General features: G+C 38.6%; 50 protein-coding genes, 6 pseudogenes and 2 riboswitches (1 of these 58 only partly in view). Of the genes and pseudogenes, 42 read left to right on the top strand and 14 right to left on the bottom strand.

Annotated elements, in window-relative coordinates:
• The first annotated feature begins 819 nt into the window (after positions 1-819).
• Positions 820-2,724 (top strand): endonuclease MutS2, encoded by a 1,905-nt coding sequence (locus ACFX4L_RS07890; RefSeq protein WP_377404643.1) that lies wholly within the window; start codon positions 820-822, stop codon positions 2,722-2,724.
• A 110-nt stretch (positions 2,725-2,834) separates the two neighbouring features.
• Here the strand turns inward: ACFX4L_RS07890 and ACFX4L_RS07885 are convergent, their stop codons facing one another.
• Positions 2,835-2,978 carry a hypothetical protein gene (locus ACFX4L_RS07885; RefSeq protein ID WP_377387190.1) on the bottom strand — a complete coding sequence of 48 codons (144 nt, stop codon included), beginning with the start codon at positions 2,976-2,978 and terminating at the stop codon, positions 2,835-2,837.
• A 35-nt stretch (positions 2,979-3,013) separates the two neighbouring features.
• The gene (locus ACFX4L_RS07880; RefSeq protein ID WP_377387191.1) at positions 3,014-3,979 is read right to left on the bottom strand and encodes a DMT family transporter; all 966 of its coding nucleotides are present in this window, start codon (positions 3,977-3,979) and stop codon (positions 3,014-3,016) included.
• Positions 3,980-4,116: 137 nt separating this feature from the next.
• Here ACFX4L_RS07880 and ACFX4L_RS07875 point away from each other — a divergent pair, with 137 nt between their 5' ends.
• Together ACFX4L_RS07875 and ACFX4L_RS07870 are read left to right on the top strand one after the other, a co-directional pair.
• Entirely contained in the window at positions 4,117-5,007 is an 891-nt protein-coding gene (locus ACFX4L_RS07875; protein WP_089363029.1) for a LysR family transcriptional regulator, read from the top strand.
• Between the two features lie 221 nt (positions 5,008-5,228).
• Positions 5,229-5,384, top strand: a complete 156-nt coding sequence (locus tag ACFX4L_RS07870) for a DUF1540 domain-containing protein (RefSeq protein WP_065310844.1) — start codon at positions 5,229-5,231, stop codon at positions 5,382-5,384.
• A 376-nt stretch (positions 5,385-5,760) separates the two neighbouring features.
• Here the strand turns inward: ACFX4L_RS07870 and ACFX4L_RS07865 are convergent.
• From ACFX4L_RS07865 to ACFX4L_RS07855, 3 genes and pseudogenes are all read right to left on the bottom strand, one after another.
• A pseudogene (locus ACFX4L_RS07865) lies at positions 5,761-6,048 on the bottom strand (O-methyltransferase); the annotation flags it as partial.
• A gap of 220 nt (positions 6,049-6,268) precedes the next feature.
• On the bottom strand, positions 6,269-6,712 hold the full coding sequence (locus ACFX4L_RS07860; RefSeq protein ID WP_284469727.1) for a MarR family winged helix-turn-helix transcriptional regulator: 444 nt from the start codon (positions 6,710-6,712) through the stop codon (positions 6,269-6,271).
• Between the two features lie 90 nt (positions 6,713-6,802).
• On the bottom strand, positions 6,803-7,894 hold the full coding sequence (locus tag ACFX4L_RS07855) for a low temperature requirement protein A (RefSeq protein ID WP_377404640.1): 1,092 nt from the start codon (positions 7,892-7,894) through the stop codon (positions 6,803-6,805).
• A gap of 214 nt (positions 7,895-8,108) precedes the next feature.
• Here ACFX4L_RS07855 and ACFX4L_RS07850 point away from each other — a divergent pair.
• From ACFX4L_RS07850 to ACFX4L_RS07790, 13 genes and pseudogenes are all read left to right on the top strand, one after another.
• Positions 8,109-8,541 (top strand): annotated as a pseudogene (locus ACFX4L_RS07850) (isochorismatase family protein); the annotation flags it as partial.
• Positions 8,542-9,123: 582 nt separating this feature from the next.
• Positions 9,124-10,422: a helix-turn-helix domain-containing protein gene (locus tag ACFX4L_RS07845; RefSeq protein WP_125160504.1), complete on the top strand. Its 1,299-nt coding sequence runs from the start codon at positions 9,124-9,126 to the stop codon at positions 10,420-10,422.
• Positions 10,423-10,652: 230 nt separating this feature from the next.
• Entirely contained in the window at positions 10,653-11,825 is a 1,173-nt protein-coding gene (locus ACFX4L_RS07840; RefSeq protein WP_377404652.1) for a M20 family metallopeptidase, read from the top strand.
• A 12-nt stretch (positions 11,826-11,837) separates the two neighbouring features.
• The gene (locus ACFX4L_RS07835; protein WP_289319685.1) at positions 11,838-12,038 is read left to right on the top strand and encodes a DUF3311 domain-containing protein; all 201 of its coding nucleotides are present in this window, start codon (positions 11,838-11,840) and stop codon (positions 12,036-12,038) included.
• A complete protein-coding gene (locus ACFX4L_RS07830; RefSeq protein WP_289319686.1) occupies positions 12,035-13,558 on the top strand; it encodes a sodium:solute symporter family protein in 1,524 nt (507 codons plus the stop codon). Before ACFX4L_RS07835 ends, ACFX4L_RS07830 begins: the two co-directional genes overlap by 4 nt.
• A 170-nt stretch (positions 13,559-13,728) precedes the next feature.
• Positions 13,729-14,133, top strand: a complete 405-nt coding sequence (locus tag ACFX4L_RS07825) for a DUF1259 domain-containing protein (RefSeq protein ID WP_377404637.1) — start codon at positions 13,729-13,731, stop codon at positions 14,131-14,133.
• A 331-nt stretch (positions 14,134-14,464) separates the two neighbouring features.
• Positions 14,465-15,454 (top strand): zinc-dependent alcohol dehydrogenase family protein, encoded by a 990-nt coding sequence (locus ACFX4L_RS07820; RefSeq protein WP_377404634.1) that lies wholly within the window; start codon positions 14,465-14,467, stop codon positions 15,452-15,454.
• 234 nt (positions 15,455-15,688) lie between these two features.
• Complete coding sequence (locus ACFX4L_RS07815; RefSeq protein WP_284469737.1) at positions 15,689-16,999, top strand: amidohydrolase family protein; 1,311 nt, start codon at positions 15,689-15,691, stop codon at positions 16,997-16,999.
• Positions 17,000-17,635: 636 nt separating this feature from the next.
• Complete coding sequence (locus tag ACFX4L_RS07810) at positions 17,636-18,004, top strand: nuclear transport factor 2 family protein (protein WP_377404631.1); 369 nt, start codon at positions 17,636-17,638, stop codon at positions 18,002-18,004.
• A 96-nt stretch (positions 18,005-18,100) separates the two neighbouring features.
• On the top strand, positions 18,101-18,568 hold the full coding sequence (locus tag ACFX4L_RS07805; protein ID WP_377404628.1) for a GNAT family N-acetyltransferase: 468 nt from the start codon (positions 18,101-18,103) through the stop codon (positions 18,566-18,568).
• Positions 18,569-18,708: 140 nt separating this feature from the next.
• Positions 18,709-18,820, top strand: a riboswitch (SAM riboswitch).
• A gap of 547 nt (positions 18,821-19,367) precedes the next feature.
• Positions 19,368-20,219, top strand: a pseudogene (locus ACFX4L_RS07800) (methionine ABC transporter ATP-binding protein); the annotation flags it as partial.
• A gap of 282 nt (positions 20,220-20,501) precedes the next feature.
• Entirely contained in the window at positions 20,502-20,717 is a 216-nt protein-coding gene (locus ACFX4L_RS07795; RefSeq protein WP_284469740.1) for a Fur-regulated basic protein FbpA, read from the top strand.
• Between the two features lie 67 nt (positions 20,718-20,784).
• Positions 20,785-20,979 (top strand): hypothetical protein, encoded by a 195-nt coding sequence (locus ACFX4L_RS07790; protein ID WP_089363010.1) that lies wholly within the window; start codon positions 20,785-20,787, stop codon positions 20,977-20,979.
• 22 nt (positions 20,980-21,001) lie between these two features.
• Here the strand turns inward: ACFX4L_RS07790 and ACFX4L_RS07785 are convergent, their stop codons facing one another.
• Positions 21,002-21,595 (bottom strand): dienelactone hydrolase family protein, encoded by a 594-nt coding sequence (locus ACFX4L_RS07785; RefSeq protein ID WP_377404625.1) that lies wholly within the window; start codon positions 21,593-21,595, stop codon positions 21,002-21,004.
• A gap of 287 nt (positions 21,596-21,882) precedes the next feature.
• Between ACFX4L_RS07785 and ACFX4L_RS07780 the strand changes: the two genes are divergently transcribed.
• The 3 genes from ACFX4L_RS07780 to ACFX4L_RS07770 are packed head-to-tail and all read left to right on the top strand — an operon-like array spanning position 21,883 to position 24,102.
• Positions 21,883-22,425, top strand: coding sequence for a sigma-70 family RNA polymerase sigma factor (locus tag ACFX4L_RS07780; RefSeq protein WP_377387109.1), 543 nt, complete (start codon positions 21,883-21,885; stop codon positions 22,423-22,425).
• The gene (locus tag ACFX4L_RS07775) at positions 22,415-22,831 is read left to right on the top strand and encodes a PadR family transcriptional regulator (protein WP_377404622.1); all 417 of its coding nucleotides are present in this window, start codon (positions 22,415-22,417) and stop codon (positions 22,829-22,831) included. Before ACFX4L_RS07780 ends, ACFX4L_RS07775 begins: the two co-directional genes overlap by 11 nt.
• Positions 22,828-24,102, top strand: a complete 1,275-nt coding sequence (locus tag ACFX4L_RS07770) for an FtsW/RodA/SpoVE family cell cycle protein (protein ID WP_377404619.1) — start codon at positions 22,828-22,830, stop codon at positions 24,100-24,102. The genes ACFX4L_RS07775 and ACFX4L_RS07770 overlap by 4 nt, the downstream gene beginning before the upstream one ends.
• 86 nt (positions 24,103-24,188) lie before the next feature.
• On the opposite strand, the pseudogene ACFX4L_RS07765 reads toward ACFX4L_RS07770, so the two are convergent.
• A pseudogene (locus ACFX4L_RS07765) lies at positions 24,189-24,397 on the bottom strand (GntR family transcriptional regulator); the annotation flags it as partial.
• 193 nt (positions 24,398-24,590) lie between these two features.
• Between ACFX4L_RS07765 and ACFX4L_RS07760 the strand changes: the two are divergent.
• From ACFX4L_RS07760 to ACFX4L_RS07750, 3 genes and pseudogenes are all read left to right on the top strand, one after another.
• Positions 24,591-25,206: pseudogene (locus ACFX4L_RS07760) on the top strand (undecaprenyl-diphosphatase).
• Between the two features lie 139 nt (positions 25,207-25,345).
• Complete coding sequence (gene fabZ / locus ACFX4L_RS07755; RefSeq protein ID WP_061464803.1) at positions 25,346-25,771, top strand: 3-hydroxyacyl-ACP dehydratase FabZ; 426 nt, start codon at positions 25,346-25,348, stop codon at positions 25,769-25,771.
• Between the two features lie 39 nt (positions 25,772-25,810).
• Positions 25,811-26,230, top strand: coding sequence for an NUDIX hydrolase (locus ACFX4L_RS07750; protein WP_377387120.1), 420 nt, complete (start codon positions 25,811-25,813; stop codon positions 26,228-26,230).
• A 152-nt stretch (positions 26,231-26,382) separates the two neighbouring features.
• Here ACFX4L_RS07750 and ACFX4L_RS07745 read toward each other — a convergent pair whose 3' ends face one another.
• Complete coding sequence (locus ACFX4L_RS07745) at positions 26,383-26,964, bottom strand: LOG family protein (protein ID WP_061464801.1); 582 nt, start codon at positions 26,962-26,964, stop codon at positions 26,383-26,385.
• A 97-nt stretch (positions 26,965-27,061) separates the two neighbouring features.
• On the opposite strand from ACFX4L_RS07745, the gene ACFX4L_RS07740 reads away from it, so the two are divergent.
• The 13 genes and pseudogenes from ACFX4L_RS07740 to ACFX4L_RS07680 all read left to right on the top strand — a co-directional run bounded on the left by ACFX4L_RS07740 (position 27,062) and on the right by ACFX4L_RS07680 (position 40,212).
• On the top strand, positions 27,062-27,382 hold the full coding sequence (locus ACFX4L_RS07740) for a MazG nucleotide pyrophosphohydrolase domain-containing protein (RefSeq protein WP_377387122.1): 321 nt from the start codon (positions 27,062-27,064) through the stop codon (positions 27,380-27,382).
• A gap of 214 nt (positions 27,383-27,596) precedes the next feature.
• Complete coding sequence (locus ACFX4L_RS07735; RefSeq protein WP_377385557.1) at positions 27,597-27,896, top strand: TetR family transcriptional regulator C-terminal domain-containing protein; 300 nt, start codon at positions 27,597-27,599, stop codon at positions 27,894-27,896.
• A 171-nt stretch (positions 27,897-28,067) separates the two neighbouring features.
• Positions 28,068-31,235: a bifunctional cytochrome P450/NADPH--P450 reductase gene (locus ACFX4L_RS07730; protein WP_377404616.1), complete on the top strand. Its 3,168-nt coding sequence runs from the start codon at positions 28,068-28,070 to the stop codon at positions 31,233-31,235.
• Positions 31,236-31,369: 134 nt separating this feature from the next.
• Positions 31,370-31,456: pseudogene (locus ACFX4L_RS07725) on the top strand (hypothetical protein); the annotation flags it as partial.
• A gap of 617 nt (positions 31,457-32,073) precedes the next feature.
• Entirely contained in the window at positions 32,074-32,523 is a 450-nt protein-coding gene (locus ACFX4L_RS07720; protein ID WP_377385551.1) for an NUDIX hydrolase, read from the top strand.
• Positions 32,524-32,758: 235 nt separating this feature from the next.
• A complete protein-coding gene (locus tag ACFX4L_RS07715) occupies positions 32,759-32,989 on the top strand; it encodes a DUF3953 domain-containing protein (RefSeq protein ID WP_061464794.1) in 231 nt (76 codons plus the stop codon).
• A gap of 146 nt (positions 32,990-33,135) precedes the next feature.
• Entirely contained in the window at positions 33,136-33,438 is a 303-nt protein-coding gene (locus ACFX4L_RS07710; RefSeq protein WP_377385548.1) for an EamA family transporter, read from the top strand.
• A 167-nt stretch (positions 33,439-33,605) separates the two neighbouring features.
• Complete coding sequence (locus ACFX4L_RS07705) at positions 33,606-34,487, top strand: PhzF family phenazine biosynthesis protein (protein ID WP_377385545.1); 882 nt, start codon at positions 33,606-33,608, stop codon at positions 34,485-34,487.
• A 181-nt stretch (positions 34,488-34,668) separates the two neighbouring features.
• Positions 34,669-35,370: a response regulator transcription factor gene (locus tag ACFX4L_RS07700; RefSeq protein ID WP_317778246.1), complete on the top strand. Its 702-nt coding sequence runs from the start codon at positions 34,669-34,671 to the stop codon at positions 35,368-35,370.
• Positions 35,367-36,710, top strand: a complete 1,344-nt coding sequence (locus ACFX4L_RS07695) for a sensor histidine kinase (RefSeq protein WP_318681861.1) — start codon at positions 35,367-35,369, stop codon at positions 36,708-36,710. The genes ACFX4L_RS07700 and ACFX4L_RS07695 overlap by 4 nt, the downstream gene beginning before the upstream one ends.
• A 27-nt stretch (positions 36,711-36,737) precedes the next feature.
• Positions 36,738-37,472: a PepSY domain-containing protein gene (locus ACFX4L_RS07690; RefSeq protein ID WP_377385541.1), complete on the top strand. Its 735-nt coding sequence runs from the start codon at positions 36,738-36,740 to the stop codon at positions 37,470-37,472.
• Positions 37,473-37,844: 372 nt separating this feature from the next.
• Positions 37,845-38,423 carry a beta-class carbonic anhydrase gene (locus tag ACFX4L_RS07685; protein WP_377385538.1) on the top strand — a complete coding sequence of 193 codons (579 nt, stop codon included), beginning with the start codon at positions 37,845-37,847 and terminating at the stop codon, positions 38,421-38,423.
• Between the two features lie 31 nt (positions 38,424-38,454).
• Positions 38,455-40,212, top strand: coding sequence for a SulP family inorganic anion transporter (locus ACFX4L_RS07680; RefSeq protein ID WP_377404613.1), 1,758 nt, complete (start codon positions 38,455-38,457; stop codon positions 40,210-40,212).
• 354 nt (positions 40,213-40,566) lie between these two features.
• Here ACFX4L_RS07680 and ACFX4L_RS07675 read toward each other — a convergent pair whose 3' ends face one another.
• Together ACFX4L_RS07675 and blaOXA are read right to left on the bottom strand one after the other, a co-directional pair.
• A complete protein-coding gene (locus ACFX4L_RS07675) occupies positions 40,567-41,208 on the bottom strand; it encodes a DUF1796 family putative cysteine peptidase (protein ID WP_377385532.1) in 642 nt (213 codons plus the stop codon).
• Between the two features lie 228 nt (positions 41,209-41,436).
• Positions 41,437-42,228 (bottom strand): class D beta-lactamase, encoded by a 792-nt coding sequence (gene blaOXA, locus ACFX4L_RS07670; RefSeq protein ID WP_377385529.1) that lies wholly within the window; start codon positions 42,226-42,228, stop codon positions 41,437-41,439.
• Between the two features lie 225 nt (positions 42,229-42,453).
• Here blaOXA and ACFX4L_RS07665 point away from each other — a divergent pair, with 225 nt between their 5' ends.
• The 4 genes from ACFX4L_RS07665 (at position 42,454) to ACFX4L_RS07650 (ending at position 44,879) form a co-directional block, all read left to right on the top strand.
• On the top strand, positions 42,454-43,101 hold the full coding sequence (locus tag ACFX4L_RS07665; RefSeq protein ID WP_377404610.1) for an alpha/beta hydrolase: 648 nt from the start codon (positions 42,454-42,456) through the stop codon (positions 43,099-43,101).
• A 135-nt stretch (positions 43,102-43,236) separates the two neighbouring features.
• Entirely contained in the window at positions 43,237-43,662 is a 426-nt protein-coding gene (locus ACFX4L_RS07660; protein ID WP_377404608.1) for an iron chaperone, read from the top strand.
• 66 nt (positions 43,663-43,728) lie between these two features.
• On the top strand, positions 43,729-44,220 hold the full coding sequence (locus tag ACFX4L_RS07655) for a PTS sugar transporter subunit IIA (protein ID WP_317778255.1): 492 nt from the start codon (positions 43,729-43,731) through the stop codon (positions 44,218-44,220).
• Between the two features lie 242 nt (positions 44,221-44,462).
• Positions 44,463-44,879, top strand: coding sequence for a VOC family protein (locus ACFX4L_RS07650; protein ID WP_377385560.1), 417 nt, complete (start codon positions 44,463-44,465; stop codon positions 44,877-44,879).
• A gap of 357 nt (positions 44,880-45,236) precedes the next feature.
• On the opposite strand, the gene ACFX4L_RS07645 is transcribed toward ACFX4L_RS07650, so the two are convergent.
• Positions 45,237-45,752 carry a GNAT family N-acetyltransferase gene (locus ACFX4L_RS07645; protein WP_377385521.1) on the bottom strand — a complete coding sequence of 172 codons (516 nt, stop codon included), beginning with the start codon at positions 45,750-45,752 and terminating at the stop codon, positions 45,237-45,239.
• 39 nt (positions 45,753-45,791) lie between these two features.
• On the bottom strand, positions 45,792-46,571 hold the full coding sequence (locus tag ACFX4L_RS07640; RefSeq protein WP_377404605.1) for a VOC family protein: 780 nt from the start codon (positions 46,569-46,571) through the stop codon (positions 45,792-45,794).
• Positions 46,572-46,760: 189 nt separating this feature from the next.
• Between ACFX4L_RS07640 and ACFX4L_RS07635 the strand changes: the two genes are divergently transcribed.
• The 3 genes from ACFX4L_RS07635 to ACFX4L_RS07625 all read left to right on the top strand — a co-directional run bounded on the left by ACFX4L_RS07635 (position 46,761) and on the right by ACFX4L_RS07625 (position 50,038).
• Positions 46,761-47,198, top strand: a complete 438-nt coding sequence (locus tag ACFX4L_RS07635) for an ATP-dependent metallopeptidase FtsH/Yme1/Tma family protein (protein WP_377404603.1) — start codon at positions 46,761-46,763, stop codon at positions 47,196-47,198.
• A 219-nt stretch (positions 47,199-47,417) separates the two neighbouring features.
• Positions 47,418-47,496, top strand: a riboswitch (ZMP/ZTP riboswitch).
• A gap of 142 nt (positions 47,497-47,638) precedes the next feature.
• Positions 47,639-48,838, top strand: a complete 1,200-nt coding sequence (locus ACFX4L_RS07630; RefSeq protein WP_061464770.1) for a phosphoglycerate dehydrogenase — start codon at positions 47,639-47,641, stop codon at positions 48,836-48,838.
• A gap of 294 nt (positions 48,839-49,132) precedes the next feature.
• Entirely contained in the window at positions 49,133-50,038 is a 906-nt protein-coding gene (locus ACFX4L_RS07625; RefSeq protein WP_377404601.1) for a DUF4405 domain-containing protein, read from the top strand.
• Positions 50,039-50,471: 433 nt separating this feature from the next.
• Here the strand turns inward: ACFX4L_RS07625 and ACFX4L_RS07620 are convergent, their stop codons facing one another.
• Complete coding sequence (locus ACFX4L_RS07620) at positions 50,472-50,942, bottom strand: FixH family protein (protein ID WP_377404598.1); 471 nt, start codon at positions 50,940-50,942, stop codon at positions 50,472-50,474.
• Positions 50,943-50,969: 27 nt separating this feature from the next.
• Positions 50,970-51,407, bottom strand: partial view of a PepSY-associated TM helix domain-containing protein gene (locus tag ACFX4L_RS07615; protein WP_377404595.1) — the 3' end only. The gene runs 906 nt beyond the window's last position; the window shows 438 of its 1,344 coding nt (coding positions 907-1,344); its start codon lies off the right edge, out of view; its stop codon occupies positions 50,970-50,972.

Genomic DNA, 51,407 nt, shown 5'->3' with positions numbered 1-51,407 from the left:
TAAATAAACAAGCAATTAACGATAAAAATCAAAATGGGGAATGAGCAAAAGCTCTCCCCCATTTTGTCAACAGCCCCAATACGGCCTTTTTTTTATTAGTGTTTTATTTGAACGTAATTACGATTGTTGGAAACATATGATAGGAAAGAGGGGCGACTGAGGATAGAGTGGCAGGTCACAGTTTTGCTTTTCCATCTAATTTTAGACATTTCTTATTGAACTTAATTACAGATATGGGTAAAGAGATATTTGTTGCAGTAGCAACCAGTCTGATCCTGTCTGTGTTCGCCTAGAAACGGAAAAAGAACCACTCATCCTCCCAAGATGGCAATGGTTCTTATTTTGACGATTAATTAAGTTAAAAGGAATTGACTTTTTTTTACTGATGTGGTATGTTAATTCCAATCTAAGAAAAGGTGTGGTGTTTTATGTCGGGAGTAGGTATCAACTAATTTAGTTGAATAAGGTATTTAATCACTGATTGGTCAGTGGATTAAGTATGCCTTTTTCCACAGTGCAATTCTGCATTGTTGGATACCTACCTTAAGACTGCTTCCTTTTCCATAAATCGTGTAACATGTAGGTGTTACGACGAAAAGCATGGTGGGATTTGTCCTATCATGCTTTTTTGTGTACGCGGTTCTATTCGAGCTGCCCAATTTGTTATCGATTGTAGGTCCTTATCTATAGATAAGGCCGATGCCCGCAGGAGCTTTCTACTCAAATGGCTTGTTCATTTGTAAAGGTAGGGGGACTTTTGCGGGCATTTTTTGGATTCTGGGAATTTTAATCACTCACTCATTCAAGGGGGATCATTAGATGAATAAAATGACTTATGAAAAATTACAATATATCCAACTCAAGGAAATGGTGAAAAACCATTGCGTAAGCGGATTGGGAAAAGCGTTATTGGATCAGCTTAAGCCGAGCAGCCATTTGAATGTCGTTAAAAATCGTTTAAACGAGACCACGGAGGCAAGGAATTTACTGAATGCGGAAAGTCATATTCCCTTAAAAGGCATTTCACATGTTGGCTACCATATCGACAAATTGGAAAAGGGAATGATATTGGAGCCATCAGAGTTAGTGGCGATAGCAGACTTCTTAAGAGGCTGCAGGAATATCAAGAAATTCATGACCGATAAAGAGTTCTTTGCACCAACACTTCATTCCTACGCCCGCTCGATGACTGAATTCAGGAGCATTGAAGAAGAAATCCAATTCACCATAAAGGGAAATGCTGTCGTTTCCGAAGCAAGCAAGGACCTGAAACGCATCAGGAACCAAATCATCAAGACAGAAAGTAAAATAGAGGAACGGCTGAATAAGTTCTTGAAGAGCGGAGCCAATAAGGAGTTCATTCAGGAATTCTTCATAAGCAAAAAGGATGACCGCTACACCATCCCGATCAAAGCCTCCTATAAAAATCAGGTGGCAGGAACGATCGTGGAAGTATCTGCAAAAGGGGCTACCGTGTTCATTGAACCTGCCTCTGTGACGAAATTGAATGTAGAATTGGCAAGTTTAAAAGCGGAGGAGTCGATGGAAGAGTATCAACTTTTGGCCACATTATCCGGAACGGTTTTCGAGCAATTGAAACCAATCAAGATAAACATCGAGTTAATCAGTCAATATGACATGATCTTCGCAAAAGCCAAGTTCAGTAAAAGCATGGATGCGATCGAACCGAAAATCAATGATCATGGTTATATTAAGTTAAAAGGCTGTAAACATCCCCTTTTGCCACAAAACAGTGTACCTTTGGATTTTGAAATCGGTAATGATTATCGCAGCTTGATCATTACAGGCCCTAATGCCGGTGGAAAGACTGTCGTCCTGAAAACGATCGGCATCCTAACGTTGGCTGTCATGTCAGGACTGCATGTTGCCGGGAAAGAAGGGACGGAGCTTGCCGTCTTCGATCAAGTATTTGTCGACATCGGTGATAACCAAAGCATTGAAAATGCACTGAGCACGTTTTCATCGCATATGAAAAACATCTCGGAAATCATGGGGGCATTAACCAATAACTCATTGCTGCTGTTCGATGAAATCGGGAGCGGAACGGAACCGAATGAAGGCGCCGCTTTAGCGATTGCCATCCTTGAGGAATTTTATCAAAGGGGCTGCATAACCATTGCGACGACCCATTATGGTGAAATCAAGCGCTATTCGGAAATACACAGTGATTTCATGAATGCGGCCATGCAATTCAACAGTGAAACACTTGAGCCAAAATACAAGCTGTTGATTGGTCAATCCGGGGAAAGCAATGCCCTCTGGATAGCAAAAAAAATGAATGTCCGTGAAAAGGTTTTGCAAAGGGCAAAGCTTTATATCGGCAATAAAGACTATGACTTGAAGCGTGTCCAGGAAGGTAAAATCAAAAAAGCGAAGGTATCGGCGGTTCCAAAGGAAGCATTGTATGAATTTGAAGTCGGCGACAAGGTGAAGGTAAGCGAACTGGATGATTATGCGATTGTTTATAAGAAAAAGGACTCATATAATAATGTCGTCGTACTTTTCGAAGATACCTTCATGGAGGTTCATGCCAATAGGCTCGAGCTTGAAATAAAAGCCGTCGATTTATATCCGGAAGGCTATGATCTGAGTTCTTTATTTGTCAGTTATAAAGAAAGGAAATTGAACAGGGACCTTGAAAGAGGATCAAAAAAGGCTTTAAAGAATGTAGCGGCTGATATCCGGAAGAAACTTGGTGAATAGTACGGTTATGGAGCAGTAAAAATATCGAAGAAAAGTGAAAAAAAAGCCTCTAAAAAAGAGGCTTTTTTCACATAGTTTTGCTTACAGGCACTGTTGTGCCAAAAGTCATTTTACTGATTTCTTTTACTTCTATCATTATATAGATTAATTAATTCTTCATTTTGCTCATTCATTTTTTTCACATTCTTATTAATCGTTGCCAATTCCCATAGTACAGCCAATCCAAAAATTATTAAAAGTGTTAAGTAATCCATTATTGTCCTCCCATTGATGTTTTGTACCTTATAAATTAACTGATTTTTTTTTCTTTCATTGGAATCAATTCTTCAACATGGGAAGGCAAGTTTTTTCTTTGATAATAATTGTTTTGAATTAAAGCATATATCACTAAAAAAGTTCCCAGTAATTCGAATGATGTAAGTGATCCCCCTTGGATAAAAACAATGGCTAACGTGGTTATTGGAACTAAATTGATAAATAGAATGCCATTAATGGGCGTTAAAAGTTTAATACCTAAATTCCAGCTTAAAAGTGCAATGGCACCCGGGAAAATAATCATGAAAATCATCTCGCCATAAATGGATTCAATAACCTCTGCTGTGGGGACAGGCAGGCCAATTAAAGTTGCAAGGAATGTAATGATTGCAGATACTGTTGTTCCCAAAATACACGTTAAAGTCGAATAGCGGAGTGTTGACCACCCATTAAATTGGTTGCCGCCCATCGTATATATAACCCATCCTATAACCCCAATTAGAATGAAAAGTATAGGAATGATGCTATCCTTCAATAAAAATAGGAATGATAAATTGCCGTTGGTAATCACAAGAATAGCCCCTATTAAGGCAAGGGACATACTTGCGATCGTATATTTCATAGGTCTGGCATTTTTGAAAACCCACATTATCATAATTGAAATCATAGGCATTAATGATTCCATGATGGAAGCAACGATTACCCCGTTATGGCCCAGTAAGTCTTGACCTGCGAAAATGAGAAAGTTGTATACTGTAAACGCCATCGATCCAAAAAACAATAAGTTCTTTCCTTTCCCTTCCAAGCGAAAAGACTTCGTTCCCTCTTTAATTAAAAGCAATATCCCTAAAATTATGCTAACAGCTAAATATCGCAGAAAAGAGAAATAAAAAGGATCTATATACATGAGTGCCCTTTCTGCAACCGGAAACATGGCTCCCCAAGAAATGCTGGCTGTCAAACATAAAAGTGCACCGATTAAAACTTGATTCTTTTTCATTTAAAGCTTCCCCTCAAAAAAATAATGATTGATTAAATTCCTATACACACTTTATGATAAAGTCATTATCATGTAAAATGACTTAAAGTGAATGTAACCATCATTATTAATGATATTTAGGAAAGGGGGTCACTTTTATGGAAATTCGGGATTTGCAAATATTCCAGTGCGTCGCTAAATATGGAAGCATAAGTAAGGCTGCTGTTGAGTTGAATTATGTCCAATCCAATGTAACGGCGAGGATTAAGCATTTGGAGCATGAGTTACGGACGCCTTTATTCAATAGGCATAAACGTGGTATGTCTTTAACCGCAGAGGCACGAAAGATGCTGGTGTATGTAAACAAAATTTTGCTTGATATGGAAGAACTCAAACAAGTATTCCTGGATAGTGAAACACCTACGGGGATATTGAACATCGGTACTGTTGAAACGGTCAGCGGCCTTCCTAAGATTCTAGCCTCTTATCATAAACAGTATCCAAATGTCGATCTATCCATAAAGGCTGGGTTAACGGAGGATTTAATTAAAGATGTTATTGAACATAGGCTGGATGGCGCTTTTGTTACAGGACCGATTAAACATCCACTCATTCAGCAATACGATGTGTGTACAGAAAAACTTGTTTTAGTTACAAGGAATGAAACATTAAACCTTGAAGAATTTTTAACAGAACCAATTTTAGTATTCAGTCAGGGTTGTGGATATCGATCTAAACTGGAGCAATGGTTGAAAGAGGAAGAAGTGATGCCTAAAAGGATTATGGAGTTCAATGTATTGGAAACCATCTTAACCAGTGTAACACTCGGCCTTGGCATTACCCTCGTACCACAATCAGCGGTAAATCACCTTGCAGCCAATGAAAACGTGCATGTTCATGCAATTCCAGAAGAGTACGGCAATATTTCGACTGTCTTCATTCATCGTAAAGATGCTTATATGACAAACTCCATGCAAAGCTTCTTACAAACAATCGAAGCCAATCATGAATGTACGGTCAATCCGATATCAAGCCTGAACCATTCCTGAGCCAATATGAATCTTTACATAGAAGAACGCTGAAACTTGGGTCTGTACCGAACATGCTTTGACAAACTGGCGTCCTTTTTCTGCCGGTCCTTAAATTCCGTGAATCTTTCGAGAAGGCCTTCAATTCCGTTTTCATTAAAAACAAGGCACCCGAACCTGAAAAAGGAAAGTATCAAGAACCCCAACTTTGTTAATGATAGCAAATGAGGAGGTGTGATACGATGGCAAAGGATGTTCTATGTGAAGTGAATAATTGTAAATACTGGGATTCTGGAAACAAATGCAGTGCAGATGCTATTTATGTTGTCAGCCATAAAGGGAATCAAGCATCAAATAGCAAAGAAACGGATTGCAAAACATTTGATCCAGAAATTTAAATCATCGGGGGTAACCATCAAACTTGGTTACCCTCTTCCATTTTATTATTGATAATAAAAATCATTTTCATTCAAGATTATAGAAATTCAGTTATTTTTTCTTCATGAAAAGGATATTTGGGCGATATACATGTGAGTTTGATCGATGATATCGAAAGTTTGGACGATATAATTGAGGGTTTGAGCACTATACTCGAGAGTTAGAGCTATAAACTCGAGGTTGATCGATATATTCATGAATTTGTGCGATATATTCGGCCATTTTAGCAATTTACTCGTGAGTTTGAGCAGTTTACTCGTGAGTTTGAGCAGTTTACTCGTGAATTTGAGCAGTTTACTCGTGAGTTTGAGCAATTTACTCGTGAGTTTGAGCAATTTACTCGTGGGTTTGCGCAATTACTTTTGAAATGGTCAGCCTATCACCGATTGGAATAAGCAGGGATTCCAATTGAGGATGATTGGCCACGTTTCCATTGAACGCCTTCATAAATGCAGGATAATGTTTAGGTTGAGCATCTTCGTCTGCCACACTGCCTCCCGCAAGTACGTTATCCAGAACGATTAAAGCACCCCGTTCCGCCGCCAGTTTAATGCAATACTGCAGGTAATTTTCATAATTTTCCTTGTCAGCATCTATAAAGAAAAATTCAAATCTCTTATTATCAAGTTTTTCAGGGCTGCCCCTTTACTATTCTCTGCGAAGCAAAATGGCTACTTGACTGATGTGGCAAATGATTTACAGGCAGCAGCTGCCTCAGGTTCATCGCTTGTATTTAAAATTAGTTTGATTTTCGCGATCGTGAATGTGGTGCTTTCATTGTTCATGAAAAAACCGAAGTAACAAAGATAGAAAAACAGATCACCATTCAAGCAGGTGATCTGTTTTATTTTTGAACTTTTTTAAGTAGATCTAAAAGCTGTTGTTTTTCCGTCTCATTCAAGTTGGCAAACTGTGATGCCTGAAAATGCTCTTGTTTTGGAACAACTTCATGAAAAAACTCTTTTCCTTCCTCAGTCAACGAAAGGTATTTTGTTTTCCATTCCTGTTCCCGTTTAATCAATCCCAATTCTTCCATTTTCCTTAATAGTTGAGTGATATTGCCTTTCGTCACAAAAAGCTTGTTTGCAAGTTCTTGCTGAGACAATCGTTCATGGGAACCCACTTGAACCAAGATATCGAATTGGGCTGCCGATAGATTCCATTTCTTTAAATGTTGATTGGATTCCCGAATACTTTGGTTATATATTCGTGTTATTCGGAACCATAACATTAAACCCAGCCGTTCCTCGTTGTTAGATGTGGAGGGATTCGTTGTGTTTTCTTTCATGAATGTCACCTCATTCTTCTTTGTCACAATCAGTTTATGAATAAACTAATTTGATGTCAAATGCAAAAACTTCCATCTTTGATTCCTATATTATGTAGTCGTTAGTTTGGCAAAGATGATAAAAAACAGTGTTAATTCGGCTATTATCACGATATTTGGTACCGGGACAATCAAATTAAAAATAAAAAAGACGGCTAAAATCCCTAAAAATAACGCTAAATGATATATTTGCAAGCGCTGGTGCTTATGTCGATATTGGTGGAAAACAAAAGTGGTTGATATGAAATAGAGCAATACGGAACCAAAAACAAAATATAAGATAAATGAATAATGGACTTCCTGTAAAAACAATAATCTGATGGCCGCTGCAATCATGCTTATAGACGTTAAAATAAACAGATGACCGTAAATGATGAGCTGGCCGGAAGATTGTACAGACTTGTCGACTTTCTTCTCCATGTTATCGAAATATTGCCACCACATAGATATTATCAGGACAAATGAAATGATAGAAAAGGCTATCGAATCCCAATTTCCTTGTTTAGGTTGGATTACCGCAAGAGTGCTCACAAGAGCTTCCCCAAAGAGAATGATGGTAAATAGACCGAATCGCTCTAACAAGTGGGCCGTATTTGTAGGAACCTTTTCTAAACGCTTCCTTCCAAGGATCGGGATAATGATATCGATCAGGATGCCCAAATATAACACAGCATATCGAAGCCAGGAATCAAAAAGGACGGAAAATAATGAAATGACGATTCCAATCCAAAAATACCTTCCCAAAAAGAGTGCTGCTTTTTTTCGAAATCCCTCTTCTATCCGCTGTACAACAAGATATTGGATAGCCGTCACGGCTCTTAAGCCAATATAACCAGTTAAAAAAGAAAGATAATAAGGATCAAAATCAACTGATAAGCTTGAGGTCATAATTAGGACAAAAAACATTTGCAATATCAAAAATAGCCGTTGATGAAATAAATCCTTTCCAAACCGGTTAATAAATATGGTTTGCCCTACCCAAGCCCACCAGATAGGAATAAAAATCAACACGAACTTTAATAAATACTCTGGATGGATATATCCATCTTCAACATGCAGTAAAACATGAGTTGCGCCCGCAACGGCCGCCACAAATAACAAATCATAAAAGAGCTCTAACCATGTAACTTTCTTTTCATCCATTTCTGCACTCCTCCCAATTCCCTTATAGGTTATAGTATGTTGTAAACATTCAGAAAATGGAAGGGGTTCAATATAACCAAAACCATTTACCTTATCTTGGAGCGTGGAATTTAGAATTCATGATCAATTATGGGAAGTTCTTTTTACCCAACTATAAACTGATTTAAACCAACGAAGGGGTTGGGGGAATTTCCCTACATACGAACTTTCTTCGCTCAGGCAAGAATTGGAAGAACTCTTTCCTAACACGCCAAAAATAGCTCGGCCTGGACAAATTAACGCATGGGATAATGAAGATTTTGTTAAAGTAATCGAAGAAACCGGAAAAAAACAACTTATCATTGCGGGCGTGGTTACTGATGTCTGCGTTGCGTTCACAGCACTTTCCGCTTTGAACGCAGGTTATGAAGTATTCGCTGTCACTGATGCTTCTGGAACAGCAAACAGGTAGCTGATGCTGCTTTAGCGCGTATGGCCCATGGCGGTGTGCAGCTTATGAATTGGTTTAGCGAGCATGCGAATTACAGCGTGATTGGCGCAACGATGTCGAAGGTTTTGGTGCATTGCTTTCAAGCCAGCTTCCTGGTTATCAAAATATAATCGGGAGCTATAGGGGAGCACAGCGCGATTTCAGCAAGCTGATTTAAAGATAACACACTAGGAGGGGACATTTGTCCCCTCTTATTTTTTTATGAACATCTACATTGTTTTCACCCTCAGCTTCACCCCGAACTCCTTTATTGCTCGGTCTCATGACCTTACTGGCCTCCACACTAAAAACATAAGTTCTTTATCATGCATTCTAATATGTATGAAAAAGCCTACATAGTATCTTTTTCTATAGGCGCAAGCCGAGGGCGGACCGCCCGCGGAAAGCGAGTGCCTGAAGTGGAAATCAACGTCCAAATTGTACAGTCTGAAACCACCTAAAGAGGTGTTTTTTTAGCTTAACTAGAAAATTGGTTATGTCATGTCAAAAAGCAAAAAGAACTCTTGGAAAACATAAAGATAATGGATGATTATCTAAGATGTATAACAAAGCTGTCATGAAAACCTAACATGAATAACGTATACAACGTATTTTTCCTTCATGTCACATGATAAAATAGGACAAAAGGTAAAAAGAACTGAGCAGAAAATTTAAATTTACGAGCATGACTTACGTTAAACTAGGATATTTACAAAGAACATTGATTATATTACTGATGATAAAGGAAGTAGAATACAGGATGTATAAAATCGGACTAGTCGGACTAAAAACTTCTGTAGAACAGATTTTAGACTTGGCAGAAGAATATAAACATGAATTGGAATTCATCTCTTTGCCCTATGTAAAGACTGAAGAGGTAGAGAATATTGTAAAAGAACATCATTCTCACGTACATGCATGGCTTTTTTCCGGTCCACTTCCCTATGAAATTGCGAAAAAAACACTAGGCACAGATAAAATAATGGTCCATGTTCCTGCTACGGAATCAGGTTTTTATAAATCTTTTTTAGAGTTGATTTACGAACAAGGGAAAATTATTGAGAGGCTTAGTATCGATACTATGTCTTCAAACAATATTAGTGAAGAAGCTTTGTCACAGTTGAATATTAAAACCCCAAAGATCTATACGAAAGTGTTTGAGTCAGATGTCGACACTAATGAATTGTTTCATTTTCACTTGGATTTATGGAATAAGGGAAGGACAGAAGGCGCCTTATCTTGTTTTCCGTCCGTGTGCGAAGCTTTAAGGGAGTATGGAATTCCAGCTTACCGGATGTCGATGAGTAAGATGGAAATCCGGCAAACGCTTCGGATTCTTTCTGAAAAAGTAAAGACTTCCTACTTTAAAGACACACAAATTGGAGTTGAAATCATTGAAGTTGAATATTTTAACAGAGTGGCAGAGGAAATGAAAACTCCTTATCATTTACAGTACTTGGAGCTTCGGCTAAAAGAAATGTTAATTCAACTTGGTGAAAAAATAAATGGTTCCTTTTCAGAGAAAGGGAATGGAAGATACATGATTTTTAGTTCTCGCGGCGCAATTGAACGGGAAATTATTACGCTCGAAGATACCATTCAAAAATTGGCTTTTGAAGCAGATACAACCGTTGCCGTTGGAATTGGCTTCGGCGAAACTGCCTATTCGGCGGAAATCAATGCTTTTCGGGCTATTCAACATTCAAAAGAGATGAAGAAGCGTGAAATTGTGATTATTCAAGATGATGGAAAGATTATTGAATCACCAGGCAAAAAGAAAGAATTACAATATGCTACCCGGTCCCACAATGAACTCCTTATCGAAAAGTTAAAAAAGGGGAATATCAGTGTAAAAACATATAAGAAGATATCAGCCCTTGTACAAAGAATGGGCTGGGGTAATTTCACAACAAAGGAATTAGCGAAACATCTTGAGATGACAGAACGTAATGTACGGCGTATTATTGCGGATATGTGCGAAGTTGATTTGGCACAATGCGTTGGTGAAGAGGCTCACGCCACACGTGGAAGGCCGAGTAAAATTTATCGATTATTATAAGCACCCAAAATTGGGTGCTTTTTTATTTTGATGTAAAAGCACTAAAAGGAGAACTTCCACTATTAAATCTAGTAATCAAATAAAATAGTTTAGAATTTTCAAAAAACATTGAAATAAAGAACACGGGATATTATACTCTATTTAAGGAATTTATTCCTTAAACTAACCGAAAATAAAGATTACCATGTAAATTGAATGAAAAGGGGATGTATTGGGTGTCTCAAACGATAATGATTCAAGATTTAATCGAGACTGTTAAAGATGAAGTGATTGGATGGCGAAGATATTTACATATGTATCCCGAGCTGTCTTTTGAAGAAGTAAAAACAGCACAATTTGTTTATGAAACGCTACAAACTTTTGGTGATTTGGAAATTTCACGTCCGACAAAAACGAGTATAATGGCTCGTTTGATTGGCCCGCAGCCTGGGAAGGTTATTGCACTGCGGGCTGATATGGATGCGCTTCCAATTGAAGAAGAGAATGAGTTTGACTTTGTGTCACAGAATTCAGGCGCGATGCATGCATGCGGACATGACGGGCATACGGCGATGCTGCTTGGTGCAGCGAAGATTCTTACACAGTTAAAGGATCATATTAAAGGGGAGGTCCGCTTTTTATTTCAACATGCCGAGGAACTGCCGCCCGGTGGAGCCCAAGAGATGGTGAAAGCTGGTGTGCTTGATGGAGTGGATATGGTCATTGGCACCCATCTCTTGTCGACTCTTCCTTTAGGGAAAATTGGTTTGGGTTACGGTCCGGTGATGGCTGGAGCTGATACTTTTAACATTACAGTGGTCGGTAAAGGGGGGCACGCCTCACAGCCTGAACTTACCGTCGATCCCATAGCAATTGGAACACAGGTTGTATCAAATCTCCAGCATATTGTTTCGAGGTATCGTGATGCCCAGGAAGCTCTTGTGATTTCAGTGACTCAGTTCCATGCGGGAAGTGCGATTAATGTTATTCCAAGTAAGGTAAGCATTGGCGGTTCCGTTCGAAGCTTTAATCCGGGGTTAAGGGAAAAAATACCGAATTTTATCGAACGCATTATAAAAGGAATTACTGAAGCGCATGGAGCTACTTACGAATTCGATTATCAGTTCGGTTATGCTCCGACCATTAATGATGAAGAAGTTACCCGATTGATGGACGAAACTGTCTGTGAAGTATTTGGTGAAGAAAGCCGAGAGATTTTAAAGCCGATTATGGGAAGTGAGGACTTCTCTGCTTTTCAAAAAGTAGTTCCGGGATCCTATGTTGTAATAGGGGCCCGTAATGAAGAAAAAGGGATTATATATCCTCACCATCATCCGAAATTCACGATCGATGAACAGGCTTTACAAAATGGGGTGAAGTTATTTGTTCACGCGACTTTTAAAATGTTAAATCTAACTTACTAGGGGGCTAAGAGTATGAAAAAAATATATTGGCTCGGAATAATCCCGTTTCTTGGTATTATTGTAGGTGCTTTGTTTACAAATAAAGTGACTCCCTATGTTCTGGGAATGCCATTTTTTCACTTTTGGATTGTACTCTGGTCTGTGCTAACCACAGGTATTATGGGGATTATCTATCTACTGGATCCAGCTAATCAGAAGGGAGATTCAAGATGAATATTGCCGTGTTATTCATCCTGTTTTTTTTCGTCATTTCCGTTTTGATTGGTATCCAGGCTAAAAAAGGGAAAGAAATGAACTTAGAACAATGGTCAGTCGGGGGACGCGGAATGGGAGCCCTTTTGATTTTCCTCTTATCCGCAGGTGAAATGTATACGACCTTCACCTTTTTAGGTGCAAGTGGATCAGCTTATGGGGAAGGAGGTTCCATCTTTAGTATCGTATCATACGGCTGTCTGGCAACAGTCATCTCCTACTGGACATTTCCTGCTATCTGGAGGTATGCAAAGAAACACCAATTAGTTTCCCAATCAGATTTTTTCGTGAAAAAATATCAAAGTCCTTATCTTGGTGTGCTTGTTGCTGTAATTGGTGTTATAGCTTGTACTTGCTACTTAGTTCTGCAATTGAAGGGGTTAGGATATATCGTTTCTGCAACATCCTATGGGGCCATTTCTTCTACAGCTGCCATTTGGGTTGGAGCAATTGGTGTAACCATTTTCGTAATGGTTTCCGGTATTCACGGTTCTGCCAGGACAGCTATTTTAAAGGATATTCTGATTCTTGGCATTGTCGTATTTTTAGGGGTTTATTTCCCTCTTCATTATTATGACGGTCTTCAACCCATGTTTGAGGCCATTGAAAATGCAAAGCCGAACTATACCATACTTCCGGATCAAGGAATGGGCGTTTCGTGGTATATATCGACCGTTATATTAAGCTCCATTGGATTTTATATGTGGCCGCACGGGTTTTCTCCTATTTATGCTGCCTCTAGCGAAAAAGCTTTACGAAAAAATGCAATCCTAATGCCAATGTACCAATTGATTTTGTTGTTTGCCTTTTTTGTCGGATTTGCAGCTATCTTGCAGACGCCTGGATTAAAAGGCAGCGAAGCCGATCTTATCTTGCTGCAGCTTTCTAAACAGGAATTTGATCCATGGTTTGTGGGCTTAATAGGTGGCACTGGCGTGTTAGCCGCTTTAGTACCAAGTTCCATGCTGTTGATGTCAATATCAACATTGCTTGCAAAAAATGTATATAAGGTATTCACTCCATCGGCAACGGAAAATCAGATTGCAAAATTGGTAAAATACTTGGTTCCCCTTATTTCTCTCGTAGGGATTTACTTGACCTTTAAAGGTGGAAATTCCCTCTTTAGTCTTGCTTTAATCGCCTATAATTTTATCACACAACTAGCTCCTGCCTTTTTCGCAAGCTTGATGAGAAAGAATTTTATAACCAAACATGGAGCATTTGCCGGGATTATAACAGGAGGCGTGCTAGTCTCAATTATGGAACTAGGGAATATAAAAATTGGTTATCTATTTCCTTATCTTCCTCAAGCAATTAAAGACTTGAATGTAGGAATTATCGCTCTATTTGTTAATATCGTAGTTTTAGTGGTTGTCAGTGTGATGACAAAAAACATTACTAATACTCATAAAGATAATGATGTTTTGGAGAAAACAACAGTAGAGCACAAGGTTCTAATACAAAAAGAATCAAATAGCTAACACAACATGAATATTTGCTGCGCTAAGTAATTCATTCCCATAAGATTATGTTTAATACGAATGCCCTCCAGTTAAATGATCTGGAGGGCATTTTTTCCCTCCTTTATTTTATGATTCATCATTAAATAGAATTAAACATCATAATATCCCAATTAAAAGGAGGCTTAATTATGAATGACTATAACTCTCTTTGTGAACAATTTGCCAAAATTCTAAATGGGAAAAGCGACATAAATAAAGATGTTTGTTCTGTATCCTTGCATCGTAATATTGAAGTGTTTGTCCAAGGGCGTCCGAGTAACTCAGTTGTACCAGTAGGGGTTTTATTTGAATCATTGGATCAAAACGGTATTGCACTAAATTTGGGTGAAATAGCAATTTTACAAGAAGAAATTCCAGGATTTATGCAATCAGTTGTCCAACAGGGGATTATTGTTAGTGCCTTGCATAATCATTGGTTATATATGAAACCTTCGATTTTGTATATTCATATTCAATCAGTCGAACTCCCATTAAATTTCGCGAAAAAATTGGCGCATTCTTTTTCAACTTTAAGCAGCTATCCAGTTCGATAAATTGATATTTGTTCGTATAAACAAGGCGTTAGCGGTAAATTCTACTGGATTAAATTGAGGGATTTATAAAAGGTTTTAAGTATTTTTTATTGAATTCTTATTTAACAAAAGGATGTTTTACTTCCAAAACCAGGTGGTGCTGCGGCAGCCTTTTTTTTTATGGAACGAAAGGGGCAGATCAATTGAAGCTGAGAAAAACAGAAGAAAAGTGAAAAGCTCTTTACGTTTTTAAGATTTGCTGTTTAAAAGGTGAATAACGAAAAATACAGGATAGGCTGGTTCTGTATAAATGATAAAATAGTTAGAACTATATTAAAGGAGACTTACTATTTTGGAAGCTAAATGTGCTAAATTTTATGAGTTTGGGCATCCACAAAAAGTTATAAAAGTGGAAAATAAATTCATTCAAATGCCTGTGGACGGGGAAGTCCTTGTACGGATGACTGCACGTCCTATCAATCCATCTGACTTGCTGCCCATTCGGGGCGCATATTCCCACCGAATTCCCTTGCCTTCCATTCCTGGTTATGAAGGCGTCGGCATAGTGGAAGCGGTGGGTCCTTCGGTTTCGCAAGAGCTGATTGGCAAGCGTGTTCTGCCTTTGCGCGGTGAAGGTACCTGGCAGGATTATGTTAAAACATCTGCGGATTTGGCAATCGTCATTCCTGATTCCATTGAGGACCATATAGCAGCGCAATTATATATAAATCCGATAACCGCTTGGTTAACAATCACAGAAGTATTGGCATTGAAACCTGATGATGTATTACTCGTGAATGCTTGCGGATCTTCCATTGGCCGCATCTTCACCCAGTTATCCAAGATTCTTGGATTTAAGCTGATTGCTGTAACCAGAAACAATACCTATACGGAAGAACTGCTTAAACTTGGTGCTGCATATGTAATCGATACGTCTGAATCATCATTGCATGATACCGTGATGGAGTTGACGAATGGACGCGGAGCGAACGCGGCCATAGATTCGGTGGGAGGTACAGATGGTTCCGAGTTAGCCTTTTGTGTTCGGCCTGAAGGCATCTTATTAACGATTGGTCTTTTATCAGGAAAGTCTGTAAATTGGGCGGAAATTTCACAAAGGACAAAAATAAATGTTAAAATGTTTCATCTACGGCATTGGAACCAACAGGCATCCGTTCAGACTTGGCAAGAAACGTTTAACCTTTTGATGGGATTCATTAACGATAAAAGATTGAGTTTCATGGTGCCGGATTCTTACTACGGCCTTGGGGATATACAAGAAGCCATTCGTGTCATGGAAACCCCTATGAGCAATAGGGGGAAGATTTTTTTAAGCAACTGATTTTGAGTTCTTCATCAATTCGTTAAATTTGCTATGGGGATCATCGATGTGGTTTGCTGATTAAATGAAACAAGATTATTCCGTTCACTCTTCCAATAGGTTCCTAAGGTAAATGGAAATGCTCCCTGATAATATGGAATTACTTGATTATCTGTAAGAGGCTAGTTTAGAATGCGGAATAGTAACATGACATGTTGTTCAATGATACGAAAAGACTTTGGAGGAAATAATTACATGAAAACGATATATATGAATGGTACCTTTTTTACGATGGACAAGGAAAATCAAATCTTTGAAAAAGGCATGATGATTGTACAAGATCAAATCATATCCTACATCGGCCAGCATTCTGAAGAACAATTGGCAGATGCCGATCAAGTGGTCGACCTTGGCGGAAAATGGATTATGCCAGGTCTAGTGAATGCCCATTCGCATATTGTGATGACCCTTTTACGCGGAATCGGGGACGATATGCTGCTGAAGCCATGGCTTGAAACGAAAATATGGCCGATTGAAAGCCAGTTTACAACGGAAATCGCCTCTGTAAGTTCTCAGCTTGGCATTATGGAAATGCTGAAATCAGGAACAACGACATTTTCGGATATGTTTAATCCTAATGGAATAGATGCAGGTGCTGTCATGGAGACGATAGGCGAAACAGGAATGCGCGGAGCCTTTTCCTACACGATTTTCAGCTTAGGTACGGAAAAAGAACAAAAAGCGAACCTCATGGGAGCTGAGCAGTTTTCAAAAAACTATAAGACGTTTGCCGATGGCCGCCTGACTACCATGGTAGCGCCACACAGCCCTTATGCTTGTACACCTGAAGCGATTATGGAAAGTGCACGGATTGCAAAAGAGAATGATTTGATGGTGCACATTCACGTTTCGGAAACGGACTTTGAAATCCTTGACATCGAAAAGCGTTTTGGATTCCGTCCTGTCGAGCACCTTCGCCGCTTAGGTCTTTTTGATCAGCCTACAGTGATGGCCCATGGTGTCGTACTCAATGATGAAGAGCGGGCGATACTAAAACAGCATGATGTTCGGGTTGCTCATAATCCAATCAGTAATCTGAAGCTGGGATCGGGAATTGCTGATATCGTCAGCCTTCTTGATGCAGGCATTAAAGTTGGGGTTGCAACAGATGGTGTTGCTTCCAACAACAACTTCGATATGTTCGAGGAAATGAGAACGGCGGCATTATTGCAAAAAGGCATCTATAAGGATGCCACTAAATTCCCTGCTCAAACGGCACTGGCCATGGCCACGAGAATGGGTGCCGAAGCAATCGGCATGGGTCATACGGGATCACTTGAAGCAGGTAAAAAAGCAGATTTCATCACCATTTACCCTTATAACAAAGAGCATCTGCAGCCGCTGAGTGAAGCGTATTCGCATTTGCTTTATGCAGCCCGCGGAAATGATGTATCTGATGTATACATTGACGGCAAGATGATTGTGAAAAATGGCGAATGCTTAACGATCGATGAAGAAAAAGTAATTGCCGAAACGAATCGTCTGCAGGGCACACTATCACGATAAATACGACACGAAACTTGCAGCTTCTTTCAGACTGAAGGCAAACTCGATAAAAATGGAGTTTGTCTTCAGTTTTTTTAGGTTTTAAATTTTGACCGTTCCAATCCACTCTGCATGAATTCTAAGATGGCACCCCAAATTGCTCGAGTTTTTGAGGATTTGTTCTTTGACCGCTTCATTCCACTGCAGGCACTCACTTCGACCAAATTCGACCTCCAGTTTCGACCTAGTCCTGTATAATTCGGCCAACCAAGATCTAAAACCACTGGATCATAGTAAAAGACTGTAGGCATTAACAACTTAACGTAAAGTATTCTAATCCCTTTTTAGTTTGAGGTCTGTCTCCAGTCCAGTTTCTTGGAAATAGAGAAGCAAAGTAACCCTGTTAAAAATAACAAGAGAAATATAGGTATGGCAAAGATGGTTAAAAAAGAAAAAATGAAAAAAATACTGCTGACCGCAAATATAAGCCAGCTGATAATTAACAATGAACTGGATAAAAAATCTTTGATAGCATCGATCATTAATTTCACCACCATCTGGGATATATTGTTAGTATGTATTATATATGATTTTACAATTAGCTTGGGAAGTAGTTCATAGTTCATGCACATATAAGTGTAAAAGGGGATGGAATGAATGGAAAACGAATGGTCTTCGTTAAAAGCGCACGTGCAGCAGCTGGAGGAGAAATTATTAAAACCTGAAATCCGTACATCTCCAGAAGAGCTTTCATCATTATTGAAAGATGATTTCTTTGAGTTCGGCAGTTCGGGTAACATATGGTCTAAAAATGATTTTATGGGGCAAGAGGGAGCCGGAGCGGTGAACATGACACTAAGTCAATTTGATATGCATCCATTGTCTAAGGACACCGTATTAACTACTTACCGAATTTTTGATGAAGATAAAGAGGAGCATACCTTAAGGAGTTCAATCTGGAAATATGCGAATGGCAGATGGCAAATGTTTTTTCATCAAGGAACGAAAACGAAAGGGCCTCTTTAAGCCTTTTAATTATGAAAAATATCATAAAAGATCGTAAGTAAAATGAGCTTTTTCTACTTTGAAACTATTCCAATAAAATGATAGGGGTGGATGAATTTGATCTTTCATACCATTGATATCGACAAAGATAAAGATATTATCATTAAATTCAGGAAAGATTCCTATGTTGTAAGTTTTGGATCTGAAGATGGTTTTGGAGATGAAAATACATATCTGCAACGAATGAAAGAACGGGTCCGCAAATTTCCGGATGGACATATGATCATTGAAAAGGACCAAGAACCAATTGGACAAATGGAACTTCAAATTCGGGAGTATGAAGGGACTGAAATCGGCTATGTGAATCTATTTTATCTTATCCCCGAATACCGCAGTAAAGGCCTTGGAAAGGAATTGGTACGCTACGCAGAAAACTTTTTCAGGCAATTTAATGTATCCGAATATCATTTAAGGGTCTCTTCGGATAATCAAAGGGCAATTCGTTTATATTCAAATTCAGGCATGATGAAGATAAGGGAAGAAAATGAAAAATACCCTGTCTGGAGAATGAGCAAATCATTATAAAGTAGAAATGAAATTATATTAATATAATTAAAAAAACGTCAATTGACTATACTGTGAAAATGTTTAGAGTGATGGAAAATATGGTTAACTTTAGGGGAATTAGAATATATAGTGAAGGACATAATTAAATATAACGTTAATTCTTATCAAGAGATGTGGAGGGACTTGGCCCTATGATACCTCGGCAGCGGGTTTTTACTTTTGTAAAAATACTGTGCTAATTCCAACGGACGAAAGTTTGAAAGATAAGAAGGAGCTTTTCTTAGATAATTAATTTAAGAGTTTACTCTTTTTTATGTCTAAATAGGCCTCTTCTGTCTGATGACGGAAGAGGCCTCTTTTGTTTATTCAGAATGTATATGGTTATTTGGAGAATTGGTGCATTTACTCGTGAGTTTCGATCATTAATCATGAGTTGTGAGTATTTACTCGTGAGTTCGCGCACTTACTCGTGGGTTTCGCGCACTTACTCGTGGGTTTCGCGCACTTACTCGTAAATTTCGCGCATTTACTCGTGAGTTTCGCACACTTACTCGTGGGTTTCGCACACTTACTCGTGGGTTTCGCGCACTTACTCGTAAATTTCGCGCACTTACTCGTGAGTTTCGCACACTTACTCGTGAATTTGGCGCACTTACTCGTGAGTTTCGCGCATTTACTCGTGAGTTTCACGCATTTACTCGTGAATTTCGTGCATTTACTCGTGAGTTTCGAAAATTTAACCCGATCATTATGAAACTTTGCAAAGCTCTTCTCTGATAATGAATTTGTACAAATAAACAGCATGGGGGGAGATTGGATGATAGAGTTTCAAAATGTTAAAAAGGTTTATCAAACAAAGAAACAGACGGTCGAGGCTTTGAAGGGCATTAATTTGACAGTGGAAAAGGGGGATATATTCGGTGTAGTCGGTTATAGCGGAGCCGGGAAGAGTACATTGATCAGACTGGTCAATCTGCTGGAACACCCTTCAGATGGTCAGGTGATTGTTGGGGGCAAGGATTTAACCAAATTGAACCCAAAGGAATTACGGGCTGAAAAGAAAAAAATCGGGATGATCTTTTAGCATTTCAATTTGCTTAACTCAAAGACCGTTTTTGATAATATCGCCATGCCGCTGGTTTTATCGGGAACTCCGGGTAAAGAAATCAAAAAGCGGGTAGGCGAGCTGTTAGAGTTCGTTGGCTTATCAAGCAAGGCAAAGAGTTATCCGGAACAATTATCCGGCGGTCAAAAGCAGCGGATCGGAATTGCGAGGGCATTGGCTACCAATCCATCAATCTTATTGTGTGATGAAGCTACATCTGCATTGGATCCACAAACAACGAGTGCAGTACTGCAACTCTTAAAAAAAATTAATAAAGAATACAATATTACCATTCTGCTAATCACTCATGAAATGTCTGTCATCAGGGAAATTTGCAATAAGGTAGCGGTCATGGAGGGCGGATGCGTCGTTGAACAAGGTTCAGTTTTCGAAGTTTTTGCGAAGCCGCAAACGGATATTGCAAAAAACTTCGTGAGAACGGTCATACATGACGAGATTCCACAAAGTTTCCTGAAAAGTATAGGGTCCCATATCCCGATTATTTGGAAAATTAATTTTATTGGGACTACTTCGGGTACTCCTTTTACGAAACAAACGGAAAAATAAAAAAGTGCTTACCCAAAAGCAGAATCAAAAAATATAAAATTCAAGAAAATCAAAACTTTTTGTTGACTACGGAGCACAGAGTTTGTTGTATAGGTAACAATAATACTTAGTAATTCAATAGGGATTATAGGTTAATTGACCGGAAAACCGGAGACTTTTCTTTAATGTAAAGAGATGTCACCGGTTTTTTTTGTGAATGAGCCAGCCGGCAAATTCCGATTGAACGATTCCAAGGCTATTCCAATCCGTAGTAGTTCATATAATAAAGGAGGATTTATTATGGGGATTTTATTACGTAATGCAATTGAGAAGAAAAGAGACTTCCTAATCAACAAGTTGATTAACGAGGGTGTCTATAAAAAGAATGACATACATCTATTTGAATTAACCTTAACCGATTTAGAGAAGGAATATATTAAAATACGTAAAATTGAAGAGAAGGAATCCTATTCCGATGACAGTTCCCCCTGTCTGAAGATAAATCATTTCAGTTAACTTCAGAAAATGCGGGTGAGGCGGTTATTCCTCTAATACCATCAAATAATTAAAAGGAGAGGGTGAAATGAGGAAAGGTGTGGAAGAAAGACGGAAGGAATTAATCCATAAGCTTATGGTCCATCATGTAAATATGACTGTGGAAAAGCTTATGAAGTTATCCTTAAAAGAATTGGAAATAGAGTACAAAAAGGTTCAAACGGACTGTCATCCCCATAGTGATGCTGGTTCGATACATTGGATCAATACAAAACGATGTTAGGTTGAACGTTCAGTTCATGCATTTACTGTTCCAGAATAAATTTCATCATTTTGCTAAATGCTTTATGCGCTGATTCTACATGATATTTTGAACTGTAAGGGTCACTGAATCCATGTTTTCCGTTGAATTTATGCACTTCGATATTCTTTATTTCTAAAGCTGAAATTAACTCGTCCACATCAAACGATGGCTCGTCTTGCGGAAAGAATAGCAGTGCAGGGCATTGTGGCGTTAATTCTACATAATTCCTAATACGGGAACCGTAGTATCCAACTATTCCATCGACGCATTCTTCCTCACTGCACAGCCAAGCTACAGTTGCCCCTGCACTAAATCCAATGATGAATATTTTTTTGTATTCATCTTTAACATCCGATATTATATCCCTTATTTTATGTAAAGCTTCTTTAAAACCTACGTTCTCCATAAAATGACGATATGCAGCTTCCTCTTGGGAATAATCAAAAGGCGTTTCGCGACCTAACAAATTCGGACAGATGACATCAAAGTCCTGTTTTGATAATGCCTCACAAAAGCCCTGCATATGTTCGTTCAATCCATAAATTTCGTGAATGACCATGATTACAGTATCTGAATTGTTCTGTTTGTGCAGCATTTTTTACCCCCTAATACGAATGCTTCCATTATACAAATTAATAACCTGTTAATATATCGTTTCTTCTTAATTTTATTAGTTATTTAGTAAAAAAGTTTGCCTTAAATGTAGTTTGATCTTTAGCTAACTCACTTGTTAGTTCAATGAATTCAACATTATCTAGGTGATAATACTGTGGATTGTGGTACCATATTTTTTGCTGTACTCCAAAGGGAGAAATTTTAAAAATAGAAAACCTTCTTATAAGTACAATCGTCTATGTATCTAGGAAGGAAGTGTGAACTGTTTTGGAGGAGTTTGTGTTGAAATGGTCTCAAACGAAAGATGAAGAATCATTACTTGATGAAATAATGTCCCTTTATGGCCAGGATATTCTGCAATTGGTCTATTCCTATGTAAAAGACACAGTTGTGGCAGAGGACCTTACACAGGAGATTTTCATCAAATGCTATAAGGCGCTGCCCGCGTATAATCAACAATCAAATATAAGGACTTGGCTTTGGAGAATTGCTATTAACCATTGTAAGGATTATTGGAAAAGCTGGTACTTTCGAAAGGTTTCGCCTGCGGAAGCGGAGCAGGAATGGACTTCTACCGATAATGTGGAAGAAGCGGTCATTCAGCAGGATGAAGATAGGCAGCTTGCTGATGCTGTCATGGAGCTGCCTGTCCAGTATCGCGAGGTTATTTATCTCCATTATTTTCAGGAAATGAAGCTCAAGGAGATTTCTGAAGTTACCGGGGTCAAACTTGGGACGGTGAAGACCCGGATGCGCCAGGCAAAAAGAAGGTTAAAAACCTATTGGGAGGAATCGACCGATGGAAGATAGATTAACACGCTTAAAATCGGCTATGAAAAAGCATACATTTCCTGAATTGAAATTCACGGAAAACCATAGAAGCTCCATCCATACTGCTATCGAAAAGCAGGATGCGAGCAAGGAAGACATCATGAGTGCCATTTTCAGATCCTTGGATAAGGAGAAAAGTGGTTATCAAATTAACGAATCTCTTTACCAGAAAGGCATCCGGAAGTTTGAAGATAACGAAGGCTCCTTGTATGCTACCCTGCATGAGCTTGAGCAGGAAGGCTGGCTTCAGTCTGTTTGGGAAACGGACGACAGGAAGCTCTATTCCTTGGATGAACATGCGAAAAAGTGGCTAAAGAAAAAGGAAGCTAAAAGTGGTTCCGCCTCTAGTTGGCGGACAGCGTTTGAAGGAGGAGGAACTGATTGAGAAGCGATCATTTTTTAGATGAAGTTACGTCATATATCCGATCAAAAGAAGCAAAAAAATATATAGAAGCTGAATTAAAAGCCCATCTGCATCAAGCTAAAACTGAACTGGTCAAAAAAGGATATACAGAGGATGAAGCAGAGGAACTGGCTGTCCGGAACATGGGAAGTCCCTCTGACATTGGGCAGAAGATGGACAAGCTGCACAGGCCGAAGATTGATTGGAAGCTAATGAGCATGTTTCTGTTCATGTCAGCTGCCGGCCTGTTTTTGTTTCGGTTCTTATTTAATGATGGTAATACATTTTCAGTGCTGAAGCAGGTATATTCTGTAGCAGGGAGTGTGATTTTGGTCTGTGGCCTTCTTTTTTTCGATTATCGGAAATTTCAGCGATGGGGCTGGGTTTTCTTTACGGTCGGATGTCTGATTCTTGTTCAGTTCCAATTTTCCAATGTATGGGTGAACGGCAGTCCTCGAATTAATATTATGGGTTTATTGTCGGTCGATTCGATTGTGGTTCTGCCACTTTTTCTGCTTGCCTGGGCCGGAATGCTGCAATCAAAAAAGATGAATGTTTATTTGGCTGCCATTTTATACGTTTTTTCTGCCTTTTTGTTTCTGTTTACAGTTAACTTGCAGGCGGCGGTGCTTTATTCATTGATGGTTGCTGTAATGGTCTGGAGGAGCAGCCTAAATAAAAGGAAAATCCTTATCACTGCAGCGGTCCTGCTTACTACATGTGTTTCACTTCTGCTTATATCCTTGAAAGATATAAGGCCCTATCAATTTGAAAGACTTTTTGCGTTCGTTACGCCTGAAAAATTCAGTGAGACATCGGGGTATATGTATTTGAAACTGGAAAAGCTAATTGAGGATGCCGGATGGTTTGGACATTTTGGTTCCCTCGGGAAGATTGATTTTTCAAATGAAATGATGACGGATTTTATCTTTGTAACAATTACCTATACGCTTGGCTGGGCCGGGGCCTTGCTCATTGGTCTGCTGTTTTTCTGGATGATCTGGAGAATTTCCCGTATATTCCAAACTGTGAAAGACCCATTTGGGAAAATGCTTGTTTCCGGCAGTCTTTCCCTTTTCACTGCACAGGTAACTATCAGCATCGGAATGTCTCTCGGCTTCTTACCAATAATAAGCGTATCCCTGCCATTTATGAGTTATGGGGCTTTATCAGCGATGATTAACGCCTGCTTGTTTGGTCTGATTTTAAGTGTGTATCACAAAAAAGATGTTTTACGGTTGAAGAAAATATGAGAGTACAGTCTTTTTTGAAGAAACTAGGAACGGATAAAGGGATGAAGCTTTGTTAGTTACAATAAATCTTGAGGAGAATATTATCAGGTAGAAAAGCCTACTCTTGCACTTAATAAACCATTTAATTCACATACTTTAAAAGCTTTCGCTACAGTACTTACATTGATATCAAAAAAACATCCAGTTCTCTTTGTGGCGGCAATTTCGTTTCCTGAAGTAATGAGCCCTTTATTATATCTGTTTCAAATTGTTTGGCTAACGTCATATATAGCGGTTTCAGTGCTCTATCGTATATTCAAAACAGGCTTCATCACTCAATGAAGTTAAGTAAAACCTTTAATTCCACCTTGAAATACAAGTTTCTTGATCTTCTAGTGCGACCACGTGACAATATTGTAAGACGGCAGCTTAAACTGTTAGGGAAATCGATGGAGATTTACCCCCTTTCTCTTTTAATATGAAAGAAAAAGAGGAAAGGAGGGTATGAAATGAGTTTTTTTGAACTGAATATCCATGTATTTAGAATGATAAATGACTTAGGGAAACAATACACTTATTTAAATCCTTCTGCCATTTTCATTGCCGAGTACATGGTATTTTTTTTTGGCTTTAGGAGTCATCGTAATTTGGTTCACTCGAAATGAACAGAGTAGAATGATGGTTGTTTGTGGGATGATTACATTTGTAATGGCTGAAGTGATGGGGAAAATGGCAGGGGGATTACATTCGAATAATCAACCATTCGCTGAGTTGGCAAATGTTAATAAGTTAATTGAAAAAGCAGTGGATAATTCATTTCCAAGCGATCATACCATTTTGTTTTTCTCGTTTTGTGTATCCTTTTGGTTTTTCAAAAGAGGATGGTGGTTGTTATGGATCATGCTGGCTTTCCTTGTTGGCATTTCCCGTATTTGGGTAGGTGTCCACTTTCCGGCGGATGTGCTGGCAGGAGCTATTATAAGTACCATTTCAGGCTTGATGGTTTACCTTGTTGTTCCGAAAATAAGCTTGATTCATAAATTTTTAGGTGGTTATGAGAGGTATGAACAATTAGTTCTATCCCCGTTAACTAAATCGAAGGAAAAAAAATCAAAGGATTTGTAAGAGAAATCAACAAACAGGGTTGCTCAGGCAGCCTTTTTTTGTTGAACGAAGTGCAGTGTGATAAATACAAAAATATCCATATGATGATACTGATGGTAAAATAAAGTGAAAACAATTCATCGCAATGGGGGACTTACTATTGATTGATATACAAAAGATCAAAGATATTATCATGCATCGCTATCCATTTCTTTTAGTTGATAGGGTTTTGGAATTGGAAGAAGGAAAGAGAGCGGTGGCCATTAAAAATGTAACAGCAAATGAAGAGTTTTTTAATGGGCATTTTCCAAATCACCCAGTGATGCCAGGTGTATTGATCGTTGAGGCTTTAGCACAAGTAAGTGCTGTTATTATGCTTACAAAAGAAGAAAATCAAGGGCGTATGGGGCTATTGGCTGGGATCGATAATTGTCGCTTTAAAAGGCAAGTAAGACCAGGAGACCAATTACGTTTAGAAGTGGAGATTACTCGCTTAAAAGGTCCTATCGGCAAAGGAAAAGGAAGGGCTACTGTTGATGGAGAAACTGTATGCGAGACAGAGCTCATATTTGCTTTTGGCGATTGATCTCTCAATAGGGTTCATATCAACAACGGGGGAATCAAAGTGATACCGATAAGAAAAGCCTACGGGTATGTGACAAGAATCATTAATGGAAGAACACAGGTATTGGTTTTTCAACATCCCATTAGTGAAGCGGGTATACAAATACCCAAAGGTACAGTGGAGCCTCATGAAGATACATATCAAGCAGTGGTTAGGGAAATGAAAGAAGAAACAGGTCTTGAGAATTTTAATGTGGAGGATTTAATTGCAGAAGATTTTTGGGAGGACGCTGATGGTACCATACATAACAGATTTTTTTATAAGATATGTGCATCGAATGTTCCTGATGAATGGGACTATCAGCCAACAGGCGGGGGGGATGAAGAGGGGCTGACATTCCATTACTTCTGGATTTCTTCTGAACATGAAGTTCAACTTATTAAGGGGCATGGTGATTATTTAAACCTGGTTTTTACCTAATCAAGCAGTGAAAGTGCTGTGACGATCACATGCAGCGAAAAGGGCGGCGCTTCAAGAAACAGTGAATATGAGGCGTGAAAGTAAATATTAGGTTTGAAGCTGGTCAGAAAAGCCAAGGTCACTATTGACCTTGGCCTGTTGCTTTTGAACGATCAGGTCTGTTTTTCGGTGATGAAGGTTTTTACGGTTGGCGGTTCATATGTATTGAATTGATCAAGGAGTCCATTTGGTTCAACATCTACCAGCGCCATGGAACGGAATTTTTCATGAAGGAACTTTTCGTCGGACATATGATTGAATAAAGCAACCAAAGGATCATAATAATGATTAATATTTAAGAGTCCGCAAGGTTTTTGATGAAGTCCAAGCTGAGCCCAAGTGAAGATCTCAAAGAATTCTTCTAATGTTCCTGGTCCGCCTGGCAAAGCCATAAACCCATCTGCAAGCTCAGCCATTTTTGCTTTTCTTTCATGCATGGATTCCACGACAATCAGTTCGGTCAGGCTCTTATGGGCTATTTCTTTTTTTTCTAGAAAATCTGGCATGACTCCAATTACATTTCCGCCTGCTTCCAAAACGGAATCTGCAACTGCACCCATGATTCCTACACTTGAGCCCCCATAAACAAGGGTAATATTACGTTTTGCCAGTTCCGCACCCAGGTTTTTAGCTTCTTCTACATAGATAGCAGATGCACCAATGCTTGATCCACAAAATACAGCTAGACTTTTCAAAATATCACATCTCCCATTTAGTAATCTTCCTTTCTTATCATACAAAATTCAGGGGGATTTGTTAAACTTGAATCATCTGAATGAAAGGTGGATGAATATGAACGTCACTGAATTTCAACAATGGGTAAAAGATTATTATGAAGCACGAGGATGGTCAGAATTGGACATCTTCATTCGCATTGGCTTTTTGGCAGAAGAAACTGGCGAGGTTGCACGCGCCATTCGCTCCCTTGAGATTGGCAGGGATAGACCTGATGAAGTATGCGGTACGTTTGAAGAGAATAAACAGGAGTTAACAGAAGAATTGGGAGATGTACTAGGTAACTTGATTGTGATTGCGAATAAGTACGATATCCCATTGGAAGAAGTGTTTAATGCACATAAAAAGAAACTATCTGAACGCTATTATCATGCGTAAGCTCTTTTCATTTAATGGGTAAACATGAAGTTTAACTTAAAAGGGCATGAGCCTTACTTTAGCTAACAAGTAAAAGAGCTGTGACGATCAGCTCTTTTTTGCATGAGTCAAAAGATGTTGTTTAGTGACGGTTTAACTCGTTGAAATAAGATATACAGGTCTTTTGTCTCTATTTGATTATAAAGAATTCACAAAATATGGGTACTATGCGCGATTGAGATGGAATTTTAATGAGTATACACTTACATTAACAGAAATGAACATTCATTCCGCATCTTATAAAAAAAGGGTGAATCATGATGATTCGATTCCCAATCAGTTCCACCATATTTTCAAATCAATGGTTCATTCTACGACAGGGCAGGATCAAGCTCTTTATTTTATAAAGATTCATAGTGGAGCCCATTTTTTAAATATATTTAAAACTTTCTTTGATTCAGGAAAAGAGAAAAAAGAAATTAAGGAGCTGCCTTCCTCAGCTTTGATTGCCATCATTTACGGAGCATTTTCTTGAGCTTGCGCAGCTTGTCCGCATTGGGAAGCTAGAACCTGAATCAAAACTTTTGGTAGATGTGGAAGAAAGTTTTTGGGATTCTGTCCGGTTGCACGTTTGAGACATTTTCAACAACTAAGCGGAATGAACGTTCATTTCGCATTTTAATCTAATAAAAGAGGTGCTAATAAAATGGAAAATACAACTCAGTTTCCACAGCCAAAGTCATACGGCCCCCTAGGCAGCCTGCCTATAATAGATAAGGATAAACCGCTTCAGTCATATATGAAGCTGGCACGAGAACTTGGACCGGTTTTTCAATTCCAATTTCCTGGTCGCATCTCTACATTCGTATCCAGTGCTGCCCTCGCTAAAGAAATTTGTGATGAAACAAGGTTTGATAAGAAAGTCGGTCCTTCACTGCAAAAAGTGCGAGCATTTGGTGGCGATGGTCTCTTCACAAGTGAAACGGCGGAGCCGAATTGGAAAAAGGCCCATAACATCCTGCTGCCCAGCTTTAGCCAGCAGGCAATGAAGGGGTATCATGCTAAAATGGTGGATCTTGCAATCCAACTCATTCAAAAATGGGCTCGCGTGAATCCGGCTGATGTGATTGATGTTCCTGAAGATATGACACGTTTGACCTTGGATACGATCGGTCTCTGCGGGTTCAATTACCGCTTTAACAGTTTTTATCGGGAGACCACCCATCCTTTTGTCACCAGTATGGTGCGTGCGTTGGATGAAGCGATGAGCCAAACGCAGCGACTTGGCATTCAAGATAAACTGATGGTCAAGTCTAAAAAACAATTCAGGGAAGACATTCAATATATGTTCTCTCTAGTGGATGAAATGATTGCTGAACGAAAACAAAATGGTGATCAGGGAGAAGATGACCTTCTTTCACATATGTTGAAAGGAGTCGATCCTGAAACGGGCGTATCACTGGATGATGAAAATATCCGTTTTCAAATCATTACCTTTTTAATAGCTGGACATGAAACGACGAGCGGCCTCCTATCGTTCGCCATCTATTTCCTCATGAATAACAGAGACAAGTTAAAAAAAGCACAGCAGGAAGTCGATGAAGTGCTGGGTGACGATGTTCCTGATTACAAACAAGTGAAAAAGCTGAAATATGTCCGTATGGTGCTGAATGAAGTGCTTCGTCTGTGGCCGACAGCTCCGGCGTTTTCCGTTTATGCGAAAGAAGATACCATTTTGGACGAAAAATACAATGTGAAGAAAGGTGATGTGTTCACGCTGCTTATTCCTGAGCTTCACCGTGATCCATCCGTTTGGGGTGATGACGTTGAATCATTCATTCCTGAGCGGTTCGAGAATTTGGATTCCATCCCTTATCATGCTTATAAACCGTTTGGAAACGGGCAGCGAGCCTGTATCGGACAGCAGTTTGCGCTTCATGAAGCGACATTGGTGCTCGGAATGGTTTTACAGCACTTTGACTTGATTGATCATGAAGATTATCAATTGGATGTTAAAGAAACCTTGACTCTCAAACCGGACGGATTGACCATGCGCGTTTCACCTAGAAAGCCGGCGATGTCGTTTACCGTTGCTTCTTCAGAACCAAAGTCTGCGGACAAAGGAGCCACGGCATCTTCCATCGAATCTGCGCATGGCACACCATTACTCGTCCTGTTTGGATCAAACATGGGAACAGCTGAAGGGATTGCTCGTGATCTTGCTGAAACAGGGAAGCTACAAGGCTTCAATGCCAGGGTTGCCCCTTTGAATGATTACACCGATCGACTTCCTCAAGAAGGGGCCGTTCTCATAGTTTCGGCATCTTATAATGGAAATCCCACTGATAATGCGGATGACTTTGTTTCATGGCTGAAGGAAAGTCATGATGACACTTTGGATGGGGTTCACTATGCGGTCTTTGGCTGCGGAGACCGCAATTGGGCCAATACGTACCAACGCATTCCGATTTTCATTGATGAACGGCTGGAACAAAAAGGAGCAGTGAGGCTGTCAGAAACAGGCTATGGAGATGCAAGCGATGATTTTGAAGGGGATTACGAGAAATGGACAGAAGCACTCTGGCCAAATCTTGCCGAAACCCTGAACATCGAAGTGAATATGAATGAACGGGAAAGCAGCTCGATTACGATGAACTTCGTAAGTAATGTGAGCGGCACGCCACTCGCCCGCACCCATCATGCATTTACCTCTATTGTAAAAAGGAATTTTGAATTACAACATGTAGATAGCGGAAGAAGTACACGGCATATAGAATTAACTCTGCCAGAGGGAATACATTATCAGGAAGGCGATCATCTCGGGGTACTTCCGCAAAATCCATCGGAACTTGTCGAGCGAGTGCTCAGTCGATTTAACCTAAAAGGCCAAGATTACGTGAATCTGACTGGGGATTCGGGAAAAGCTGCCCATCTTCCTACAGGAAAACCTATAAAACTCGAGGAGTTACTATCCAATCATGTGGAGTTCCAAGAACCAGCCACCCGGTCTCAGATTCGGGCGCTTGCCACTCACACGGTATGTCCGCCCCATGTAAAAGAACTTGAAAATCTTCTCGAGGACAGTACCTATAAACGAGAAATCCTGAACAAGCGCATGACCATGCTTGATCTGACAGAAACGTACCTTGCATGTGAAATCCCATTTGAACGTTTCCTGGCTTTACTGCCACCTTTAAAAGCAAGATACTACTCTATTTCAAGCTCACCACTACACAAGGAAGGAGAAGCAAGCATCACGGTCAGCGTCGTCCGTGGGAATGCTTTAAGCGGCAACGGGGAATACAAAGGAATTGCATCGAATTATTTGGCAGAACGCTCCGAGGGCGACAAGGTAGCCTGCTTTATCAATACGCCGCAATCCAATTTCCAGCTTCCAGAGCAAACGGAGAAACCAATCATCATGATTGGCCCTGGAACAGGAATTGCACCATTCAGAGGCTTCATTCAGGCTCGTCGCGCTCTTAAGAAAAAAGGTGAAACCCTAGGGTCGGCCCACCTTTACTTTGGATGCCGTAATCCTGAACACGATTTCCTCTATCAAGAAGAACTCGTGCAAGCCGAACAAGAGGGACTTGTAACACTGCACACCGCTTTCTCAAGATGTCCCGGTCAAGAAAAAACATATGTCCAAAACCGGTTAGCAGAAAACGCCCAAGACATTCTTCCTTTATTAAAAGAAGGAGGACACCTATACATCTGCGGAGACGGAAGCAAAATGGCGCCCGATGTTGAACGAACATTAATCGACAGCTATATGCATTTCTATCAAACAACTAAAGAAGAAGCCACAGAATGGCTGCAATCCTTAGAGGAGAATGGCAGATATGCCAAGGATGTTTGGGCAGGAGCATAAATAACAGAGAGCAGCGATTCCAAGGGGATCGCTGCTTTTTTTGCACAAGTAATGATATAAAATACGAATTCACGAGTAAACAGCAAATTTCATGAGTAAAGCACGAATTCACGAGTAAAACAGCAAAACTCACGAGTAAAACAGCAAAACTCACGAGTAAAACAACAAAACTCACGAGTAAAACAACAAAACTCACGAGTAAAGTACGAATTCACGAGTAAAACAACAAAACTCACGAGTAAAGAGCGGAAATTCACGAGTAAAGAGCATTAATTCACGAGTAAACAGCAAAATTCACGAGTAAAGAGCGGAAACTCACGAGTAAAACAGCAAAACTTACGAGTAAAACAGCAAAACTCACGAGTAAAACAGCAAAACTCACGAGTAAAGAGCGGAAACTCACGAGTAAAACAACAAAACTCACGAGTAAAGAGCGGAAACTCACGAGTAAAACTGCAAATTTCATGAGTAAAGTACGAATTCACGAGTAAAACAACAAAACTCACGAGTAAAGTGAAGAAACTCACGAGTAAAACAGCAAAACTCACGAGTAAAGAGCATTAATTCACGAGTAAACAGCAAATTTCATGAATAAATAGCGTAACCTCACCAGTAAACAGCGAAATATAGGATTAAATAGCAAAATTCCACGAGTTAAATAACTATTTTGCGCAAAAATAGAAGCTATGAAACTTATATCTAATGGGGGAGTTCATTCATTCTTTGACGCAGGACGTTTACGGATTCTTTATTCATTGTTAAAATTTGAGAGTGTGCTGGAGGCAGATGACAAGCCAATGTTTTAATGAAACTAACGATAAAGGGGTCACTTTATAAAATGTTTAAGTATACAGTTTGTTTTGTAAAGAAAAATAATGAAATACTTATGCTTAATCGGGAGAAAGCTCCAATTATGGGTGTTTGGAACGGAGTGGGGGGCAAAATCGAGAAAGGTGAAACCCCTGATATAGGTGCACTGCGTGAGGTATTGGAGGAAACGGGCATAGAGGTAAAGCCCTTTTTTTCTAAAGGAACGGTAACATGGGAGACCCCGGAAGGTGAACTTGATGGAATATATGTTTATTTGTATGAAGCGGATGAAGATTTAATATATGAAACACCGAAAAAAACGCGGGAAGGTATTCTGGAATGGAAATCGATTGATTGGATACTCCATCCACAGAACCTTGGAATTGCTGAAATGGTTGCACAGTACTTGCCGGTTTTATTGAAAAAAGAAGGAAACTACACATTCACTTACAAAAATGGGCAAACGTATAATTTATGACTAGTATCCCTTTTTAATCTGACAATTGAATGTTGATTGAATCGAAAACCTAAAACTCGAACTCGAACATCGAAAATCTAAGTGAAGTAATGACATAGGTTGGCGGAATAATATTGCCTGCAATCGCACCTAAAATCAATTGGGTGAACAGATAAAATGAACTAACGAAAAAGTCTAAAAGCCCACTTTATACAAAATGGTATAATTAGTGGATTAGGATAAGGGGGAATATTTCTTGAAAATAGTTAGAATCATCTTAGGGATCATTGTTATTGCTTTATCAGCAACTCAGTTAATTACTGGGAATTCTGAGTTATTACCGTATACCATGTTGTTCTTGGGGTTAATGATGCTGGTGATAGGATTTATCGAACTTCAAAAGGATCGAAAAGGATTTGGGGGGTATATGTGTCTTGCTGTCTCGTTATTTGTTTTCTATGTCGCGACCCAAGGTTTCTTAATATAGAATTCTATGGTTTTTTATGAAATTTTATAGGGTCTTTGTTCATCATTGGGGATTTAGAATTAACAAGAAGGGAGTTGCTCTGGCAGCTCTTTTTCTTATGCGCTTAAATATTATGGTGAAATATAGATAAATTGGTTGTGAAAAGGATGTTCTTTAGTGGGGTTTCATCAACATATGCTGTGATTTATTTAGGTCTATTTCCAACGGTGATTCCGTATTTTGCCCTTGCTTATATTACTTCAAAAGTTGGGGCATCGGAAGCGACAAGTTCGCTGTATTTGACACCTGCTGTAGCACTTATTATTTCATGGCTTTTGTTAGGGGAATTTCCAACCATGCTAGCTTTAGGAGGAGGGGGATTAACTTTAGTTGGTGTGAGTTTATCGAACCTAAATATAAAATCAAAAACGAATGTGAAAAATAAAAGACAGGATTATGTTGATTTATAAGAGTAATATTGTACTAAAAGTATATAGGGCTTTTAACATGAGAGTTGCTCGGGCAGCTCTTTTTTTTATGGAGCTAACTGGGTAAATAGCGTCTTCTTTTTTAAAATTTTACATGCAATAATTTGTACATTCGTTAAAATAACTAAAATGTAAACGAGGGGAAGTTTATGGAGAGAGTTAATTATTCTATTGTTGATGTGTTTTCTAATGGAAAATATACAGGAAATCAACTCGCGGTTTTTAAGAAAGCTGGAAATATTCCGGATAATGAAATGCAACAAATAGCCAAAGAAATTAATTTTTCCGAAACTACCTTTATCTTGTCTGATTCAAAAAATGATGGCGGCTATGATGTTCGGATTTTTACACCTAATGAAGAGGTTCCTTTTGCTGGACATCCGACTTTAGGAACTGCATATATCATTCAAAACGAAGTATTAGAAGCAACATTGGAAAACATTATCTTAAACTTTAAAGGTGGACAGATAACAGTAACATTCAATAATCAAGAAGAGCTTCTATGGATGAAACAAAATGAACCAACTTTTGGCCGGATTTTAGATACAGATAAAATTTCTGAAATTTTAAATATACATAAAAAAAACATAGATGATAGATTTCCCATTCAAGAAGTTTCGACGGGACTTCCAGTGCTTGTTGTCCCATTAAAATCATTGGAAGCCATTAAAAAAGTAAAGATTAATAAAGAAAAATATTTTGAGTTAATCGAACATACGGATGCAAAAGCCATTATGGTTTTTTCTCCAGAAACGTATGATTCGAAAAATGATTTGAATGTTCGCGACTTTGCGGACTATTATGGTATTCCCGAAGATGCAGCAACTGGCAGTTCTAATGGATGTTTAGCTGCTTACTTAGTTAAATACCGGTATTTTGAAAAAAGTGAAATAGACATTCGCGTAGAACAAGGATGCGAAATCGAAAGACCTTCTTTATTGTTTTTAAAAGCAGGTGATGTTAACGGGGAAATCGACGTTCATGTAGGAGGTAAAGTAGTGAAAATTGCTCAAGGTGAATGGTTTCTTTAATAACCTGACCTTTTCAACTGACAAGTGATTTACTTCAAAACAAGTAAGGTTGCTGAGGCAGCCTTTTTCTTCTTGAACTTCGCTTCCCTATCAATCTCGTGATCAGGAAAACAAACAATGTTTTGAATGAATTTTCCTGACAGAATACCACAAAAAAATCCTCACAAAGGAGGCATTCCAAATGAATAAAGAATCAATATTAATCGTAGAAGATGAAGAAAAAATCTTGAGACTGCTTGAATTAGAGCTCGAAATCGAAGGCTACCAAACCGGAAGGGCAATGGATGGGTATGAAGCCCTTGAAGCCTATCAATCAAGAAAGTGGGATTTGATCTTATTGGATGTCATGCTTCCAGGCATAAGCGGCATCGAGCTGCTTCGTAAAATTCGAACGAAAAACACTGTCACCCCTGTCATCCTGTTAACGGCAAAGGGCTCGGTTGAAGATAAAGTTTCTGGTCTTGATCTCGGTGCGAATGATTATATCACTAAACCTTTCCAAATTGAGGAATTGCTTGCGCGAATACGTGCGGTTTTAAGAATGCGGACTGCGGCACCTTCAATGGAAGATGAAGACGGTGAATGGCTAAATACTGCTGACTTAAAATTAAATGTCAAAACGCGCGAAGTCATTAGAGGTGAAAGTGAAATTGACCTAACCCCAAAAGAGTATGATCTACTTCTTTATTTATTGAAGAATAAGCGCCAAGTGCTAAACCGGGATCAAATTCTGGAAGCGGTTTGGGGGTATGATTTCTATGGAGAAACAAACGTAGTGGATGTGTATATCCGATATGTTCGCAAAAAGCTCGAATATGGCTTTGATACGCCGCTTATTCATACCGTAAGAGGCGTTGGCTATGTCATGAAGGAAGCAAAATGAGACTGCGGAAGAAAATAAATTTATATACAGCGGTACTATTCATTTTCCTGCTCCTTTTGATGAATGTTTCCATTTATTTTGTTTTCAGTAACCTGATGATGGTGCACGAACTTAATCGTGCAAAAGCGGAGACAGAGAAAATTGCATTTGATGTTAGTAAAAATGTTAATCATATTTCACCAAATGATTTACTTCGGGCTTATCTGCCTATAGATGGCATGGTTGGAATTGTAAAAGAAGGGCAACGAAAAGGAACAGCTGTGACATCCAATTCTGAAAAGCAGTTAAGCAATCGAAAAAGCAGCTTTTACCCAGGTGAGAAGAGCGCGATCATCACATATCATCAGAAAAAGTATGTGTTCGTTTCAAACCCGATCGTTTGGGGGGATGGAAGTGTAGTTAATCTTCAAATCACCAAAAGCATTCAAGCAACAGAAGAAATGCTCTCTGTTCTTCGCATTGTATTAATTGCCGTAACTGTCATTGCCATGATTCCTGTTATGATATCAAGCAGTATTCTTAGTAACTTCATCGCTCGTCCGATTCGATCGATGATTGATACGATGAAGGAGATTCAAACAAGCGGCCAATTTAAGCGACTTAGCCTAGAGGAAAAATCAAAAGATGAACTTGTGGAAATGGGAAAAACCTTTAATCACATGATTGATTTGCTGCAAACTAACTTCGAAAAACAGGAGCAATTCGTATCAAATGCTTCCCATGAATTAAAAACACCGTTAACTATCATCGAAAGCTATGCAAGCCTTTTGAAAAGAAAAGGGTTGGAGCGGCCTGAATTGTTCGATGAATCCATAGAGGCCATTCATTCTGAAGCGATTAGAATGAGAGAGCTGACTGAGCAAATGCTCCTGCTTGCAAAGCATCAGGAAAAATGGAATATAGAGAAGGAATACGTCAATCTGACCGATATCATTGCCGAGTTAGCGAAAGTATATAAAAATGCGTACAATCGAACAGTGGAGATTTATAGTGGTGATGAAATTGAAGCATTAACGGACATTCAAAAGTTAAAACAACTTTTGTTTATTTTTTTGGACAATGCAAGAAAGTATAGTGACGAGCATATCTCAGTCTACATAGGACAAACAAGTAATGAAGCATATATCCGCATCGAAGACAGAGGGGATGGAATTGCAAAGGCTGAATTGCCAAAAGTGTTCGATCGCTTTTATCGTGTAGATAAAGCTAGAACCCGAAAGCAAGGCGGATCAGGATTGGGGCTTTCCATGGCAAGGGAAATTGCTGATGCAATTGATGTACGGATTGAAATGGATAGTCTCGAAGGCAGGGGAACGAACGTTACTCTTTTATTTAAATAAACCAGAATGCGTTGGATGGGGGACACGATGAAGAATGGAAAAGTGCTGATAACAGTTGGATCAGCTCTCGTTTTTGGTCTGCTAGTATTCGTTGGATTTCAATGGTGGGCTCCATCATTATCCGCGGAAAACTTGACGAAAGAAGAAGTGTACCAGACAGCAAAGGATAAATATCCTGGAACCATTATAAAGACAACGAAAAGTGAAGGTGAAGAATATCAGATTGAAATGCAGCTTGAAACAGGGGTATATCTAATTAGGATGGATGCGAAAAGCGGTGAAGTTCGTTCTATAAAAAAAGAAACAATAGTTCATACAGCTGAAGAAACGACGGAAAAAACACCCCAAAAACAACTGAACCAAAAAGAAATAAAGGCACGTATTTCCTCACAAGGTGACCTGGAACAAATTGATTTTGTACAGGAGAAAGACAACTCCTATTATAAAGCGGTGGTAAATAAGAATAACGAAAAAATCACATTAATACTCGACCCACATACAGGAGCTATTATTGACTCGACAATGGTAGCGGATAGTATCATTACAGAAAACGAAGCAATTGCGATTGCGGAAAAACATGTAAAAGGAACTGCTGACGATACAGAATTTTATCAACCTTCAGATCAGACATCTTATTATTTGGTCGAAGTTGAATTAGAAGACGATAGGGACGCAGTAGTCCAAGTGGACGGCTACACAAAAGAAGTAAAAACAATCACATGGGAAGATGATGAAGTGGAAGATAATGATGGTCCTGAATAAAACAGTTGCTTAGGGATAAGGGTTTATTAATCTAGACGGAAATGATACAAATCAAAAAAAAAGGGTGATGCATATTAGCTGTCTAATATGCATCACCCTTTTTTTGGTTCGGTGAGTAAGGAAAATGCAAAAAAAAAGAGAAGAAATTGTAATAATTCTCACTGATTTCTAATCCTTCTATCATTTAACTCTAATTTAATAGCTCTAACATGGAATTAGCTTAAAAAAAGGTTTTATCCATGGATTCGCCTTAAATCATTGGTGAAGGCACCAAATGATAAAAAGGAGGCAAATAAGTTGGATGAAAGGCATCTGGATTATTGTACATAGAACATTTCCAACATATTTCAACATGAGAAGGGAGAATAAGTAATGTCTATCATTTCTAGAATTCTGGATTATAACAAGAAGTTTGTCGATCAAAATAAATATGAAGAGTTTCAAACCACAAAGTATCCAAATAAAAAGATCGTCATCATTACGTGCATGGATACCCGTCTGTTGGAGCTGCTTCCAAAAGCGATGGGTTTAAAAAATGGTGATGCGAAAATCATTAAAAACGCTGGAGCTATTGTTTCGCACCCTTTTGGCAGCATTATGCGCAGTATCCTTGTCGCTATTTATGAGCTGAAAGTGGAGGAAGTGTGTGTGATCGGACATCACGGATGCGGTATGGTGGGGCTTCAATCATCATCACTTCTTGATGCCGCAAAGCAGAAGAAAGTCAGTCAGGAGCATATTGATGTACTTACAAACTCTGGTATTGAACTATCAAAGTGGCTGTCGGGATTTCAATGTGTTGAGGAGAGTGTAACAAATAGTGTCCATTTGATCAAAAATCACCCATTATTACCAGATTCCATTGCCGTTCACGGTATGGTCATCCATCCCGAAACGGGTAAATTAGAGCGAATCATAGATGGATATAGCAAGGTTGCAAGCAACGACTAAATACACATTTAATAAAAGAAGGAGTGATAGAATGATTCGTTCTAGCAGGCTTGAAGGATACAACTTAGGCCATTTTCAAAAAGACCTGGTTGCCGGGGTGGTAGTTGGGATTGTAGCAATTCCTTTAGCGATGGCTTTTGCCATTGCTTCAGGAGTAAGACCAGAATACGGACTTTACACATCAATTATTGCTGGAATTATGGTCTCCCTTTTGGGAGGGTCCAAATATCAAATTGCAGGACCGACTGGAGCCTTTGTCCCGATCTTGTTGGGAGTGGTCATGCAATACGGATATGAAAAACTGTTAATCGCCGGTTTCTTGGCAGGCATCATGATATTTCTTTTAGGTGTTTTCAAATTGGGAAGATTCATCAAGTTTATTCCCCGTCCAGTTACCATCGGCTTTACTGCTGGAATTGCTGTGATTATCTTCTCTGGCCAGATTGCCAATTTCTTTGGACTCAGTAACTTAAAAAAGGAAGAAGCATTTCTTTTAAATATGAAAGAAATCATATTGAATTTTAATACAGTGAACATCTACAGTGTATTGGTGGCTATCATTAGTTTAGCACTCGTCATATTAACTCCAAAGTATATACCAAAAATCCCTGGAGCATTGCTGGGATTGATGGTATCAACTCTAGTCGCTGCCTTTTTCTTTCCTGATCAGGTAGCGACCATTGGATCGACCTATGGTGCCATTCCTAATGAATTGCCCCATTTTCAGTTTCCCCAGATCACCGGCAGCCTAGTGATTGAACTCCTGCCGGCTGCTTTAGTCATTGCCATGCTTGGAGGAGTTGAATCACTATTATCTGCTGTAGTGGCAGACGGCATGACCGGCAGTAAACATAACAGTAATAAAGAGCTAATTGGGCAAGGATTGACCAATATGATTACGCCTTTATTTGGAGGCATTCCGGCTACAGGTGCCATCGCGCGTACCGCAACGAATATTAAAAACGGTGCAGTTTCCCCTATATCTGGTGTGGTACATGGGTTGGTGGTATTACTGGTGCTAGTTAGTTTAGCTCCTTATGCTTCGGCCATTCCATTGGCCAGTATGGCCCCCATTCTTATGTTTGTCGCATGGAACATGAGTGAACGCAAAGAATTTTCGCATATCTTAAAAGCAAAAACCATGGACTCGGTCGTATTAATCGTGACCTTCTTGTTAACAGTTTTGATTGACCTGACAACAGGTGTTGGGATCGGTTTACTATTAGCTATTCTATCTTTTGTTAAACTAATGAGCGGTACATTGAAATTATCAAGGGTTTTACCAGATCCAACTGATAAACTAGTTAAACCGGAAATGGTTCAACACGGTTCAAATTGTCCACAGATTCACATTTATACGATAGAAGGACCTTTATTCTTTGGTTCAATCGAAAGGCTACAAGAAGAAATCGAACAAATCATGCGTTCTAAACCAAAAGTCCTCCTATTAAGAATGAGCAATGTGTCATTTATTGATACATCGGGAGAAGCACTTCTCACCGACATTGTGAAGCAATTCAAGTTTCACCAACTACAAGTGTTGATTTCCGGGATTCAACAGGAACCTAAAGAAATGCTCGAAAAAACAGGTTTTAATAAACTAGTAGGTGAGGAACAGTTCTTTTCCAGTACGGGTGATGCCATTAATAAAGCTTTATCAAAACTAGATGTTAACCGTTGTAAAGGGTGTAAACAATTTTCTTTTGATGAATGTACGGCACTCTCCCAGCAGGCTCCAAAGCCTGCGGTATTAAAACAGAAAAGAAAACAAGAGATGGGATTAACATGACTCCTGTCAACAAGATAAGGCATCTGCTTTTGGCAGATGCCTTTCTCTTAAACCTTTAATAAACAATTCCCCTTTGAAGAATTTTCACAAGCAGTTAGTATATCTAAGAATATAACAAAAAATAATTATTACTGCCTTTAAGGGGAATGAATGTGATATATGATAGCCTAAATTAGTCTTAAGACTGTCAAACAAGTTGACTTACTTGAACGAAAAAAAGAAAGAAGCGAAAAAGCGTTGATTATTTTTGGCTAGATGAAAAACCTAAAACAATAACTAAAATCGTCAAAATTGAAATCATTAACATATAAGCATGGTTTGCACAGGGATTAATCAAGACAGAAGTTAATTTAATTATATGCCACTATAAGCATGATTCCAAATGGCCTCATCTTCAATCTGGTTAGGAACTTTTAAAACACAAACATTTTCTAGGTTCCATTCCAATTCGGAAATACTCGTTGCATTATCCGAGGGGATTAATATTAATACATTAAATTTTTTTTCTTTTAACATGTCTTGCATAGCTTGTTGAAACAAATAGGCATGGTCATAAATTGTTGACCATCTAACAAATAGGATTGAATCACTATTGTTAATTGTTTCATTGAATCTTGCTATTCTTTTATTTAAATTTTCTTTGAAATCAGGATATGTTTCAAACCACTTTTTATCAGGGAGGATGGGGAAATCGTGAACTGAAGTAACTTTATAATGGTTATCTCTGATCAAATAGGTATTTACAGCATTTATAACTATGTCATCATCAAAATAAGTAGCTGATCCTTCCACTAAAGTAAGATTCCTCAATTCCATATATTCTTTGAACTGATTTCTATATAGATTAGCCACTTCTGCAAATGACTCAGTATAGACCCAGTCAAGAGGCAAAGAAAATCTTCTTAAACCAAGTCTTCTTAGGTTCAAAGTGGGAGAGCAAGCGCTGCCACAAGGAATGATTACATCATAAGTTTTCTTGATTTCGTTTAATTTCAATATTAATTCCCCTTTCCAAATTATCAATACTATAGTAGATGAGAATTTTTTTTTTTGATTGGACAATCCCAAAAAAGGCTTCAGAGTCTTGGTGAACAGGAATAGCCAAGGCTATCTATCTTTCAATGCACGTTGAGAACTACCTTTTTAAAGGATATGTGAAAACTGATGATATCCTCTTTAAGACAAAGCAAAACGCATGCCCAAGTTTGAGGCATGCGTGAACTATTATTCTTTTATGATATCCAGGTCTTTCAAGACATCCAGTGTAATCGTCTTGGCTTTGCTGCCGCTGCCGTCCGTGTTCGTTGCGAAAGCCCATTTCCCTTTGTCCGTTTCGATGTAACCCACATACCAGCCCAATCCCATATCGGAAAGGCGTGTACCTGTTTTTCCATGGAGGACATATGAGTCTGCTTCTTCGTTAATCATGATTCTCTTTACGGTTCTCATATGCTGCTTATCGATAGGCAGTGTTTCCTCTACAAGGTTTTCGATGAATTGTACTTGTTCCTGGGCAGATATTTTTATGCTGCTGTCCAGCCAGAAATGATCGATTCCACCGGATATATCGTGATTGCCGTAGTCGATCAGGTTTATATATTGCTGCATTTTTTCTGCCCCTATGTCGCGGGCCATTTCTTGATAATACCAGATCACTGAATGCCTCATGCCTGAAGCCAAAGTATGATCCCTGTTCCAATCTTCAAATTCCCTGATTACACCATCCCATCGCTTCACTTCATATTCATCGCTCACCGCTTTTGTCTGTAAGCCAATTAATGCATTCGCGACTTTAAATGTCGATTCTGGAGTGTAGCGTACGTTACTTCTCTGTTTGTTATAGATATATACTTTATCATTTTTTAAGTTTTGGATGACCGTCGTGCCTTCCACACCAGCGAAAGATTCCCTGATATGCAGTTCTTTCACCTTTTGATCGTTTGCACTTGCATCAATCGTGCTCATAGAACCAGTGACTAGCAGGACAAGAATGAAACATAACGTTTTAATTTTCATTACACACTCTCCTTTAAGGCATGGATTGATCGATCATATGAAATACAGGTCTTCATCATTTCCATAAAATAGGTTGATAGTTAAAGTATACATATTTCCGATTAGAAACAAAACCTTATTTGGGGATTCAGTAAATGTACAAAACTAGATCATATCAATCAAGGAGGATTGCAGCGGGTAGCTAATGAATATATATAGCAAACGATTCAATGGGAGGAGTCTATCATGAAGGTTAATCAAAGAAAAATAAATAATAATGAGAAAGAAGTTTCATACACACATATTGAAAATGGAAGTCGGGCCGTTTGTTTTATGTTTTCAGGTGCGGGTTACACGTATGAGAAGCCGTTATTTTATTATTCGACAATGCTCATGCTTCAAAAACAGTTTGATGTCGTGCATATTCATTACTCTTACGACCAGGATATATTCAAGCATCCTTTGGTGGATATCACAAAAGTGATCGTTAATGATATGAATCCCGTCCTTACGGAAATACTTCAAAATAATGAATATCAAGAAACTGTGTTTCTGGGCAAATCACTTGGCACCATTCCGATCATCAACGGAATTATGAAAAGTGAGCGGTTCATGAATTCCAAAATGATTTTGCTTACGCCGCTATTGAAGTTCGATTCTATTGTGGAAGGGCTATTGAGCAGCAATCATTCAGCACATATAGTAATAGGAGAAAAAGATCATCATTATATTCCAGGTAAAATTCAAATGATAGAAAATAAAACGAATATAAGCATAGATCAAGTCCCTAATGCTAATCATTCTTTGGAAATTGAACCTTTGCATGCTTCAAGGTCGATTACGATGCTGGAAGATGTAATGAAAAGAATGGAAGAGTTCTTAAAGATAGGATAGAACTAACGAACTTGAGCGGATAGCCAGTTATGTTGAATCTGAATGCATGGTTTTGATCATTCATTAAGCCTGCAATCAACTCACGGGTGCCCGGCCTTTAGCAGGGAGTGCTTTTTTTAAGAGTGAAGGGGGATAATGATAACTAATCATGGATTTATGAAAGGAGAAATCATGGAGGGAACCCATAGATTTAATTCAATTGATGAGTACATTATACAATTTCCCGAAGAAGTTCAGGAGATACTAAAAACGATAAGAACAGTCATAAAGAATGCAGCACCGGATGCAGAAGAAAAGATAAGCTATCAAATGCCTACTTTTGCTTTATACGGAAATCTGGTACATTTCGCTGCCTATAAAAAACATATAGGACTTTATCCAACTTCAAGCGCGATCTCTGCTTTTGAATATGCTTTATCTGATTATAAACGTTCAAAAGGGGCCGTTCAGTTTCCACTGAACAAGCCAATTCCTTATGAATTAATAACCGAAATCGTTACATTTAGAGTGGAAGAGAATAAAAAGAAGGAAGCGGAAGGGAAATTGAAAAAGAAAAAATAACAAAAACTATTATCTATGTAACATTTGATTGTGAGATTCAAAAAGATAGAGAAGGGTGGAAATAGTATGTTCAAAAAATTATTCGGTAAAAAAGAAAATGTGGAACATCTGCTTGCTCCTATAAATGGACAAGTTATAAATATTGAAAACGTTCCCGATCCAGTGTTTTCCGGGAAGTTAATGGGGGATGGAATAGCGATTCTTCCTGAGGAGGGGGTGGTTGTATCTCCTATTGATGCAGAAGTGATCCAGGTTTTTCCTACTAAACATGCTTTAGGCCTCCGCACAAAGCATGGCATAGAATTGTTAATTCATATAGGTTTAGATACAGTTAACCTTAAAGGTGAGGGATTTGAAGTCCATGTCGCAGAAGGGAAAAGTGTAAAAGCAGGAGACAGGCTTGTTACATTTGATATCGAATTTCTAAAATCCAAAGTTCCCAGCATCATAACTCCGATTATTATCATGAATGGCGAGCTAGTTGAAAAACTGGAAAAAACAAATATCAGCCAAGCAAATAGTAACGAAACAACGATTATGAGTGTTCATTTAAAGTAAGGCCTAATGTAGAATCGGATTCTTTTGAGAATGATAAGGCATTAAACCCCGGTTCATTCATTGATTCTACAAGTTTAGCCGGCGGAGTCATTAGCCCCATGGGTGTTTACGGTCGGCGATGGTTCTTGAATTGTTTTTGTTATGCATACATCCATTCTTTTTTTGTTGTGGGCAGGATTATCGGAAAATGGAGCGAATAGTAGGTGAATGAACATAAAATAAATCAAGTGAGGGTGAATTTGATGGGAGTTCAAGCAGAGAAGATCTTTGTAAACTTGCCTGTTAAAGATTTGGATGCCTCAATAGAATTTTTCACAAAGGTGGGCTTTAAGTTTAACGAGCAAATGACCAATGAAAATGCAACATGCATGGTTATCAGTGAGTCTATATATGTCATGTTATTGGTTGAAGATTACTTTAAAACGTTTACCAAGAAGGAAATCCCGAATCCAGCAGCAAGTACGGAAGCCATCGTGGCCCTATCGGTTAAAAGTAAGGAAGATGTGGATGAGGTCGTGAATAGGGCACTCGATGCTGGCGGAAGGCCTTTTAATGAAGCCATCGATCATGGGTTCATGTACGGGTGGAGTTTTCTGGATATCGATGGGCATTCTTGGGAAGTTTTTTACATGGATGAAAGCGGGTTTAATCAAAATTAAATCAAACGCAAGGCACACTCCTCACTTAAGGGCTGTGTCTTTTTTTGAAGTCAACATGATTGCCTGCTAGAAGTAGGAACCCGTTAGTTGGAGTGTATAACATCATATTTAACAAGTAAGACAAAGCAGGGGAAGGTGAGAAGAACTGAAGTTCCCAACAAAATTCGGCACTGATATGAAGGATGAAGAATATGAAAACCCTTCCCAACATAAAATGTGGGAAGGGATTTCTAGCTTATGGACACAAAACTTTGCACTATTATTCTATCGGTTTAATTCGAGAAGGATGACATAGAAAACTGCTAGAAATACAAGGACCCTTCGCATCCAGCAACATTCATCTTAAATGAAGTTTAATCATAACAATACAGGGCTAATATCTTTCCACTCATAAACCAATAGATTTAATTCAGCACCAGTCATTTTGATTTTTTCGGTTTTAAGCAATTCAGCACCAAAAGCCTCATAGAAAAATCGAGAGTTATTATCTTCAAGCACCTCAACAAAAATTGTATGGAAGCCCAGTTTTTTAAATATAAAAAATAATTCTTTGATGAGTTTCTTTCCAATCCCCATTCTTTGAAAATCTTCGAGGATATATATCGCAGTTAGATCACCCGAATCTTCAACTTTATTCGTTTCCCTTTTTCCTCCGCTTATAAATCCGACTATTTCTCCCTCGTTATTTTCTGCTACATAAACATGATTTCTATCTTTAGATATATTCTCTATCCATACGTCTTTCCTTTTCCCATAAGACAGTTTATCTAAAAAATCACTTGGCATTATATTTTTATATGTGGTACGCCAGCAATCGACATGGACTATTGCTATACCCTCAGCATCAGCAACGTTTGCCTTTCTTATTAACAAATTGATTTCCCCCTTTACAGGTTAAATGAAAAACGCGGTTCAAATAGGTAAATTCAAATTTTTCACCATTGACGCACTGAATTCAGGAGTATGTTCCATATAAAAAGGATAACTATCACGAAGTATAAATAGTTTCTTAGAGTCATCTAAAAAAGTGTGATCCATTTGTTTTGTCAGTTCATCAATAAACCTTTTATCGGGTGTACCGAACGTCACCGCCATTTTTGGCGGTAAGGCCTTCATGGCAATAGGGATCCAAGGCCTTTGTTTTGAAACCACTATTGCATGTGCTGTTCCGCTAATTACGAAATTAAATATATCTTGATCTTGTTCCGTTTTCATACCAAGGTTACTTTTCAGCCAATCGCGTAAGCTTGGTACCGAATCCACAGGGAAGCCAATCTCTCTTAAATAAAGTGTTCTTAACATTCCGGATGCCTTCCGTTCATCTTCATTTACATAATCATGGGCAATGATTTCGAGAAGGTGGCCATCTCCATCACGAAAATATAGATTTTTTCTTCCGTTCGTTTCGTCGATATACTGACCATGTTCTTGTCTTAGGACCAATAATCCGGATTGTTGGATAAATGATGCCGCTTCATCAAATTGAGAATATGGGACTTGAAATGCAAAGTGTGCTGGAGAAATGGGCTCAAACGCTTCTTTAAAACTCAACGAAGTAAAGGGCGTCAGCTGAAACTGAATGAACTCTTTAGATTCTGATAGAATGGGGAGCTGCAGGCGGTTAGCGTAGCATTGCTTTACACCTTCAATAGATACTGTCAGTAATTCTAAATCTGCGAAATGAGTAATCAAAATTTTCACCCCTTATCTTCTAGTTTGCTATACCCCCTATTTTTTACTAATATTATCCATTTTGCAACTAACCTGCCCGAGTCCAAGAAATCAACAGGGCCTTCTTTTTAAATGAACATGGAATAATTGTTAATGATTACTATTATATGATACTATTGACCTGGTTTGTTTCGTGGGGGAAGGTGTAGGATGAAGCGGATTTTCCGTAATAAAATATTTTATTTACTAATCTTCTTGGTTACCTTGGGGATTGTGTTTATTTTTAATAATGACAATGAACCGACTGAGGAATTAACTGAAGATGAATTTTTCACAACTTTAGAGGATGGCAAAGTAACATATTTGGAGTTGGAGCCCCAAAAAAGAGTTTTTGAAATAAGCGGGCGGCTGAAAGGTTATGAAAAGGATCAATATTTTATCGCCACTGTCCCAAATAGTGAAATTTCGATGAATAGAATGAATGACGCTGCAGAAGAACATGATATAGAAAAAATTGTGGTCATGCCACAAGACACAGAGACAAGCGCATGGGTCAATTTTTTTTCAACGTCCATTCCGATCATGATCATTTTCACCCTATTTTTCGTTATTTTACTATTGGTCAAAAGAATGAACCATTCTAAATGATGAAAAAACTTGCTTTTCCAATTGGATGGTTTGAAATGAAAGGGAAATCATTAGAGGAAATTGAAGAATACTGGCGTGAGCATGATTTGGCAAAGGCTATTAAACCTGCTTAAGTTGGCCATTCGCAAGCGGTCATGCTGAGTATTGACTTCTTCCATATAAAACCTTTAAATTGATATTGAAATTTGCTGAATAATTTGATAGAATAAAATCAATCAAAAGACTATGTGCAACTGGCGAAACACGGATAACCGTGAGGGAACACATAGTGTCGTAGCCGTTCGCCTGGGCAGAGGTAAGGGATTTTATCCCTTGCCTCTTTCTGTTTATTAACAGAGGATAGTGAAGTTTTAAAGAATGCAGATTTTCATGGGCAAAAAATATTGTCAATATTTCGAAATTTGAAAAAAAACTATCATAATCAAAAGGGGACAAACAAGATGAGCACAATTCTTTTAGAAAAAGTGAAAACGATCAAAACATTAAATAATATTGCTGAAAGCGGGCTAAATGTATTCAATAAAGGCGATTTTACGGTCGACAATGACAGTGAAAACCCTGATGCGATCGTTGTTCGCAGCTTTAACATGCATACAATGGAATTCGGAGATCAATTAAAAGCAATCGCAAGGGCAGGGGCGGGAGTCAATAATATTCCGGTCGACAAATGTACCGAGCAAGGAATCGTTGTTTTTAATACACCTGGTGCTAACGCTAACGCTGTAAAAGAAATGGTACTGACATCATTAATGGCTTCATCTCGTAACCTTTTTGCCGGTGTGGCATGGACAAAGACATTAGAAGGCGAAGGAGAACAAATTCCGAAGCTTGTAGAAGCAGGAAAGAAACAATTCGTTGGAAAAGAAATCAAGGGAAAAACTCTGGGTGTAATCGGCTTAGGTGCGATCGGTGCGCTTGTGGCGAATGATGCCCTGGATTTAGACATGGATGTAATTGGATTTGACCCGTTCATCTCTGTCGATACAGCTTGGAATTTATCTCGCAATGTACAGCGCGCCATGACGATTGAAGAGTTGTTTGCAGAATCTGATTACATTACTGTACACGTTCCATTAACGGATGACACAAGAGGAATGTTTAACCAAGAAACATTTGGCATCATGAAACCAGGCGTTCATATTTTGAACTTCTCACGCGGTGAGCTAGTGAATGAAAATGATATGGAAGCTGCACTTGAAAGCGGGAAAGTTGGCAAGTTCATTACAGACTTCCCGAATGAAAACGTGCTGAAAATGAAAAATGTCGTTCCAATTCCGCATCTTGGTGCCTCTACGCAAGAATCAGAGGAAAACTGTGCCATCATGGCAGCACGTCAGGTGAAAGGATTTTTAGAAACAGGGAACATCAAGAACTCAGTGAATTTCCCAAATACTTCCCTTCCTTTTACAGGAAATCGTCGTGTGGCAACATTCCATGAAAACGTTCCGAACATGGTTGGGCAAATCACACTGGCTGTATCAGGCTTTAATTTGAACATCGCTGACATGGTTAACAGAAGCCGTGGGGGATATGCGTATACGATCATCGACATTGACGGTGAAGTAAACGGCGATATCATTCCTAGCTTGGAAGAAAAAATCAAACAAATCGAAGGCATCGTTACAACCCGTATTATTTAATTGGAACAGGAAGAAAGCATGAAGGAACGCCCTGATGCTTTCTTGCCCAAATGATAAATAGCAGTGCAAGCCTCAATTCCTTTAAGGAGTTGAGGCTTTTTAATTTGCATGGGTTTAGCGTTATAAAGGAATTGTTGGTAAGTTCAGTGTCTTCAAGATGCAATTCCTCCAGTTAATTCTCCTTAAACTCCCTTAATAAAAAATTAAGAAAAACTATTCATAATAAGTTTCACCAATATGAATAGGGAGTTAGTTAAAAAAAATCAAGGACAAACTACTTAGGGAGGATAAGATATGAAAAAGCTGATGTTCGTGAAGCTTGGATTAGATATTTTAATGGCCGTTACGTTCGTATTATTTTTCAATAAACAAGTATTAGGAGGATTAACGTTTCATGAAATTGCCGGGTTAGTAATTGCCGTATTATTTTTCATCCATGTGTTGCTCAATTGGCGATGGGTAAAAAAAGTCACGGTTAAATTGTTTGACCTTAATTTACCTCTTAAAACAAAATTTGGTTATTTTTTAAACGTAATGTTGTTAATTACAATGACCTTTATTATGATCAGTGGTATTTTTATTTCAAGAGTTGTATTCCCAAATATCAACGTTGGTAATGAACAATGGTTTAAAATTTCTCATATATCCATTTCGTTTTTAGTGCTTATTTTAGTTGCAGCCCATATTGGATTACATTGGAAATGGGTAATAAATGTTTTTAAAAATATGATGAAGTTCAGAACCCCCAAACCATTCATAGGGATTTTAGCAAGAGCAGCAACAATTGCTTTATTAGTGTTTGGGGGCTATCAAATGTACTCAACAAATTTCATCATGCAGCTGCAAGGAGTTGCGAACGTGTTTAATCTTTCTTCTTCACAAATGCCAGAAGGCGGCTTCGAAAGGGGAGAAAAACCGAACTTTCAAGAAGGGGACTTCAAAAGGGGAGAAAGACCAAACCCTCCGGAAGGCGGCTTCGAAGCGGGAGAAGGCCAATTTGAAAAACCAATGTCAGAAGGCAGCCTAAAAGGGGAAAAAGGCCAATTCGAGAGTTCGAACGCTTTAGGTGTTATCATAACGTATTTTGGCATTATGTCTGTATTTATAATTATCATTTATTATATGGAAAAATTTATAATGAGAAATAAAAGTAAAAAGAAAAAAACTAACTCCAGTAATGGGGATTTAACGGGTGTATAAAAAGTAATTCATATATAAACCGGATACTGCTTTTGTTCGTTATTACCTTTCGTTTTGTTCTTATCCTGACTGAGGGAAAAACAAAAAGGGGAAATTTTACTTCTTCCTAAGCCTAGCTGGATTATCAAGAAGTACATACACTTTTGAAAGCCTATTTAAAAAATCACTAAAATTGGTAGGGAATATACTGGCTCAACTAATGTCCCTAAAAATTGTGACGATTCCGTTGATGCAGTATATTCGATGTTAAAAAGACTCCAACAGGAGGAAATTGCTCGGTATTGCCTACATTCCAAAATCCATAAATCGGGATAGGTATACCATTCTCTCCAATCATAAAAAAATAATAGCTAAAATTCTTACCCATATCATTACCAACAAAACGGGGTAGCAATCCATAAAAAATCCGGTCTTCAATTGAAAAACGGATTTTTTAATGATGATGTTCATGACTTTCTTCTAGTTTTTGAATCCCTTTTTGCAAGAATTTCAATTCACTTTCAGAAAGTTTTCCTACGATAAACTGTTTTTGAGGCATAATGATTGAACCATCATTACTAGCATGCACTTTTATATAGTATAGGCCATTACTATCAAAGTTTTTACTTAAAGTATAAGTACCGTTCCCCTCTTCTACAGCTTGTTCCATACTATATTTGAGTGAGCCATCTTGTTTCCATATCTCAAAATGAACAAAATCCGCGTTTTCAACCATTTTACCACCTTGAGTAAGCACAGCCTTTATCGTCTCCTGTTTATTAGCCGAAAAGGATGCTGGTATAATTATCTCAGCTTCAAGTGGTGTTTCTTCTTTGTATAGATTAGTGACATCCTTTTCAAGTGAACAAGCACTTAGCAATAGGCTGAAAATAAAGATTAAAGAAATACATATATTATTTTTCACGGCAAAAGCCACCCTTTACATATCGATTCATGTATTCAAAAACTTCTTAACTGCAGATATTCTTTTAATAATTAACCAGTCAATTAGCCAAACGACAATAAGAGATAAACCAACCAAAGGAAACAAAATTCCTAGACCTATTAATAGAATTAGAAAGAACTTCATGTTGTTTATAGGAGGAGCTTTCGGTGCACCCAATCCTTTTTTCGGCTTTCGCTTCCACCATAAATAAAAACCACTAAATGCAACAAGCATAATTCCTAAACAAATAAGAAGGCTGATTATTTGGTTAATCAAACCAAATTGGGTCCCTTTATGCAAGGTAATTCCCCAAGCAACTATTTTTCCTATTAAACCGTAATGATCATAACGATAATCAGCTAGAACTGCACCGGAATATTGGTCAATATGTATAGTCGCTTCATCCTGTGCTTTCGGTGGAAAAGCTGACAATGTATAAACGCC

Source organism: Peribacillus sp. YIM B13482 (genome assembly GCF_042787975.1).
GTDB classification, from domain to species: Bacteria; Bacillota; Bacilli; order Bacillales; family DSM-1321; genus Peribacillus; species Peribacillus simplex_A.
The sequence above is the reverse complement of the archived record's forward strand: the minus strand, read 5'-3'. Positions and strand labels throughout refer to the sequence as shown.

Excerpts from the sequence above, each read along its gene's own strand:
- ACFX4L_RS07660 (WP_377404608.1), top strand. The coding sequence starts at position 43,237 with ATGATAACTAATCATGGATTTATGAAAGGAGAAATCATGGAGGGAACC.
- ACFX4L_RS07650 (WP_377385560.1), top strand. The coding sequence starts at position 44,463 with ATGGGAGTTCAAGCAGAGAAGATCTTTGTAAACTTGCCTGTTAAAGAT.
- ACFX4L_RS07830 (WP_289319686.1), top strand. The coding sequence starts at position 12,035 with ATGAATATTGCCGTGTTATTCATCCTGTTTTTTTTCGTCATTTCCGTT.
- ACFX4L_RS07845 (WP_125160504.1), top strand. The coding sequence starts at position 9,124 with ATGTATAAAATCGGACTAGTCGGACTAAAAACTTCTGTAGAACAGATT.
- ACFX4L_RS07730 (WP_377404616.1), top strand. The coding sequence starts at position 28,068 with ATGGAAAATACAACTCAGTTTCCACAGCCAAAGTCATACGGCCCCCTA.
- ACFX4L_RS07710 (WP_377385548.1), top strand. The coding sequence starts at position 33,136 with ATGTTCTTTAGTGGGGTTTCATCAACATATGCTGTGATTTATTTAGGT.
- ACFX4L_RS07775 (WP_377404622.1), top strand. The coding sequence starts at position 22,415 with ATGGAAGATAGATTAACACGCTTAAAATCGGCTATGAAAAAGCATACA.
- ACFX4L_RS07705 (WP_377385545.1), top strand. The coding sequence starts at position 33,606 with ATGGAGAGAGTTAATTATTCTATTGTTGATGTGTTTTCTAATGGAAAA.
- ACFX4L_RS07880 (WP_377387191.1), bottom strand. The coding sequence starts at position 3,979 with ATGAAAAAGAATCAAGTTTTAATCGGTGCACTTTTATGTTTGACAGCC.
- ACFX4L_RS07810 (WP_377404631.1), top strand. The coding sequence starts at position 17,636 with ATGGAAAACGAATGGTCTTCGTTAAAAGCGCACGTGCAGCAGCTGGAG.
- ACFX4L_RS07855 (WP_377404640.1), bottom strand. The coding sequence starts at position 7,894 with ATGGATGAAAAGAAAGTTACATGGTTAGAGCTCTTTTATGATTTGTTA.
- ACFX4L_RS07785 (WP_377404625.1), bottom strand. The coding sequence starts at position 21,595 with ATGCTGCACAAACAGAACAATTCAGATACTGTAATCATGGTCATTCAC.
- ACFX4L_RS07740 (WP_377387122.1), top strand. The coding sequence starts at position 27,062 with ATGAACGTCACTGAATTTCAACAATGGGTAAAAGATTATTATGAAGCA.
- ACFX4L_RS07695 (WP_318681861.1), top strand. The coding sequence starts at position 35,367 with ATGAGACTGCGGAAGAAAATAAATTTATATACAGCGGTACTATTCATT.
- ACFX4L_RS07700 (WP_317778246.1), top strand. The coding sequence starts at position 34,669 with ATGAATAAAGAATCAATATTAATCGTAGAAGATGAAGAAAAAATCTTG.
- ACFX4L_RS07790 (WP_089363010.1), top strand. The coding sequence starts at position 20,785 with ATGAGGAAAGGTGTGGAAGAAAGACGGAAGGAATTAATCCATAAGCTT.
- ACFX4L_RS07835 (WP_289319685.1), top strand. The coding sequence starts at position 11,838 with ATGAAAAAAATATATTGGCTCGGAATAATCCCGTTTCTTGGTATTATT.
- ACFX4L_RS07890 (WP_377404643.1), top strand. The coding sequence starts at position 820 with ATGAATAAAATGACTTATGAAAAATTACAATATATCCAACTCAAGGAA.
- ACFX4L_RS07655 (WP_317778255.1), top strand. The coding sequence starts at position 43,729 with ATGTTCAAAAAATTATTCGGTAAAAAAGAAAATGTGGAACATCTGCTT.
- ACFX4L_RS07875 (WP_089363029.1), top strand. The coding sequence starts at position 4,117 with ATGGAAATTCGGGATTTGCAAATATTCCAGTGCGTCGCTAAATATGGA.
- ACFX4L_RS07690 (WP_377385541.1), top strand. The coding sequence starts at position 36,738 with ATGAAGAATGGAAAAGTGCTGATAACAGTTGGATCAGCTCTCGTTTTT.
- blaOXA (WP_377385529.1), bottom strand. The coding sequence starts at position 42,228 with ATGAAAATTAAAACGTTATGTTTCATTCTTGTCCTGCTAGTCACTGGT.
- ACFX4L_RS07630 (WP_061464770.1), top strand. The coding sequence starts at position 47,639 with ATGAGCACAATTCTTTTAGAAAAAGTGAAAACGATCAAAACATTAAAT.
- ACFX4L_RS07815 (WP_284469737.1), top strand. The coding sequence starts at position 15,689 with ATGAAAACGATATATATGAATGGTACCTTTTTTACGATGGACAAGGAA.
- ACFX4L_RS07625 (WP_377404601.1), top strand. The coding sequence starts at position 49,133 with ATGAAAAAGCTGATGTTCGTGAAGCTTGGATTAGATATTTTAATGGCC.
- ACFX4L_RS07795 (WP_284469740.1), top strand. The coding sequence starts at position 20,502 with ATGGGGATTTTATTACGTAATGCAATTGAGAAGAAAAGAGACTTCCTA.
- ACFX4L_RS07685 (WP_377385538.1), top strand. The coding sequence starts at position 37,845 with ATGTCTATCATTTCTAGAATTCTGGATTATAACAAGAAGTTTGTCGAT.
- ACFX4L_RS07860 (WP_284469727.1), bottom strand. The coding sequence starts at position 6,712 with ATGAAAGAAAACACAACGAATCCCTCCACATCTAACAACGAGGAACGG.
- ACFX4L_RS07680 (WP_377404613.1), top strand. The coding sequence starts at position 38,455 with ATGATTCGTTCTAGCAGGCTTGAAGGATACAACTTAGGCCATTTTCAA.
- ACFX4L_RS07840 (WP_377404652.1), top strand. The coding sequence starts at position 10,653 with ATGATTCAAGATTTAATCGAGACTGTTAAAGATGAAGTGATTGGATGG.
- ACFX4L_RS07885 (WP_377387190.1), bottom strand. The coding sequence starts at position 2,978 with ATGGATTACTTAACACTTTTAATAATTTTTGGATTGGCTGTACTATGG.
- ACFX4L_RS07825 (WP_377404637.1), top strand. The coding sequence starts at position 13,729 with ATGAATGACTATAACTCTCTTTGTGAACAATTTGCCAAAATTCTAAAT.
- ACFX4L_RS07665 (WP_377404610.1), top strand. The coding sequence starts at position 42,454 with ATGAAGGTTAATCAAAGAAAAATAAATAATAATGAGAAAGAAGTTTCA.
- ACFX4L_RS07635 (WP_377404603.1), top strand. The coding sequence starts at position 46,761 with ATGAAGCGGATTTTCCGTAATAAAATATTTTATTTACTAATCTTCTTG.
- ACFX4L_RS07870 (WP_065310844.1), top strand. The coding sequence starts at position 5,229 with ATGGCAAAGGATGTTCTATGTGAAGTGAATAATTGTAAATACTGGGAT.
- ACFX4L_RS07720 (WP_377385551.1), top strand. The coding sequence starts at position 32,074 with ATGTTTAAGTATACAGTTTGTTTTGTAAAGAAAAATAATGAAATACTT.